Source organism: Paenibacillus sp. EB106-04-04-XG159 (assembly GCF_058791835.1).
The window spans coordinates 115343-173013 of the sequence record NZ_JBYTDY010000007.1 but is presented as its reverse complement, the minus strand read 5'-3'; the positions used below and the strand labels follow the sequence as shown (position 1 = coordinate 173013).

Annotated in this window: 43 protein-coding genes and 1 pseudogene (2 of these 44 running past the window's edge); 7 read left to right on the top strand and 37 right to left on the bottom strand. The window is 46.0% G+C overall.

Going from position 1 to position 57671, the window contains the following annotated elements:
* From AC3WTP_RS10935 to AC3WTP_RS10780, 32 genes and pseudogenes are all read right to left on the bottom strand, one after another.
* Window positions 1-176: the start of an ABC transporter permease gene (locus tag AC3WTP_RS10935; RefSeq protein ID WP_492394638.1), read on the bottom strand. It extends 502 nt beyond the left edge of the window; the window shows 176 of its 678 coding nt (coding positions 1-176); its start codon is at window positions 174-176; the stop codon falls past the left edge of the window.
* Complete coding sequence (locus tag AC3WTP_RS10930) at window positions 169-1092, bottom strand: ATP-binding cassette domain-containing protein (RefSeq protein WP_492394637.1); 924 nt, start codon at window positions 1090-1092, stop codon at window positions 169-171. Before AC3WTP_RS10930 ends, AC3WTP_RS10935 begins: the two co-directional genes overlap by 8 nt.
* A gap of 139 nt (window positions 1093-1231) precedes the next feature.
* Window positions 1232-2167 (bottom strand): sensor histidine kinase, encoded by a 936-nt coding sequence (locus AC3WTP_RS10925; protein ID WP_492394636.1) that lies wholly within the window; start codon window positions 2165-2167, stop codon window positions 1232-1234.
* A 3-nt stretch (window positions 2168-2170) separates the two neighbouring features.
* Window positions 2171-2866, bottom strand: coding sequence for a response regulator transcription factor (locus tag AC3WTP_RS10920; protein ID WP_492394635.1), 696 nt, complete (start codon window positions 2864-2866; stop codon window positions 2171-2173).
* Window positions 2867-3146: 280 nt separating this feature from the next.
* A complete protein-coding gene (locus AC3WTP_RS10915; RefSeq protein WP_492394634.1) occupies window positions 3147-6413 on the bottom strand; it encodes a glycoside hydrolase family 10-like protein in 3267 nt (1088 codons plus the stop codon).
* Between the two features lie 240 nt (window positions 6414-6653).
* Entirely contained in the window at window positions 6654-7331 is a 678-nt protein-coding gene (locus AC3WTP_RS10910) for a hypothetical protein (RefSeq protein WP_492394633.1), read from the bottom strand.
* Window positions 7332-7609: 278 nt separating this feature from the next.
* On the bottom strand, window positions 7610-8623 hold the full coding sequence (locus tag AC3WTP_RS10905; protein ID WP_492394632.1) for a phosphotransferase enzyme family protein: 1014 nt from the start codon (window positions 8621-8623) through the stop codon (window positions 7610-7612).
* 24 nt (window positions 8624-8647) lie between these two features.
* Window positions 8648-9418, bottom strand: a complete 771-nt coding sequence (locus AC3WTP_RS10900) for a GNAT family N-acetyltransferase (RefSeq protein ID WP_492394631.1) — start codon at window positions 9416-9418, stop codon at window positions 8648-8650.
* Window positions 9419-9503: 85 nt separating this feature from the next.
* Window positions 9504-12332, bottom strand: coding sequence for an ABC transporter permease (locus AC3WTP_RS10895; protein WP_492394630.1), 2829 nt, complete (start codon window positions 12330-12332; stop codon window positions 9504-9506).
* Entirely contained in the window at window positions 12329-13048 is a 720-nt protein-coding gene (locus AC3WTP_RS10890) for an ABC transporter ATP-binding protein (protein WP_492394629.1), read from the bottom strand. The genes AC3WTP_RS10895 and AC3WTP_RS10890 overlap by 4 nt, the downstream gene beginning before the upstream one ends.
* Window positions 13049-13091: 43 nt before the next feature.
* Window positions 13092-14462 (bottom strand): sensor histidine kinase, encoded by a 1371-nt coding sequence (locus tag AC3WTP_RS10885; protein ID WP_492394628.1) that lies wholly within the window; start codon window positions 14460-14462, stop codon window positions 13092-13094.
* 2 nt (window positions 14463-14464) lie between these two features.
* Window positions 14465-14845 (bottom strand): winged helix-turn-helix domain-containing protein, encoded by a 381-nt coding sequence (locus AC3WTP_RS10880; protein WP_492394716.1) that lies wholly within the window; start codon window positions 14843-14845, stop codon window positions 14465-14467.
* Window positions 14831-15127, bottom strand: a pseudogene (locus AC3WTP_RS10875) (response regulator transcription factor); the annotation flags it as partial. The gene AC3WTP_RS10880 and the pseudogene AC3WTP_RS10875, both read right to left, overlap by 15 nt.
* A 145-nt stretch (window positions 15128-15272) precedes the next feature.
* Complete coding sequence (locus AC3WTP_RS10870) at window positions 15273-16133, bottom strand: methyl-accepting chemotaxis protein (protein ID WP_492394627.1); 861 nt, start codon at window positions 16131-16133, stop codon at window positions 15273-15275.
* Between the two features lie 106 nt (window positions 16134-16239).
* Window positions 16240-16620, bottom strand: a complete 381-nt coding sequence (locus AC3WTP_RS10865; RefSeq protein ID WP_492394626.1) for a PadR family transcriptional regulator — start codon at window positions 16618-16620, stop codon at window positions 16240-16242.
* A 518-nt stretch (window positions 16621-17138) separates the two neighbouring features.
* Window positions 17139-18275, bottom strand: coding sequence for a hypothetical protein (locus AC3WTP_RS10860; RefSeq protein WP_492394625.1), 1137 nt, complete (start codon window positions 18273-18275; stop codon window positions 17139-17141).
* On the bottom strand, window positions 18272-19054 hold the full coding sequence (locus tag AC3WTP_RS10855) for a creatininase family protein (RefSeq protein WP_492394624.1): 783 nt from the start codon (window positions 19052-19054) through the stop codon (window positions 18272-18274). The genes AC3WTP_RS10860 and AC3WTP_RS10855 overlap by 4 nt, the downstream gene beginning before the upstream one ends.
* The gene (locus tag AC3WTP_RS10850; protein WP_492394623.1) at window positions 19051-19797 is read right to left on the bottom strand and encodes an SDR family NAD(P)-dependent oxidoreductase; all 747 of its coding nucleotides are present in this window, start codon (window positions 19795-19797) and stop codon (window positions 19051-19053) included. The genes AC3WTP_RS10855 and AC3WTP_RS10850 overlap by 4 nt, the downstream gene beginning before the upstream one ends.
* Before the next feature lie 90 nt (window positions 19798-19887).
* Window positions 19888-22188, bottom strand: coding sequence for an FAD-dependent oxidoreductase (locus AC3WTP_RS10845; protein ID WP_492394622.1), 2301 nt, complete (start codon window positions 22186-22188; stop codon window positions 19888-19890).
* An 18-nt stretch (window positions 22189-22206) separates the two neighbouring features.
* Window positions 22207-24537: an SMP-30/gluconolactonase/LRE family protein gene (locus AC3WTP_RS10840; RefSeq protein ID WP_492394621.1), complete on the bottom strand. Its 2331-nt coding sequence runs from the start codon at window positions 24535-24537 to the stop codon at window positions 22207-22209.
* A gap of 187 nt (window positions 24538-24724) precedes the next feature.
* Complete coding sequence (locus AC3WTP_RS10835) at window positions 24725-25495, bottom strand: IclR family transcriptional regulator (RefSeq protein ID WP_492394620.1); 771 nt, start codon at window positions 25493-25495, stop codon at window positions 24725-24727.
* Between the two features lie 172 nt (window positions 25496-25667).
* The gene (locus tag AC3WTP_RS10830; protein WP_492394619.1) at window positions 25668-26291 is read right to left on the bottom strand and encodes a carbohydrate-binding family 9-like protein; all 624 of its coding nucleotides are present in this window, start codon (window positions 26289-26291) and stop codon (window positions 25668-25670) included.
* Between the two features lie 19 nt (window positions 26292-26310).
* Window positions 26311-27624, bottom strand: a complete 1314-nt coding sequence (locus AC3WTP_RS10825; RefSeq protein WP_492394618.1) for an aspartate aminotransferase family protein — start codon at window positions 27622-27624, stop codon at window positions 26311-26313.
* A 60-nt stretch (window positions 27625-27684) separates the two neighbouring features.
* Window positions 27685-29139 (bottom strand): M81 family metallopeptidase, encoded by a 1455-nt coding sequence (locus AC3WTP_RS10820; RefSeq protein ID WP_492394617.1) that lies wholly within the window; start codon window positions 29137-29139, stop codon window positions 27685-27687.
* Window positions 29140-29166: 27 nt separating this feature from the next.
* Window positions 29167-30150 (bottom strand): carbohydrate ABC transporter permease, encoded by a 984-nt coding sequence (locus AC3WTP_RS10815; protein WP_492394616.1) that lies wholly within the window; start codon window positions 30148-30150, stop codon window positions 29167-29169.
* Window positions 30147-31043 (bottom strand): carbohydrate ABC transporter permease, encoded by an 897-nt coding sequence (locus AC3WTP_RS10810; RefSeq protein WP_492394615.1) that lies wholly within the window; start codon window positions 31041-31043, stop codon window positions 30147-30149. Before AC3WTP_RS10810 ends, AC3WTP_RS10815 begins: the two co-directional genes overlap by 4 nt.
* Window position 31044: 1 nt before the next feature.
* Window positions 31045-33327, bottom strand: a complete 2283-nt coding sequence (locus tag AC3WTP_RS10805) for a DUF5696 domain-containing protein (protein WP_492394614.1) — start codon at window positions 33325-33327, stop codon at window positions 31045-31047.
* Window positions 33320-35347, bottom strand: coding sequence for a YIP1 family protein (locus AC3WTP_RS10800; protein ID WP_492394613.1), 2028 nt, complete (start codon window positions 35345-35347; stop codon window positions 33320-33322). Before AC3WTP_RS10800 ends, AC3WTP_RS10805 begins: the two co-directional genes overlap by 8 nt.
* Window positions 35348-35365: 18 nt before the next feature.
* On the bottom strand, window positions 35366-36220 hold the full coding sequence (locus AC3WTP_RS10795; RefSeq protein WP_492394715.1) for a carbohydrate ABC transporter permease: 855 nt from the start codon (window positions 36218-36220) through the stop codon (window positions 35366-35368).
* A gap of 3 nt (window positions 36221-36223) precedes the next feature.
* On the bottom strand, window positions 36224-37213 hold the full coding sequence (locus AC3WTP_RS10790) for a carbohydrate ABC transporter permease (protein ID WP_492394612.1): 990 nt from the start codon (window positions 37211-37213) through the stop codon (window positions 36224-36226).
* A 3-nt stretch (window positions 37214-37216) separates the two neighbouring features.
* On the bottom strand, window positions 37217-40204 hold the full coding sequence (locus AC3WTP_RS10785; RefSeq protein ID WP_492394611.1) for an extracellular solute-binding protein: 2988 nt from the start codon (window positions 40202-40204) through the stop codon (window positions 37217-37219).
* Entirely contained in the window at window positions 40204-41331 is a 1128-nt protein-coding gene (locus AC3WTP_RS10780) for an ABC transporter ATP-binding protein (protein WP_492394610.1), read from the bottom strand. The genes AC3WTP_RS10785 and AC3WTP_RS10780 overlap by 1 nt, the downstream gene beginning before the upstream one ends.
* A 367-nt stretch (window positions 41332-41698) precedes the next feature.
* On the opposite strand from AC3WTP_RS10780, the gene AC3WTP_RS10775 reads away from it, so the two are divergent.
* The 7 genes from AC3WTP_RS10775 (at window position 41699) to AC3WTP_RS10745 (ending at window position 51309) form a co-directional block, all read left to right on the top strand.
* Entirely contained in the window at window positions 41699-43078 is a 1380-nt protein-coding gene (locus AC3WTP_RS10775) for an extracellular solute-binding protein (protein WP_492394609.1), read from the top strand.
* Window positions 43079-43205: 127 nt separating this feature from the next.
* Window positions 43206-43586: a RidA family protein gene (locus AC3WTP_RS10770; RefSeq protein ID WP_492394608.1), complete on the top strand. Its 381-nt coding sequence runs from the start codon at window positions 43206-43208 to the stop codon at window positions 43584-43586.
* A 33-nt stretch (window positions 43587-43619) separates the two neighbouring features.
* On the top strand, window positions 43620-45737 hold the full coding sequence (locus AC3WTP_RS10765) for a hypothetical protein (protein WP_492394607.1): 2118 nt from the start codon (window positions 43620-43622) through the stop codon (window positions 45735-45737).
* Window positions 45738-45753: 16 nt separating this feature from the next.
* The gene (locus AC3WTP_RS10760; RefSeq protein ID WP_492394606.1) at window positions 45754-47634 is read left to right on the top strand and encodes an Ig-like domain-containing protein; all 1881 of its coding nucleotides are present in this window, start codon (window positions 45754-45756) and stop codon (window positions 47632-47634) included.
* A 212-nt stretch (window positions 47635-47846) separates the two neighbouring features.
* Window positions 47847-49544: a DUF2339 domain-containing protein gene (locus tag AC3WTP_RS10755; RefSeq protein WP_492394605.1), complete on the top strand. Its 1698-nt coding sequence runs from the start codon at window positions 47847-47849 to the stop codon at window positions 49542-49544.
* A 299-nt stretch (window positions 49545-49843) separates the two neighbouring features.
* Window positions 49844-50545, top strand: a complete 702-nt coding sequence (locus tag AC3WTP_RS10750; RefSeq protein ID WP_492394604.1) for a peptidylprolyl isomerase — start codon at window positions 49844-49846, stop codon at window positions 50543-50545.
* 176 nt (window positions 50546-50721) lie between these two features.
* Window positions 50722-51309, top strand: a complete 588-nt coding sequence (locus AC3WTP_RS10745; protein ID WP_492394603.1) for an SLOG family protein — start codon at window positions 50722-50724, stop codon at window positions 51307-51309.
* Window positions 51310-51322: 13 nt separating this feature from the next.
* Here AC3WTP_RS10745 and AC3WTP_RS10740 read toward each other — a convergent pair whose 3' ends face one another.
* The 5 genes from AC3WTP_RS10740 to AC3WTP_RS10720 form a co-directional block, all read right to left on the bottom strand.
* Window positions 51323-52174 carry a DUF2785 domain-containing protein gene (locus AC3WTP_RS10740; RefSeq protein ID WP_492394602.1) on the bottom strand — a complete coding sequence of 284 codons (852 nt, stop codon included), beginning with the start codon at window positions 52172-52174 and terminating at the stop codon, window positions 51323-51325.
* Between the two features lie 153 nt (window positions 52175-52327).
* Window positions 52328-53182: an amidohydrolase family protein gene (locus AC3WTP_RS10735; RefSeq protein ID WP_492394601.1), complete on the bottom strand. Its 855-nt coding sequence runs from the start codon at window positions 53180-53182 to the stop codon at window positions 52328-52330.
* Between the two features lie 4 nt (window positions 53183-53186).
* A complete protein-coding gene (locus AC3WTP_RS10730) occupies window positions 53187-56327 on the bottom strand; it encodes a GNAT family N-acetyltransferase (RefSeq protein WP_492394600.1) in 3141 nt (1046 codons plus the stop codon).
* Between the two features lie 182 nt (window positions 56328-56509).
* Window positions 56510-57388, bottom strand: a complete 879-nt coding sequence (locus AC3WTP_RS10725) for an SMP-30/gluconolactonase/LRE family protein (RefSeq protein WP_492394599.1) — start codon at window positions 57386-57388, stop codon at window positions 56510-56512.
* A 24-nt stretch (window positions 57389-57412) separates the two neighbouring features.
* Window positions 57413-57671 carry the 3' portion of a GNAT family N-acetyltransferase gene (locus AC3WTP_RS10720; protein ID WP_492394598.1) on the bottom strand. 245 nt of this gene lie beyond the right edge of the window, so the window shows 259 of its 504 coding nt (coding positions 246-504); its start codon lies off the right edge, out of view; the stop codon is at window positions 57413-57415.

Genomic DNA, 57671 nt, shown 5'->3' with positions numbered 1-57671 from the left:
ATTTGAATAAATCCGTTTAATTCAATGGCTGCAGCATAACTTTGGCCAAAGGCAGGTATAACCTGCTTAATAAAAAATATAGGCAAAAACATAAGCACAAGCATGTAAATGAGTAATTCCATCCAAACGTTTAATTGGTTTAGTTTACTCCATTCCAATCGAATCAATTTAGTCATTCATCCCACCCCCATTGATTTGCCTATAAAAATAGTCCTCCAATGAACTGGAATGCTTCTGGATCTCTTCTAATCCGATATCATTCACAATTAACAATTTGGAAATGTCATGTTGAGTATGTGACAAATCGTAGATTCGAATTCTGTTCCCTTGGATCATTTTCATATTGGTTATACAAAGCTCTTTCTCAAGTAAATACACGGTTTTTTCCACATTCGTCGTCAGTAGCTCGATATAATCTGTATGCTGATTTCGTATTTCTTCCAAGGATACCTCATCTACAAGCGATCCATTCTTTATAACGCCAATTCTGTCCGCAACCTGCTCCATTTCACCTAATATATGGCTGGATAGAAGAAAGGTAATCCCATATTCCTTGTTAAGCATCAAGATTAGATCTCGAATATCCTTTATACCAATCGGATCTAGACCATTTGTCGGTTCATCCAGGATAATGAGTTCAGGCTTTACTACGATTGCTCGTGCCAGACCAAGCCGCTGCTTCATTCCAAGAGAAAATTCTTTTACCTTTTTATTCTCAATTCCTCTTAAATGAACCATATCTAGTGCATGCTTCATCCCTTTTTCATCGTAATATCCCAAATATTCGCAGTGAAGCTTTAAATTATCTAATGCTGTTAAATGTTCGAACAAAATCGGATATTCGATGATACTGCCTACTCTCTTTAGAACTGACTTGGAGCGCTCTGTCAGCGTTTGATCAAATAATTGGATTTCACCGCTTGTTGGCTTCGTAATTCCTGCGAGCATTTTCATAATGGTCGTTTTACCAGCACCATTTTGCCCAAGCAACCCGTAAATTTCACCTTTTCGAATATGAAGATTAATATCTGTTACGAGATCCTTACCCTTAACTCGTTTAGTGAGTCCGGCTGTCTTCACAACATAATTCATCCGGTCTCCTCCTCTCTGTACTTTAATCATACAGATCAGTATTTTCTTATTTCTTTCTCAATCCTTACAAATTTCTTAAGTTTGGAACATGTAACATGAAAAAAGAGGATGTTTCCCACGGTCACCCTCTTGTAATCGATTAATACGAGATTCGGTTAAACATGCAAGTAAAAACAGTTTTCTCATAAGGCCTGCTTTTTAAATAGATCGAACCTTTCATGGCTTCCGTTAAGTGTTTCGTTATACTCAGTCCCAGTCCGCTTCCTTGAAAATCCGGATTTCTGGCATCGTCTAATGTATATAATCTTTCAAACACCCGATCTTGATGGATCTCATCTATCCCTTTGCCTTTGTCCCAGATATCAATGGCGATAGAGTCACCATTTTCCCTGATCGTTAAACCAAACACTCCTCCATCACTTCCATAGCGAATCGCATTAGAGATTAGATTGCTTAAGACCCGATTTAACGCTTCTTCATTTCCAAGAATAAAATAATTCAACTCAGGGATGTTAATTTCTACATTCAGGTTATTAGATTGCAAAAGTGCATAATATTCGAGCACATTCTTTCTGCAAACTTCATTGATACAGATTTTACTCAAAGGGAGAATAAAATCATCAGATTCCAGTTTCACAAGATCGAAGAATTGATTCAGCAGCGTAATGACACTAACTGTCTTATGGTGAAGGCGGAAAGTTACATCGCTCCGTTCTTCCTCACTCATACCATGACCTAATTTTAATTGTTCCACATAGCCTAAAATGACTGTTAATGGTGTTTTCAGATCGTGCGACATGTTGGACATCATTTTCCTTAAGCTATCTTTCGATCTCGCATAGTCAGCAATGACCTTTTGATTGAGATCTAACAGGCGATTGATTTGAATGAGGAAGAGTCTAATCGTTTTCTGATCGGTTGGCATTAATATCTTTTCAGTTGAATGATGATCAACAATATCCGATAGCTTGTTCAGTATTTCGTTAAGTTGTTTATCCACTGTTCTCTTCGAATGATACTGGAATCCAATCACGATAAGCAGAATGACAATGAGAATAACTAAACTAATGACCATACGCTAATCACCTAATTTATAGCCGATTCCCCATATTGTTCGAATGTATTCCGGATTTGAGGGATCTGCTTCGATTTTTTCCCGAAGTCTCCTAATATGAACATTAATCACATTTTCATTGCCGTAATAGTCCTCTTCCCATATAAAATGAAATATTTGTTCCTTTGTAAATACTCTGCTTTGATTGGTAAGAAAGAGCTTCAAAATATGAAATTCCTTTGATGTAAGCTGTACGGTCTTATCCTGAACTTGCACGGTAAAGGATTCCAAGTCAAGGGTGAGATCTTTAAATTGAATTTTGTGTGAAGCAGGCTGTTCCACTGCAGGAACATATTGTGTGGCCCTGCGAATGACGGCATTGACTCTAGCTACAAGCTCAATCATTGAAAAGGGCTTGCTGACATAATCATCTGCACCAAAGCCAAGACCTAACGCCTTATCGAGATCGCTTCCTTTAGCGGAAAGAATCAGTACGGGAGTCAAGCTTGTTGCTCTTATCTTTTTAAGCAGCTCCATTCCGCTTAGCTTGGGAAGCATTAAATCCAGCAAGATTAAATCTATCTTATTATTTTCAAATAGAGCCAATGCCTCTTCCCCATCAAATGCCGCAAGTATCTTATAATTCTCCTGTTTTAGGTGACTCGTCACCAGTTGACTAATTTCTCGATCGTCCTCCACAAGAAGAATAACCTTTTGCATGTTACCACTTCCATTCATTTATACTTATCTCACGTGCCACTATGTGGGCTATAACTATTTCTATTTTGAAGTTTTGAATTCCTTTTAATATGTTATAGGCTTTAACCGTTTCCTGACAAACGTCATGATCCAATATCTAACCTCAATTTCAACCTTCTCTAACTCCCAAAAGAACATAACATATATTATGTAAACAATAGTAGTTCTTCTACCCCGATCTCATCAAAAAATGAAAGCTTCACCCTCATATGAGAGTGAAGCTTCCTCAATATTAAACATTCTACTTATCGCTTACCTTAACAATCAGTGGGTGTGATACCATCACTCCATATCTGGCCATGATGGCGGAAGTTCCTTTCTTCAGCGCGGTAACTACGCCATTTTTATCGATGTCGACCACTTTATTCTCACCTGTATGGAAGGATACAACATCGTCCATTGGAACTTCAGCGCCGCTGTTGGTTATGCCGACTACAGATAATTGCTGTGTTTCACCAAGCTTCATACTTCCCTTACCTTTCAGTACGAGCTTAACGATCTTTTCATTCATAATCGTAGCGCCTGGTGTTGGTTTACTCTCCTGATGCACGCGATTAGCAGCTGTTATTACATAAGTATAGACTTTACCTCGCTCAGCAGCCGTATCCTTATAGGTGATGATTGGATTCAACTGCTTAGCTTTCGGTCTCACTGTATCCAATATGAAGGCTGGATTCGTAATGTCAGGAGCTTCGTTCCCTTCTGCTCGATAAATGACGTAGTAGGTATTGTTGTCACGCAGGTCACCATTCCAAGTAAGCTGTACCCCTTGATGATCTACTAACGCAGTCAGCATCTTAGGTGCAACCGGCGGTGCCACATTCAACCACGGCATCTCTGGAACTAATGCTTTCGTCTGATAAAGCTCCTGCTTTAATCGATCCGTTGCGCCTAAAGGATTAGCTAACACATCTTTTGTACTAAAATATATACTGCCTTCCGCCATCTTGCCGCTGCGCAAATAGTTAACTTGATTCGGTATTTCATCCGGCTTCAGCCAAGCTGGATCACCAGTCGTCCCTACCTTGTAGATAGCATGACCGACATACAATTGGGTTCTTGTTCCGTGTGTTTCTTTTGTCCACCAGTCAAGCACCTTTTCATAAGCCGCAGGTGTAAAGCCAAAGCTCCAATAGATCTGCGGAGTTACATAATCAATCCAGCCCTTGCGAACCCAGAGTCGTGTATCCGCATATAGATCATCGTAAGTTTGAACGCCAGCGCTCGTATCCGACCCTTCAGGGTCAGTAGACTTATTGCGCCATACTCCGAAAGGACTAATACCAAACTTGACATAAGGCTTCGTCTGTTTAATCTTAACGGACAACTGCTCAATAAATGTATTTACGTTGTTGCGGCGCCATTCTTCTTTGCTGCTAAAGCCAGCACCGTATTGCTCATAAGCTTGCTGATCCGGGAAGTCTACACCCGCCACTTTGTACGGATAAAAATAATCATCAAAATGAACCGCGTCGATATCATACAGTTGAACAGTTTCCATAATGCTGTCTGTAACGTATTGCTTTACAGCTGGAATGCCTGGATTCAGATACAATTTTCCGCCATAGGATACGACCCAATCCGGATTCTGACGTACAGGATGATCTTTTACCAGCTTATTGATGTCTGGCTGCATACTGACACGATACGGATTGAACCATGCATGGAATTCCATATTCCGCTTGTGTACTTCTTCTACCATGAAGGCAAGCGGATCATAGCCCGGATCTTTACCTTGTTCCCCAGTCAGCCATTCAGACCAAGGCGCGTATTTAGATGGATAGAAGGCATCAGCGGTCGGTTTAATCTGAACGACGACGGCATTCATTCCGATCTCTTTCAATTGATCAAGCAGATCAATAAAGTCCTGCTTCTGTTCCTCCTTCGTCACCACACCAGCTTGCGGCCAGTCGATATTGACAACTGAGGCGATCCAAGCCGCTCTAAGCTCTCGTTTAGGTGCTGCTTCGGATTCATACACGACAAGCGTCATATAATCCTTTTTACCGTCCACTGCAGCTGTTATGAGGCTCACTCCTACTCTTAATGCAGTAACATTTCCTTGTGAATCAATCGCGGCCACACTTGGTGCGCTGCTGCTGAATGTGATGCCTTCTGTAATCTCCTTTTGATCGCCGTCGGTATAAGTGCCAACAACTTTAGCAGCGAGTGTTTCACCCACATGCATCGCTCTAAGACCTGACAGCTTAATCTCTGCAAGCGTCGGAATTGGGGCTGTAACCTGCAAAGTATAGGATGAAGCTGATGTGCCGTAAACCGCTTGAATGACCGTTTCACCAGACTTAAGTGCGGATACAACGCCATTAGGATCTATAGAAGCGATATGTGGTGCTGAGCTAGTATATTTAACGTCATTAATCATCTTCACTGGTTTCAGTATACCCTCGTAAAAGGCAAACGTCTCAGCTTGATTCATCATCCCAATCTCTAGAGTAGGTACCCCATAGAGTAGCAGGGATTGCAATTGCGGTGCAGCCTCTGTCACTTTCACTTGGTACGTATCTGAATATATGCCTTGATATACCGCTTGGATCGCCGCTGTTCCGGCAGCTATAGCAGTAAGTGATCCGTCTTGATTCACACGTACGACGTCCGGCTGATTGCTTATCAGTTGAGCTTGTTGACTGACATCTAACGGCGCTGCAGCACCGCTCTTCGCAGCAGAGATACGCACAGCTTGACTTTCCATAAGCTGCATCGGCTTGAGGCCCTGTATCGTGACTTCATAAACATCAGTACTGCCGCTCACAGTCCGTATATCATCAAATAAGATGGCTCCAGCATTCTTGTTCAGATCATTCGTTTCTACAACATAGATCTGATTGAGTCGTAGCGGAGCTGCGGCATTAGCCGGCAGATTAGCCGTGATGTAGCGCCATCCCTTCCAATTCAATCCCCGACTCGCCGTGAGGTCGATCGTAGCTTTAGCGCCCGTCGCATCTTGTAGCAGTGCTCGAAGCCAGTGAGATTGACCGTCTCCATAGACCCATAATCCCAATTGTGTCGGATTGCCAGTCATAGGTACTCCAATAGAACCATCTTGTGCCTTAAAGTTCAGATAGGCTGCGGATGTTCCCGTTGTTCCCGTAAAATCATAGTTTAATTGGACAGCTTGATTCCCGTGTATGACTGGATAAGGTCTGGTAGAGGGTTTCAATGTCACCGATCCCGGTACAGCTCTAACTGAAGATGCCGATAAGTGATTCGTCTGTTCGAAGTCTTCTAACAGTGAGGATGTAACATTGGAGGATAATGCATTGCTGCCTCTAGATGAAGATGATACTGGTAATTCGAGTGAATAATCCGCTTCAACCTGCGGCATCCACTCCGGTGGACCTTCGTAGTTAATCTGCATATCAGTAGTATCTGAGTCGCTAGAACGTGATTGTGATGCCGCCGCCGAAATGTTGACAACACTTGTGAAGAATAAACTAGTAATGATGATTGCTGTTAACCATTTCCGTCTTAATTGATGAGGAACATTCATGATTGAGCCTCCTTCAACATGGGATCTGGATTTCTATTTGCGAAATAAAATTTCATCTTGCCTTTGATAGTTAGTATAGAAATTTCAGGTAAGCTTGTACATAGCGTAATAAGCACATCTGTGTCGCCTTATGTAGAAAGGATTAAATTAATCCAAAGGACCTAAAAGGGTTCTTCAAAATAATAGCGGCAGTCTAGGACTTTATCTTCCCATCCTAGGCTACCGCTTTCAACCTTTCGTTCAAGGACTAGGCTGCAGTAAACTATTGCGATTCGCTGAATAGCGTACAGTCACGGAAGCATGGGTTTCGTCGAGCAAAGAGAGTCGCAGTTCCAGGTCAACAGAATGAGTTGTATCTCCGAATAAAGCTATTAAAATCTGTGGATCGACCGTGATGCTCCATTCCTCCAAAAAGTCTACAGGCAAAGTTCGTCCGTTCGGCAAATCTGTCAATGTATCCAGCCGGTTTGGATGACCATCAATCGTATTTGGTTGGCCATGCAGTTTACCCAGTTCATCTCTTAACGACTTACTGACATCAAATGCGTCCTGATGGTTGTTAAACCGATATTGCAGTGCCATCAGAACATCATTATAGAATCCGAATTGCACTTGACTCGAATGGCCGTATACTTGAACAGGTTGCTTTAACAGATAGTCCGTACTGTTGGGACTTAAAATTGTTTTGTCGGCATTTTCTCCCGTATTCAGCGATAAGGAAGCAAACACATCCTTTTCTGATGAACCGAATAAGTTATAAAGCTTGGCAAAACCACCCTTACCTTCTCTTTGAATGGACTGGCTTTGACAAGAGACTAAGGTACCTCCAGCAAGGATTAAGATTAATATGAGGCAGGAAATCCAAGCGGCTGATTTTTTGGTCTGATTGTGAAAAATCAACCTAATACGCTCTTTCATGATGTGGTCCCCTCCTAGGTAAGAAGTAGATAACGCCAAATCTTTAGTAGCCTTCTTTTTCATATAATGAATGATGGTATTGGCATAAACTTATCGAGTGCGAACATCATAATCTTACTCGGTATATGGACATCAGGTCGCGAACAGGCTGCTAAGAGGAGAAAGATCGAATTGGCGAAGATTGAAGTTCACAATATATAGCTTACTTAGAATTCGAGAGCATGGACTGATCCGCTATGGTTCAAACCATGCTCTTCTTATATAACTTTCAACAAAGATTAAGTCCAGATGTCAACGATCGGGATTCCGTTCTCCAGCCTGTATCGAGACTCAGCTATCCAATCCTTAAACCATTGATTGTCTGAACTGCTGAAGGTTTCATCGCCGTTATAGTTGCGGAAGGCTCCGATATAAACGATTAACTCCCTTAACTGCAGGAATAGAGGAATCTGTTGTAACCAATAGTCGTCTAAAGAATACTCCATGCGATAGCCCTCCATGAAATGCTTCATGAAACGCAAAGCTTGTTCTTTCCTACTCGCTCTTCCCTCATCGCCGCCATATACGTAAACAAGATAATATAGTTGTATGGCGATATCTTCTACAAACCAGCTATACTGCGCCTCATCAAAATCAAACAATGTGATCTTCCCCTGCCCATCGACACAGAAATTCCCGACATTGATATCTCCATGGATAAGGCCATATGACGCAGTATCCTGTGGCAATTGCTGAAGCTCGTTCACTAGCTCATAGCAGCGCTCTATGATTCTTGTTTGCGAAACCGGAAGAATGCTTATATTTTGCAAATAATAGTTTTGACTCCAATCATGCCTTCTTATTGCATTATCATTAGGTTGATAGTGACTGGATAGAGCATGTATTCTCCCTGTTATTTGCCCTAGTCTGGAATAGAGCATATCGTCCTGAAGGCATTCGGGATAACCAATCTTGCTTCCTTGTGCTTTTACGAAAGAAACGGCTGTAAAGTACATACCTTGTGCTTCGATCACTTCAGCAAGCCTGCCATCGAATGAACAGATCGGTTCAGATACTGCTATTCCGTTTCTTGCTAAGTAGAGAATCCAATCTAATTCGGCTTGAACTAGATTAGAGGATCGATGAGCACTAGGCGTGAATCTTAAGATGTAAGACTTGTTGTTAAGCTGATATTCGTATATAAAATTTTGAAAGCCTCCAACGAATTGTAGTTCTTCCATGCTCGTTCCATATCTAGCAGCGGCTGTTACAGCGACCTCATCATTGAAGATTGCCTTAATCGAATGTTCCATGTTGAAAGTCCTCCGATAAATCGATTACTCAAAATAGCGAGCATACAGTTGCATCCACGCAGGCCAATAGCCTAAGCTGACGGCTAACTGTCTTGATTGCAGATTATGTAATGAGGTTGAATAATAAGGGATAATGCCCTCTTCTAAAATGGCTTGAGTTAGACGACCAACGATTGCTTTTCCGATTCCTAAGCCTTGATAAGCTGGAAGTACATCCACCCCGATTTGCCACATGGTATCACAATCTGCGGATGCCCCTGCTATGCCTACGATCGCTCCCTTATATTCAGCAACAGCTGCTAACATATCAGGACGATCGCTGTTCGGGTTAAAGGTGAGAGCATGTTGAAATTGCTTATGTGCATATAGGCAGGATAACGTATGGTGATCATGCATTGTGATAGTAACATCTCGAGGAATATTAATATCACAAAGATCCTCAATCGTATATACATATTTTAGATCAGGACCAGCGAGATATTGGTTGTTCTGTCGCAAATAGTTGTCTATTCGACCCATCGTATGTACCGAAAATAGCTGATCTCGCGATATCTGACCTAGTTCATGTTGAGCCCAAGCCATTCTTTCTTTGTTGCATGAGATAACTACTCCTTTTCCTAGAGTCACGATCGATAGAGATTGCTCTCGATATGGGAAACGAAAGCCTCCATTATGTTGTTTTGCTCGATGCACAGTTCCATGATCAGACAGTAGATCATTTGTCGAACAGCTGAGATCTGCTGCTAATACCGATTGAACAGACCGAATAACGGATTTCTTGTTGGTTACGTCCATCCTCATATCCTCCCCAATAAGGAAGGCTGTTCCGCATGATGCTAGAAACAGCCTAATTGATTATTTCACAGAATACAATTGCCGACTACTCATCTGATAAACGGATCGCATCACTAGGCGATAGGCGAAGAATTCGTCTTGATGGACCAATATGAAGCAGAAGAGTCAAGAGCATCAGTATGCATACAATAGGTATAATATACTCCCAAGGATATACAAAGGATAGAGCAGGTTCTGTTGGCTTTTTGGTAGACTCGAGCAATTCAACAATTGCATATCCACCGATAGTGCCGAACAAGCAGCCATTAAGTAAACCAATCCAACCTATCATGGTTCCTTCCAGAAGAAGCATTTGACGAACGATCCGTCTACTGAGGCCAATGCAGCGCATCATGGCGATCGTTTTCAACCGTTCTTGCAAAGCACGCAGCTGAAGGATGGCCAAGCCTGCTAGTCCGATACCCATAGCCACTATCATGAATCCATTAAACACCCATAGCATCTGAATAAGGCTGATATCCTCTGAAGCTTCTGAGATTCCAGGAGCCGAGAACCCATTGATACCTAGACTGACAACATGTTCTTCCACGCTGCGTAGATAGCTCGTGTCATTGGACATCAGTGGCAGCATCAGATAACCTTTTTCAGGAGTCGATTCCCAGCGATATCCTTGCTCTCTCAGCTCGTTATATAGATGTGGATTAACAAACATCACATTATAGAATTCCAAGCCAGTAGTTGTATCCGCAAAGCCGATAATCTGGATATCTATCGTACTTACAACTTGTGGTTCCTTACCAAAAGCAGGTGTATTCGGTTCAGCTGGCTTTTCATAGATATCCAATTTCAGCTGATCTCCCACTTTTAATGGACGTAGTAGCATCTTGTCCATTCGGTATGTAGAAGGCCACTCTTCCGGAGCATAGCTGAATTTCTTATCCAGAATGACATATTGAGGATTGCTCTTGACCGCTTTCCAAGCTTCCAGATCCGATGCATAATCGTCATGGCGCTCAGAGAGCTTGATCATGTCGCTGCTCATTTGTTCATCTCCTGGAATCGTTACATTCAATTGATTCATTGGAGCAAGCGCTCCATCTGAAGCAGTCCGGATCATATAAGGTTCCATAATGGTGGAGTTACGTACAATCTCCCCTAGTTCGGAATTTTGATTAAGAATGGGCAGTATCTGTTGCTTCTCGCTTTCCGATTCGTATTTGATATAAGCGGGATATCCGAGAACCGAATAAGGCTTCTGCTCGATATTCCGATAATAATGCTGAGTAATGATGATGACAAATGTTAATAGCATGAAGCAACAGCTAAACAATAGGGTTACGACAAATGTACGGCGATAGTTTCCAGCAGGATAGCGAAAAGCAACCATTTGAGCAGCTTCTCCTATCCCTAGTTGATTCAATAATGGTTTTAACAGCTTCTGAAGAAACGGCAGCATCTGCACTACCAGATATAGAGACGCGATGGACGACATAAACCACAAGGCTAGTACTGCTGTAGATGATATCCAAGATGAATTACCTTCATCTATCAAGATCTCAATCCCCTGTCCCGTTACGAGTTGAATGAAGTGTATCGCTAGAATGACCACTGAACAGATGATTAAGCATATTCGAATCACTTTAGACCTGATAGCGCTTCGCGGTTCAATCGGATTGCTGTCCCCTCGTAATGCAGATACAATATGCATATTTCCCAGCTTGTAACAAGATATGAAAGAAGTAAACATTAATAGACAAATTATGATTATCCCTGTAAATAAGATGCCTCCTAGTGAAATGTAGGGCACGATCGGAACCGTATTGGCACTATACGCAAATATGAGGTCTCGATTCAACAATCCAAACAATTTGATAATCCCGTAGCCAAGAGGTATCCCCAGCCCTATACCTACACCTGTACTCAGCAGATTGATTAACAAGGCCTCAATAAAAAATATAGCTTGAGTTTGCCTGCGTCGATATCCTAAAGCTCTCAGTATTCCCATTGTTTCTCTACGAGAATCCGCCAGCATAAAGAGAATTTGCGCCAACAGCAAGAGCCCGGCCATAATTGCAGTCACGCTGCAAAGAACAAAAGTAAATCCATGCCTCTTTTTCATTTGTTGGACTTGATTGTAATCGGATTGTTTCAGCTCCCTTACTTCAAACAATGGCGAAGGGCTAGGAAAATGTGGAGGCTTAGTCCCTCTATAGGAATGATCGGACATTCCAGTAAATATTGAAGTGAATAAATGTTCCGGTAATCCCGCAACAAGCCTGGCGTTATCAATCCCCATGATTAATGTTCCTTCTAATGAAGTACTCCCTCGATAACCTGAGATTCCTTCTTCCTCTACTATTTGTTTCACCTGAAACAAGCGCTCTTCACCTTGAGTACCTGTTAACGCTACGGTATCGCCTTCGTTAATATCAAGCGGTTTAGCTATTGCTTCAGACAGAATAATCTGATCAGGTGAGAGCGATTGATCCCATAATTGATTATCCGGATCAAATAGCGACGCTTGAGTAAAGTCGACACCAATGCCCAGATATCGCATTCCTGTTCGAACAGCTTGAAGTTCACCGTCTACTTTACTGACACGCGTCTCGAATGTAACAGCTGATAAATGCTTTAGGTTTTGGATCTGTAGAGATTGTTCAATCGAAGGTAGTTGTTCAGCACTGAAGTAGGATTGGTTGTCAGGAGGACGCAGCTCCCATTCAATTGGACCGTAATGCTTCTCAAACCAGCGGTTTCCACTCTCATCAAACGATTGAAAAAATATAGTAGATGCTATGATGAGAGCGGCTCCGATACAGCCGCCTACAATCGTTAGCACGGTCTGTCCGCGTTGAGACTTTAGGTTTCGCCAAGCTAATCTCCAATAGATGCTTGAGGACCATATACTTCTCATTCACTCACCAGCTTTGCTGAAGGAAATCGATCTAAGCCGTTATCTGCATCCATCTTGACGATTCGTCCGTTCTCCATGTAGATAATGCGGTCGGTTTGCTTGGAAAGGCTAATATCGTGTGTAACCAGAACAATCGTCGTTCCCATTGTCTCATTGATGTGACGAAGTAGGCCGACAATTTGCTGAGAAGTATGACTGTCTAATGAACCGGTGGGCTCATCCGCCCAGATCACAGCTGGATTTGAAACTATCGCACGGGCAATAGCTATACGCTGATTTTGACCTCCCGATAATTGAGCAGGTCGAGAATGAACCTTTTGTTCTAGACCGACTTGCGATAATGCTGTACGTGCTTTTTCATTTGCAATCTTGGTAGATAGGCCTTGTCCAATGAGAGGAAGTGCCACATTTTCAAGAGCTGTTAATACAGGAACTAGATGAAATGATTGAAACACAAAGCCCATTTGAGTTAACCGAAATGAGGAACGTTCACGCTCTTTTGCAGCGTATAGATCAAACTCATCGATGATCACTTTTCCTTCTGTAGGATCATCAATTCCGGATAGAACATGGAGAAGCGTCGTTTTTCCGCATCCAGACGGGCCAACAATGCTAACCATTTCTCCTTTCTCAATGACGATATCAATTTCCTTCAATGCTCGGACCATGGATTCGCCGGTGCCGAATATTTTGGTAAGCTGGTGTGCTCGAATCATCTTCCTACCTTTTTTCTCCGATTATTAGCATCAATGTAACAAATCAATATTTAGAGGTAATGGAGGAAATGTGCAGATGTTGTGCAGAATATGAGGCTTCGTTATAGATTGGAAATGCAATTCGAAAAGTGGTTCCTTGCTGCCATCTGCTGGTTACATCTATTGTTCCATTATGAGCTTCCATTAGCTGCTTCGCGATCGGAAGCCCTAAGCCCAAGCCAGATGAAGTACTGCTTGATCTTACTCGCCGATGAACTGTCCCCCTATAGAAACGTTCGAATAAATTAGGGATTTCTTCATGCTCGATCCCTACACCATCATCTGATACGGTAACAATACAATTAGCAGACTCAAAAGCAACGGTGATATATACCGTGGAGCGGGCGTATCTCAGCGCGTTTCCAATAATATTGACCAGCACTTGCTTAAGTCGGTCTTCGTCCGCGTACACATGAAAAGTATCATCAGCATGCAAATTCAAGGTAATCCCGGATTCCTCTGAATCCATCGCTAATAATGCAGTCAATTCTTCAAGCGTACTTTGTAATGAAAACCAAGACTTATATAAGATTAGGCGCCCTGATTCAGCTAATGATAGCTGTTGAAGATCACCAAGGAGCTTGCTCATGCGATATATTTCATCCTGAAGCAGTGAAACTTGAGAAAGTTCCAGCGCGGTTTGATTGTGCAGTGAATTATCAAGTTTAGCTCGCATGACAGCCAATGGAGTTCGCAATTCATGTGCTATATCCGCTACCATTGATTTTCGAATGGTTTCTAGTCGATACAGCTGCTGAGCAATCTGATTAATTTTCATTTCCACTTGTAAGATATCCGGATCTGAATACGGACTTTCTTCCTGAAAGGACGGTTCAAGATGATCAAGCAAGCTGGCTATTCGCTTAACTAATTTCGCTTGATTGTTCTCTTGCTTGGATAATATGGTGTAGATGATGATGAACACGATCAGACCAATTGTGAAAGGGAGAAGTATGGAATAAGATAATGTATAGCCTTCTTCATCGAAAGAACCATCGTAAGATCCAATTACTTGTCCATTAAGTAAGATAAGATGACGATTACTACTATCTTTGTTATGCAACTGAGTATTACCTGACCTAATATCATCCTGATTGGAAGACCAAAGGAGTTGATTGGATGGTGACCATATGCGCAGATCATGATCTTGTAACAGCTTGGATGATTGAAGCTTGTTAATAGCCAAATCCCAATCCCCGTATAGCTCGTAGTAGGAGCTTAGTAAGGCGTCTATTTGGATATGATTCTTCAGTTTATACTCCTGATTAGCCTGCTGTTGAATCCATGCAGTAAGACCATAAACGATTAATAAACACGCAATAGCTGATAGCAGTGCCGTTAAGAAAGAGCGCTTCTTACGTACGATTGACCACATGTTTATGGACTTCCTCCTCCAAATTTATAGCCGACTCCGTACACAGTAACGATATATTGCGGATTAACGTGATCATCCTCTACCTTACGTCTCAAATTGCGAATATGCGAATCAATGGTGCGTTCAAATCCATAGTAAGCGTCTCCTAGCGCTTGATCTAACAGCTGTAACCTTGTAAATACCCGCCCAGGTTGAAGAGATAAGGCAGCTAGAATCTCAAACTCTGTTGGAGTCAGGGAGAGTGATATGCCGTTCTTTTGTACTTCATGGCGTAAAATATCGATTGTTAATGCTCCGAATTGTAGAACTTGTCGATCTTCAGCGATGATGTTGGCTCTTGATCTTCGCAGAACTGCTTTAATCCTTGCAAGTAATTCTCTCATTCCAAATGGCTTAATCATATAATCATCTGCACCGATCTCAAGCGCAACCACCTTATGCCATTCATCGGATTTAGCGGTTAGCATTATGACAGGTGTACTCCACTTACGCTGTACTGCTTTACATAAGTCAGTACCTGACATGCCAGGAAGCATCCAATCGATAAGCAATAAATCAAACCTTTCATGTTCAAGCACGGATAATGCTTCATCAGAATTGACTACATGTGTAACCTGACACCCTTCCTGCTCCAGGAAAGGCTTTACTTCTTCAACGATTGGATATTCATCTTCTACCTATAATAGCTTCATATTTTTGGCTCCTTGTTGTAACTATAATAGGGTCGAACATACTAAAACAGCAGCCTTCAACTCCTTAAGTAAAAAGAGTAAATAAGCTGCTGCATGTAATGGTACGCCCGTTAAATAACTATTCGATTATCAGATTCTTCTCCGCCATCTCCGACAGCTGCTGCGTGTTCCGATTAATATGTTGTACGGTTGCAGACAGTTCTCGAATTGAAGCGACTTGATTGTTGGTGTAATCATGAATTCCTTGGAACGCTTGCTGCAGATTGCGGATCGCAATCTGCATATTCTTCGTAATGTCATCAATCTGAATTGCATTATTCTTCGAATAGGTTGCTAACTTACGGATCTCATCGGCCACAACTCCGAAGCCGCGGCCCGCATCACCTGCACGCGCAGCTTCTATCGCTGCGTTCAATCCTAGCAGATTGCTCTGTTCGGAGACTTCCTTAACAACGCTCGATATCTTCCCGATCTCCTGCGCGCCAGAGCTCACATCATTCATATAGTTAGATACTTCTTCTAATCGACTAGCCAGCACCATGACAGAGTTCGTGATCGAGGAGAAAGAAGCAGCGGTTTCTTCCACGATAGCGGATAAATCTTCTGCGACATGGTAGAGCTCATTCGCCTTCTCTAAGCTCGACCCTACACCGACACCGCCAATAACTTCACCGTGCTGATTATGAACAGGTATGACCCGCGAAGCAAATGGTACACCGAATAATTCCTTCGGGACTATACCCGATATTTCTTTATTATTGCGAATGGCATCTGTCAGAATATCTCCTTCCAACAGCGGTTCTTCAGGCTTAAGATTCAGAGAGAATGTCTTAGCTGGAACTGAGATCATCAGTCTCTCCGTGTTGTATACACTGACAGATATATCGTCATGCATTAATTTGTTCAAGTATGGCGCTACTTTCGCGAATGCTTCTATTAACTCGGTGTCATGCTTCTTAAGATCTGCAACGTTTTCCACTTTACCACAGTCCTATCCTTGGTAGTTTTGAGATTTAACCTATTTATGTATGATCATTTACCACTTTATCAATTACAGTAATGCGAGATATTAATATAAAGTTAATCTACATGTCATATTTTTTCAATGCCTTATCAAACAATCTGTACACATTCAGAGCAATTTCTACTTTCTCCGGTAAATCTCGCAGCAGCTGATTGAAATACTCTCTACCAGAGTCCGTAATTTCATAGTATCGATTATATCGGTTATCATCTTCCCATTGACTAGTGGCATGCCCCTTCTCTGCAAGCACCTTTAAGCGCTTCGCTAGATAAGAATCGTTCACACCGACTCCACTTAGCGTTTGAATGATGACTTGATCGATTTGCTTTCCATAGCGTCTGCCTTTCTGCAGCTCAGCGAGGACGATGAAGTCGATGACTTGCTGAACCTTCACAATATGGCCAAGCGATTGTTCCTTCTCAACAGGCTTTTGATTTCTCATCTTCTCACTCCTAATGCAATAGTAGGCTAGGTGACCATCTCCAATATATCACATAAACAAGCAAGCAAATAACACGTGCTAGGAATATACGTGTTTGCACGTGTTATCTTAAGGCCAATATAACGTATCTATCATCCATATTATTTCTGCATCATGATCCGAATCTAGGTCAACATTTACGTCATCAAGGATGGAAACTCCACTTGAATTCGTGTTATGAAAAAAGTCCTCTCCCAACGATCAAGGTCGTGTGGGATAGGACTTTTTGGATTCGCGAGCGACGCGAAGCGGACCGTACAGCCCTTATTTCTGCGAAAACGCTGTGTTTCGCGTATCTCGCGGACACAGGAGACGTTATTCGCTATGAAACGTACCATTTCCAGCGAAAAAGGTGTAAATAGCGGAACCACGGTCCGCTAAGCAATCGAAATAGCCCACTATGGCTAAAATAGCGGCCTGTGTGTCCACCACACTATCTTTAATGCCATTAAATAAATGTTTAATTCCTCATTCCCTGCTCACGAATTCGGCCTATATACAATATCTATCTTCTCCGACTGATAACTCGGTCCGTAATAAGCGGCATCAACCACCGCGCAGGTTAGAGCTGTCGTCATCAGTGTACGTTCTATTGGGATCGGCGGCACACCTGACATCATTAAATCCTCAATCTTCTTGGTAAAATGCTCAAAATGAACAAATGGACGATCTAACTCGCTGTTATAGAGAACAGCACTTGACTCACCTTGCTTCGTGCGGAAACATGCCGCCCACTGTTCAACTAGCTTTTCAAACTGTATCACATAGCCCTTTAAGCCATCTTCATAATGGATGACCATAAGAATTGGGTTGGAATCAAGCAAACGCGGGTGAATAGCAGGAAGATTCGGGAATAGTTGCAACGTTTGAAGCATTAAGTCCTCCGGCCATTCCTGGCGATCCATGCTATCCCATACTTCAGGGCCCTGCATGAATTGTACTGATTGTACCCCGGACTCTCCGCCTTCTCTTTGCTCTGCCAGCGATTGCAATACTTCCAAGGCGTGAAATCCATAGGCTTCCAGTAACGTCGAATGACTGACGACCAGTATTTCGGTTACGGAGTGCAGCTTATTCGAATCAAGTGGAGGTACTATTTCGGTATTCGGTATCGATGAACCCCCCATAAACGGAATACCTCGACTTTTCAATTGCGTATACATCCATACAGCATCTTGATAATCGTATGAAAGATGCTTATCTGAGAATATCGGCACTGTTAGTTGCAGCTCATCCAACGCGATAAGCGTTTCTTCGAGCATACGCCGTCTCGGATACATCATCTGTCCCTTTTCATTAAATGGGTAGTCTCCATGCTCACCGATAATGATAACTCCGTCGATTGGGCCGGTTCCCTGCTCATTGCGAATCGCTTCCCGAATAGTTGAATAGATCGGTATTCCCAACCTGGAGGCCGCTTCTCGGCTCATGTCGCTAGAAGGTACTTGATCGGTGTAGATCGAGACGACTTCAATCTGTGGCTCATAATCGAAGTCGCCCAGCAACCGTCCTAAGATAACGTCGGCATGCGAATTATAGCGGTATTCCGTTACAATAGCCGCAACTCGCTTATGGTTCGGATCGTTCGAACTGCCCTTCAAGTTAAGCTCGGTCATCTGCTCTGCTCCCCTTTGTTCATGGCATGAACCGTATGAATCAGCCAGTCTGATAAGCTTGCAATAATGGTGTCCAGATAGATTCTTCCTCGCTCTGCGCTGGCAGGACGTGCGGAGTCCGTGAATCCGTCATAGCCCGTCAGCTCACCATGCCTGCCGATAAATGAACCTGACGGTCCTGCGTTGATCCACTCCCGGCTAATATGCTCATCTTCGATCCGATCCGCTCTAACGAGTTCTGGCCGAATGGCCAGGATCACTGACGTTTCAAACCCGCCCGCATGCCCAGGCACCATCCCTACTTCACGCGCGTTGATCGAACGCAATGCTTCACCTGCAACGCTCCAATAAGAAGCAGATGCCGTCCAGATGGGATGTGCGACAGCGAGATCATTGGCGGTTTGAGTCATGATCGGATCATTGCCGCCATGCGCGTTAACGAAGATGATCTTGCGGAAGCCGTCCTGCACTAAGCTTTCTCCGATATCCTTCAGTACTCGCATATAGGTGGAGGATGTGAACGAGATGGTACCGCCATAAGATAAGTGATGCTGGGAGCAGCCGATTGGAAGCACCGGTGCGATCAGGATAGGAACTTCACGTGCGGCCTGTTCACCAGCGCGATGAATGATATGCTCGCAGATCAGACTGTCCGTGTACACAGGAAGATGTGGACCATGTTGCTCAGTCGCCGCAAGCGGAATCACAGCAGCGCAACCTTGGGCCGCACGTTCTGCAATTTCTTCACGGGTACAAAGGTGCATGAGATAATTCTTCATAGATGGAACCCTCCGTCCACTGTGAATAATGCACCTGTCGCATAGGAGGAGGCATCCGAGAACAAGAAGCAGGCCATTTCATTGATTTCATCTGCGCTCGCACTTCGTCCGAGCATGGAATTGTTCTTCATGGCTGCCTTTTCTTGCTCCGACTGAACGGCTAAGCTCTCTACTGATCTAAAATCACCGGGCACGAGCACGTTAGCTCTTATTCCGAATTGGGCATAGTCTAGAGCAAGTACTTTGGTAAATTGGTTAATGCCAGCCTTGCCGGCTCCGTACGCTAGGCAGCCCTTTGAAGGGATCTGTCCGAGGATAGAAGACGTGTTGACGATAGATCCGCCGCCAGTCTTGATCATTAACGGCAACGCATATTTGTTCACGACGAATGTGCTTGTCAGCGTTCCGCGAATCGTAGCGTCCCACTCCTCCATCGTTAGCTCCAATACGGGCTTCCATACATTCGTATGAACGGTATGATAAGTCCCGTCCAGTCTTCCATAAGCGCTTTCAATCTCTTCAACTATGGAGATCATATCCCTCTCTTCGCACACATCCGCCTGCTTGAAGCGAAATCTCGTCTCTCCGTACTGATCTAGCAGCTGCTGGAGCTCTGGAAACGTATCGATCGGGATGCGATCGCAAGCGTACACGATAGCGCCTCTATCCAAAAACATCTTGATCGCGGATCGTCCCAGATTGCCTAATCCGCCAGTGACCAATATAACCTTGTTATTCAGCACTTGCATCCAATCACCTTTTATCATTAGATTACGAATCAATAAGATTCATTTACGGCTGAAAGTTCAAGTCTTAGATGCAAAGTTACGCGTCTATGTGGAGTAGATTCGGACCTCGTACAGTGATGCTGAGGCATCGCCGTTCGTGGCGAGCACCGTCAGTCGCACTCGATCTGTCTGAATAGGCTGCTCCAGTCGAATCGCGGCCTTTCGCTGATAATTGTCACCTATACTGCCGATCTCAAGCCATTGACCTTGTATAAGCGCTTCTACTCTTATATCTCGCGGACACTCCGGATCGCGGTAGAAGGCTGGATAGCTGCGATAATCGCGAAGGATATATCCAGGGAAGGTCAGCTCAATGGTGCTGATTTGAACGGGTTCCGTCCAGATAAACTCGATCCACTGAGGCATTGACTCAACGGGGTCCGAGCGCCATTGATTGGTGCTGCGATATGGCCGCGTGACACCGCTTAGCACCTGATTAGCACCATAGCAGGCTTGTTCCGGGGAGATGCGAAAGCTCATGGTTAGTCCGTTTCCGTATTTACGCATCTGTCCGTTCTGAAGATCATATGCGCTGACATGTCCAGGAACCACCTTGTCAGCGGCGTGCCAGCATACATGCGGATTAGCCAGCAGATCTAAGCGGATGTAACGACCTTTTAGCTCAGATACATCCAGATCCGTCGTCCAATCGATCCATTGCTGATGACCGGGACCGACCGCAAGTTCTGCTGTTGCCAGAGCTTCCCCCGGCTCTATGCGGTAATCCCATATATGCTCAACGGCATAGAGGCGAGCTTCAACCGTCTGAACATCGTCGGACAAGTTGCTCAGGCAGAACGAGAGCTTATCGATGCGATCGGCGCCGACAGCGATCCATTGTCCTCGCCTTTTGGCCAACGCTTCATCGATTCCCGACACAGCTTGAAGCAATGGCTCTGCGCCCGACAGCTTAGCCTCGCTGCTCGCATATACAGCAGCCAATCTAGCTAGATCTCCTGGATCCTCGTTACGCGCATTAAGTAGAAAGCACCCGTCACGAAGCAGGGCTTGTTGAACTTCATGGACAGCTAACTCTGGCACTTGTCTTACCGACAGTAGTCCATCCCGAATCGTGATAGCAGCCGCTGTTCCCGCCGCCTGCCCCATCAGAGCCGTAGTGCCTTGAATCCGCACAGTGCCGAGGGCAGCGTGCGTCACACTGACATTCCGCCCAGCCATCATCACGTTGTTCATTCCCTTCGCGATCAATATGCGAAGCGGGATGCCATACGGGCCGACGTAGGTTCTAGCGCCGTAGCTGCTGTCATGCCCTTCCTTAGTCGTTCTCTCACTGAATGGAGCCAGCAAACCGCCCGGCTCGTGCAGATCGACAAACCATCCGCCATAGGCGATCTCATCTGGAAACACCGTTTTCTCCAGCGGATCATGCTCGGTCATCCAGTATTCGCCTACGATGCGGCGGCTTTCGCGCTTACCGGGCACCTGCCCGATCCAGTCCAGCGCATAGTTCGCCGATATATCCCTGAACTCGCTGTCACCATTTTTAATCCAATCCCAGATCCCCATCACATGTCTGGTCAGCTCATGACGGAGCTCCTCATTATCGTATATCGTGTGCCAAGGGACAGATAGCTCGATCCACCAATAGCCGCTCTTTGTATCGCCCGGCCAGCGGCCCTGCTTGTAGAAGAAATCTGGATTCTCATACTTTACCGCCCAATCAGGCGCTGTAAAGGGGACAGGGCGTCCCATATCCTTCGCCTTGAAATGGATGGAGTTGCCCATAACCGCATCACTAGCTTGTAACGGCGCATGCGGCTCGTTGTATTCATCTCGTCCTTCTGAACCCATACGCCACTCACATCCGGCAAACGCCGCGACAATGCCATCGCCTGTACAGTCGATGAACGTATGAGCTCGCAGGATGAGCTCCGTTTCTGCATGATGAACTTGGGCGACAACGGCATCGACCGTCTGTTCATCCTTCATTAGCACACCTTTAACTGGGGTATTCAGCCGAAAAGTCAAATTCGCAGTAGCCATTGCCATCTCATACTGCACCATGTCCCAGACACTGTTGATCCAACCATTATCACCTGTCGGATCCTCATGGTTTCGCGCACGCTCCTCAATAAGCAGCTCAGATATAATACCGGTTTCCCGCGCATAGGCATGAGAGCTTGCCGCTCCTTGCGGAGGCACACGAATCTCCGAAGAACTGTTGCCGCCGAATACTGGACGATCCTGTACAAGGCACACCTTGGCACCATGCCGCGCGGCGGCAACAGCCGCGCATAAACCAGCAAGCCCGCCGCCGCAAACGACGATATCATAGGTCTCTTCGATCCTGCGATATGCGGATCGCATCATCTCGTGTGAATTCAATCTGCTCAGCTCCTAAGTTTATTTAGGATCTTGTGCTCTTGTCACGCTCTCGACAACTTCGTCACCCGTGCCAGCTGTGGAACCTGCTCCCTGAACTCGCACACCCGTAAAACGGACCACGCTGCCGTACTCCTCACCTGAAGCAATATGCAGGGAATCATCGTCTGGAGAGTATGCGATGCTGGATATATAATGAATGTTCGCCCACTCCGCATCGATAGCAGACAGCTCGCCATTATCTTTCAATACGCGAGGTCTTCCTAGATCAACAAAGCCGCTGTCGCTCTCATAGTGGAAGACGTGCCCTGCATCTCGAATCCCCCCATATACGCCTGCGACTTCTCGATCATTCAGCTTGATGAAGTTTCGCAGTTGTCCGCTGGAGTACAGTCTGCCGTATGATCGCCGTCTACTTAGATCCGGAGATAGCGTAAACAGCATGCCGTCGGATGTGCCTGCTACAACCGTTCCATCCGCCAATACGGCACCGCCTGTAATCGTGGCCTTAAACGATCTTCCCCGAATCGATGAAGATTTCGCTTCAAGTTGATCACTACACTCTGTGTCCATATCGTAGTGCAGTATGTCATCATTGCATCCGGATAACAGCAGGCTGCGATTGCTCAGCGGAATCACGAATGAATCTGCTGTATGCAGCGCTATGTTATGCAACGTTCGAACATGACAGCCTCCATTGCCTATCATGTAATCTATTTGATGTAGAGCTTTATCTGTACTGCTAGCCAGAATTTCTCCTGAATCTAGTTGCAACTGCAGCTTTGCCAGCTCGATTTCCGCAGGCAACGGAATGCATTTCGAACAGCTGCCTGACAATAGATCGACGATTAAGATGTGACGATCACTTGTTAGAACAGCGATTGATTGATTATTTACGTCGATACAGGATATGGGCGATCCACCTTGATACACCGTTGTCATGTCTAAGAGCTTACCATCGGAACAAGCTTTATAATCGGATTCAGTCAGCAGCACACGGTCTTTTCCACTTATACAATAAACCTTGCCATTGATAGCCCGTACATGGCTGACTGCTGTATCCCGCCAATCCATATGCTGATGCAGCGGCAGTGTGCGTGTCTTGTTCGCAACGATATGCATATATGCAGGAACGCCAACACCGTTGTAGCTTGGTTCATAATAAGGTCTAAGCGGTGCCGATGGAGCATCAGGTCCTGGTGGTTCCAGCCTATTCACATCAACAGCGAGAATATAAGGCGAGAATTCACCGCATACATCCACCATATGAAGCCAGCCTTCACGGTCAAAGATCATTTCGCAAATGTATTGTGAATCCTTCCCGTTCGGCGCTACCAGGCCTAGGTTCTCCGGCTTCCCTCCATTCAGAAAGTCCCATCTGACCAATCGGATCGGGCTATAGCCGTCATTCGTCTTGAGACCGTAATACAGCACAAACTGGTCATCAGCCGCCAACCCTCCGATACCATAAGGTTCCACCGGAATCTGCTCCGGCAGGTGGATATGGCCATGTCGAGTTACTTCTAACGTCTCGGTATGAATCTCTATCATTTCACAATCTACGTTATCAACCATAAGCAAGCTGCCGCGAGGAGTATGAAGTCCAAATATAAACTGTCTTCGATGTCTATGACCATGCGGCGAATAGAAGTTGACCTTTAGATCGGTTACCGTCTCTGTCTCAGGGTCGAATCTCCAGATCCCGCCCGTATAAGAGCTTCCGTAGAAACGTCCACGATCATCCTTGATCAAGCGGCAGGAGGAGAATTCAGACAGCTTACCGTAATCCTTCACTTCATTGGTATGCAGATCCAATCGATATAGATGGCCTCTCATATAGCCTAGAAAATAGTAGTATCGTGGATCATTGCCCAACATGCCGCCATATATGCTCTCCCTAGGAACTGGAATGCCTCTAGTCTCTACTACATTCGTATCCGGATTAACGATCATAAGAATGGAACCGGGATAGCCTTCCCACGGATGCTCATAATACTGCTCGAACATCCACTGTTTATGCCCTGGAGCAGGGGCTGTATTATGCGTCGCCATGATCAATCTTCCATCTGGAAGGAAGTCGATGCTTGTATGGATCTTGCTAGGGGGCATCTGCTCTGTATCAACGATCCAAGCCTTTTCAACATCAACTATCAGTCTAAGTTCGCCGGTTGTTGGGTAATATTCGTACAGCAATGCAGTTAACGGTTTCTCATTCTCTCCGCATACACTAATGTAGAAGCGATCATCAGGCGAACGTACAAAGTCCCATACCGCGTTATGCCCTTTTTCATTAGGCAGCTGTACAAAACGCGTGATATGCTCAGGAATCGCGGCAAGCAGATTAGAAGTCATCTATACCCCTCCAACTTAGCTATCGTTAAGCAAATTCTATCTTTAATGCCATATATAGTCAATTGAATTTTCATATATGATTATCTTTTTCTTATCTGTGAAATGAAGTGCGTGCACGGGTGGTGATTTACATAAAAAAACGACCGCTCTCAGCCTGCACTGATCACGATCGTTTCCACATCATAGCTTAGTTTTGCAAATACAAACGGTTGCTTATCTCGCTGCATGCGTTCACAATGCTTTGGAGAGCATTCTCCCATAACATCTCGGTTATACGGGCTTGTGGAATCGACACACTCACGGAAGCAACCACATTGCCTTCCATGTCGATAATCGGTCCAGCTATGCAATGTACACCCTCAATTGACTCACCATAATTGTAAGCGATATTCTCAGCGCGCACTTTAATAAGCTCATCCTTCAGAGCTGAGACAGTCGAGATCGTCTTACTTGTATAAGTCAGCAGCTGTTCGTTAGGGTACAAAGTGTCAAACTCAACGTCTGACAGCCGAGACAGCAAGATCTTTCCCGAGGCAGACGCATGCAGGGGCAGTACAGATCCTAGATTGTTGTTGAAACGCAATGGCTGCGCAATCTGCTTCTCCGCGATGTATACATTGTTGTCTCCACTGCGAATGCTCAGAAACACAGTCTCATTCAAGATCTCAGCAATCTTGCTAGCTGACCGGTAGAATTCCTTCGTCAAGTCCGTATTGAGGCGATGCTTCACTCTAATCTCAAATATTTTATTGCCCAGCTGAAAGTTTTTGCCGGAGCTATCCGTCTCCAGATAACCTCGACTAAGCATATTTTGCAAGATTTGATAGGTGCTGCTGGATGGCATATTTAACGACTTCGCAATCTCTGTAAGTGTAAAGGTATCCTTCTCTTCCGTAAACAATTCAAAGATGTCCAACACTCGGTCGGCAGATTTAACTTTAGGTGATGGTTGTTCCATATGGAATCCTTCCTCTTCTTCCATAGTTACATGAATATAGTACTTTTGGATAATAATTGACTATACAATAATCATTCTATCAGCAATTACATACTTCCGCTATATGAGCATGTGTATAACTAACTAATATTGTAATTTTCAATAAAATGCACTTAAGCCGCATCTAACGTTTCTATTCTTCAAAAGTCATATATCCAAAGTAATCTGACTTATGAAAGTCGATCGCTTTCGTGGGCGACCATGCCAAAAACTCTCGAGTACCATCTTCCTGCTCATCGATTCGATACAGATTAACTCTCCACTGCTTCCCGGCCGAGATTGTGCTCGAGAAGGCATGATGCGGAATCATAATTTCATATTCAAATGAATACATGGAATCTTTCAACCGATACACATTCGTGAGCAAGCCATCAATATTCCAAGCTATATCAAGCTTGATAAGTCCAGACAGATTATTTTCAATGACCGCGTCAAATACAACAAGCTTCGGGCTTACCTCAAGCTCGATGTAACGTCTTCCATCACCTGCTTCATCGATGAAGATCTCTACGACATCCTCATCATATAACGGATCGTCCCGGTTGAGATAATTCGAGACGATATAATCGTCCTCGCAGCGGAATAAGAAACATACATGCTCCGAAGTCCAGCATGCCCTAGCTGCTGTTGACATTCGGGCAGGTGCGCCGGAAGCGGTCTCAACAAGCATCATTTCCTCCATCTCATCCCAAGGTATACCGTTTCTATGATCAGGAAGAAGCTCAACTCTTTTACAGGTATATTGATACTTTGCCACTTGCATCCTCCACCTCCGCTTATCCGTTCAATCGACCCAACACACGGTCAATCGCTTGAAGAGTCTGATTGATGTCGGCATGAGTGTGCGCAGTTGAGATATACCATAATCCGTTCATACGCAGCAGCACTCCTTCTCCAAGCATGAGCTCGGCAAATCGAGCATACAGCCCTGCATCTCTATTGTTGAATGTTTCAAAATCGTTGACTTGATCTGCTTCTGTGAACATCATGTGCATTACAGGTCCTGCTTGGTTGACGACGCCCATAATTCCGTGCTTCTCTAGGCTATCGCGTATCCCATTCGCCAATGTAACGAATAACTCCTCCATAACCTTGAATGCGGCGCCGTTATCCTTAGCCAATTCCGATATCGTCGCAAGGGCCGCAGAAGTCGCAACGCAGTTGCCGTTCAACGTGCCGAGATGACTCACTCGTCCATCATCGATCAGCTTCATCAGTTCAGCGCGTCCCGCAACAGCACTGATCGCGATTCCTCCACCCATCGCTTTACCGATCGTAATGAGATCCGGCTTGATGCCGAATCTTCCATGCGCTCCTCCTAACCCGAGACGGAAGCCCGTAATCACCTCATCAAGTATAAGCACGATGCCAAGCTCTTCCGTCAATCGGCGCATCTGCTCCAGATAGCCGGGCTTAGGCATTAAGCAGCCCGAATTGCACATGACAGGCTCTGATATCACCGCGGCAATCTCATCAGCGTTCGATCTCAGTGCAGCTTCTAGCGCATCGGGGTCATTCCACGGAAGCAAGATTATATCTTCTAAGCTGCTGCTGCTTTGCCCCATCGTTCCTGGAAGTACAGCACCTGACCCCTTCACATCTCCGGTCTGTATGATGCCTGCTCCGGGAAATGATGTATAGATGGAATCAGACCAGCCGTGATAGTGGCCGTGAAAACGCACGATTCTGCGTTTGCCTGTGTACGCGCGCGCCAATCGAAGCGCCAGCATGACTGCTTCTGTACCAGAGCCGCTGAAGGCTACTTTATCCGCACATGGTAGAACTCCAATTAATTGCTTAGCAAGCTCGATCTCTCCCCCATGCTGCAATCCGTAGGTATAGCCGTTCCTCATAGCTGCAGTGATAGAGGCAGTCAAGCCTTCATGCGCATGCCCTAATATTAGCGGTCCGTAAGCCAGCATATAGTCGACGTATTCGTTGCCGTCTATATCGCGGAGCTTAGCTCCCTTAGCAGATTCCACGTAGATCGGAACCGGCTTCATGGATGCGCGCAGCGAGCTGGCCACTCCACCGGCTACATAAGCTTGCGCTTCAGCATATTTATCTATAGAAGCTTGATAAGTTGACACTATTCTTTGCCTCCTTATGCTATGTTCGAAACTCGGTATGAAGCTTCGAATGAAGAACTGTTAGAGATCGAATGGAAATATAGGTCGGCGTAATTGATCGTATGACAGTGCCAATAGATCAGAACCGCAGCAGCCTGGCGAATCTACTGGAATGATCGCCTTGCATATGGAGCCAAAGGCGGTCTTCCATGCAATCGCTGCTTTCACCACAATCGTATGATAGTCCTGCGCGCGTATTCCGATAGAGCTTAGGTGACCCGGATCCCACGGCGGCGTTCTAAGCTCGGTTAAAACCACTGTCAGATTTCCAGCTTCAATAACAGCAGTCTTACCCATATATGCACGCTGACCTGTCATATATGCACCGATATGGGTGTACTCACCATCGCTTAAGAGCTTAACTCTGCCTGATACCTCGACTGGAGGCCCATGAAGTGCATCGCACTTACCGCCTATACGCTCCTGAAACTGTCCGCCTACACCTAAGAGATGCGCAGCTCGAACAGCAGCTTCATCGCAAATGACGATCAGACTCTTCTTAGGCGGATTGATCAATCGAGACAGGACATGAGTAGCGTCTGCGGGTGCGCCACCGCCTACATTGTCTGAGCCTTCTACGAGAATGACGGGCACTTCCGACTCAGCGAAGGCCATTGCAACCGCAGTTTGCGGATCGTGAGCACTATACCTGAAGCGCTCCCTCCGCTCCCAGAACATCTGGCTCAGCTGCTCCGCATATCGATCCGCCAGTTCCCGATCTCCGTCTGTTGTCACCACGACTGAGACTCCCGCTTCCGGCACGTCACTATATGGGAAGCCTCCGGCAATCGTCACATTAAGGACGGAGCGTTCCCGTTCGATGGCATGAGCCCGCTCCATCATTTCTTGCATGGGGCCAGGCTCTTCCGTCAACATCATCTGCGGAACAACAAGCATATTCGGACGTGAGTACGCTCGTACCGGTGCGATCTCACCACGTATTACTCGAACGAGCAGTTGGACAGCTTCTACTGCTCGTTCATACACATCGACATGCGGGTACGTATCGTAACCGACTAGAATGTCAGACAGTTCAACCATATCCAAGCTAATATTAGCGTGCAGATCCAATGTGCAGGCTATGGGTCTTCGTTTGCCTACCTTCGCTCGAATGCGACGGAGCAATTCTCCTTCCATATCCGTGATTCCATCAGCAGCCATGGCGCCGTGAAGGATCACGAGGAACCCGTCTACAGCTTCATCTACTGATTCCACGACACGTTGAATTAATGCTTCAGCCGTTTCAGACGCTATCATTCCGCTTGGAGTCGTCGTGGTGTAGAAGCCGACTGACAATTCCAATCCATTAGTAGAAGCTGTGTCGATGACGCCCCCCATTGAAGTTCGGGTACCCGCATAACGTGACAGGAAGGCGTCAGTGCCTTCTACCCATTCGGATTGAAATGCTTGCAGTTCCGTCCTACCGGGAGCGAACGTGTTGGTTTCATGGACTAATCCAACCACCGCAATGTTCATTGCAGGCCTCCTTCATTCTGTATACACTTAATCAACCATTCCTGTACGCTCGATTCCTTCCGTAAACCAACGCTGCGCGATGAGATACACAACTAATGGAGGCAATATAATCAGGAATGCCGCCGCCATCTTCGGACCTTCTGATACTGGGTCTTTTCCTACAGCCGTGTCGAAATTGACAGCCCAATTCCCCATTAACTCAGCTTCAAATGAGCTTAATCGCAACGACAACGGTATAAAGTCTTTGCTTAGAAACATCGACGGCTCGTAGTACATGTTCCAATACCAGATAAATGAGAACAGGAATACGACGAGACAAGCCGAACTTGCAAGCGGAAGCATAATTCGGAAGAACAAGCGAAACACAGAAGCGCCATCCATCTTGGCCGCTTCTTCCAAAGCCTTAGGCTGCGATAAGAAGAATTGGCGGAAGATGATAATGAATAACGCGCCGCGCATTCCCTGAGCGAACAGCGCGGGGATGAGAAAGACAAACGGCGTATTCAATAAGCCTAACTTGCTGTATACCATATACAGCGGAACTAGCGTTATTTGAGGAGGAACCAGGAAGGTCACCAGTATGAGGAAGAAAAACAGATTCTTCCCTGGGAACTTCAATCTCGCAAGCGCATAGCCGGTAATTGCGCAGGAAAACACCTGCAAGATCGATCCAACTAAGGAGATGATCAGTGTATTCATGAAGGCTTCGGGATAGCGAAGCCCGAACCAGCCTTCTATATAATTCTTAAAGTGTACCACTCGCGGTATAACACCGACGGTTGGATCGATTAAGTCAGACACACTCTTCAAGCTGGTCGAGACCATATATATAACGGGCTTCAAATACAAGAAGGCGATGACGCCCAATAATACGATAATGATGAGCTTGGCGAGCATGCCATCGTTCATATGTTGACCCAGCACAAGCTTCTTCACCTTCTGTGTATGGCGGCTGGAGAAGAATTGTGATACTTCCAACCTCATCTGCCGGTAGCTCTCAGCCAGCTTCATCGCAATCCCCCGTTTCTCTTGGTTGCCCTGTAGGTAATCGCCAGAGCAACTCCAAGCAGCAGCATGATGATAGCGAAATACAGCCATGCCATTGCGCTTGCATAACCATAGCCCGTGCCCGGACTAAACATATTTCGCCCGACGATTTCCATCACGGGATTGAACGGAAATGTAAACAAGTCAACAATAGTGAAGATCGAGTTCAGTCCGATGAAAGGCACCATACTCGGAAATGTAATCTTCCAGAAGCTTTCCCACGGAGAAGCGCCGTCTACACGAATCGCTTCATATAGTGACTTGGGAATCGTCTGAAAGCCGGCTATAAAGATAAGGATCTGTACACCGGAATACCATAGTATGATAACTGCTCTGCTTAGAATATTGATGATCGTAGTCGCGAGTCCGCCGGAGAACATCTGTTCTACAAACTCATTAATCTTATATTCCTTAATAAAAGGCAGCTCTCCGGCGCCTTGCGTGAACAGCTCCATTAGTACCTGACCAGTTGCAAATATGACCGGAAGAAAGAATACAGCCCGCATAAACCCGCGACCGGGAAACTTCTGATTCAGCATTAACGCTACGAAAAATGAAAATATGAGTATGAGCGGAATGATCACAATCATTTCTTGAAAATAACTGATTAAGATGATCGGATAGGCGTTGTCTACGATCAGCATTTGTTTATAATTGTCCAGACCGACCCACTTGTATTGAAAGCCGCCGCTCGTGATTAATATTTTGTTGAAGCTGTTATACAACGACCAACCGACGGGGAAAGCGACAAACAAGGAGAAACCGATGATCCAAGGCAGCATAAACAAATATCCGACGCCGTATTCTTTCCAACGGAACATCAGGTAGCTTTTACGCCGCTCCTTTACCGTGTTCATCCTATTTCCCCCCTTCAGTCACGTTGAATTGTTTCGTATTGTAGTCCACAGTCACCTGTGTTCCATCCGTGTAAGTCGTCACATAGACCTTGTCGGACAATTTCTTATGATTGATCATTTGCTGATTGTATACTGCTGCCAGCCTATTGAATTGTTGATATTCCTCAACAAGGCGATCCTTCCAGACAGCAAATTCACTGCTGTACACATATCCATAGTCCGTACCTTTCAACACTCGACTAGGCAAATAGGTCAATTTGAAGTATGGAACTGCCCCATATTCAATAGCTCTCAGGAAGTCATCTTCGTAGGATTCTCGCAAATTTGCCGGAGCGGTCGTATACGGAATCGAGCCATGAATGACCATTGGGTAGAACGGCACCGTCTCATCAACCATAAAGTCATAGCTTGGAGAGGAAGTGATGTCCTCAACATAATCGGTATGATTTAACGAATAATCATGGCCTCGAGCAACACCAACCGTCCCAAGCTGTTTCTTCGTGTAATCCAGCAGCGCATTATAATAATATGCCGTATCGGCTCTAGTCAGAGGCTCATTCGTCTGATAGTCGGTATAGACCAGATTCCCCGGCCCATCCGTATACAATATTCCGTTAACGCCAATATCCTTTAGCTCATCAATGACATCCTTTTGTTTGCGAATAGCCAGAATCGGATTTACGATGAAACGTGTTTTCATACTGCCAAATATGCTTTCATTTCCCATCATGCCGTACTTTTCTTGAAGCACCGTCGTATCAATACTGCGGACACCGTCCGACTTGATCGAGAATTGGGTATAGTCCTCGTTCTTCCAACCGATGAAGTCTTCGAACAATACGTTAATTCTGTTCTTATTCATCTTCTCGATAAATTTCTTGGCAGCTTCGGTTCCGCCTAACTTCGATTGTATGGGCAGCCGTTGATCCGAATACATACGTCCACTATCCTGCCAGCCTTGGTATGTTACGGTTATGTTGGAGATACCCTGCTTCATGATGTCATCGATCATCTGGCCAGCCTGCTCAAATGTCGTTGCTGGTTCGTAGCTGTACCCGCCGAATCTAGCTTTGGTTCCTCCGCCGACAATCGCCAGCTGCAGCGGGATCTCATTCGCTGCCTGCATCGTGTCCGCAAGCAAGCCGTTCTTCAGCATATAGCTGCGGTAAGCCTTCGCCATCCCTACATAATTCGCATTCTCACCGGTTAGAAATCGGAATTGTACACGGTGATCCGACTTCATCCGTTCCTTCTGGATCGTGTTCACGACTTCGTTCGTTAAGCCGCTGACCCTGCGGCCGAACTCGTTACGGTACTTGAAGCTGGCGCTCAACGAATGATAGGATCCTGCGATTCCGGATGGAAGGGCTTTGACCGTTGTTGTATATTTACCTTCCTCCACAATAGCTGTGAAAGCTTGATCGCCGCGAACTAAGCCAAATACAGGGTAGCTGATCGCTTCCCGCTGCACCGACCACATATTGTGCTCCTTTAAGTTCGATGGATCATCTCCGTATATGGCGAATTCATATCCCTTAACGACCGCTGGACGCTCATAGTCATAATGAATAAGACCTCCCGGACCGTCCGGCACGAACAGATATCCGTCCTCCTCCGTTCCCGATACGGCTCCAAAGAATGGTAGAATATCTAGCGAATACAGCTTGAATGTGCCAGCTTCCTTGATCCCTTCATCAGGAACGATCACTTCCAGGCCGTCCTCCGTTAGTAGATACTGAATGACAAACGACAGCTCCTCCTGCTCATACGAGTAGGTAACCTGAATGCCGCCTTCCATCGAGATATAGCTAGCCTTCATCTTCGTGTCCAGCGCATTGGATTGGATCTTTCTCGTTTCTCCCTCCGATACATATTCCAGCACATATGGAGATTGAAGATTTTCGAGAAATGCGCCCTTGACCGTTTCTTGTGCTATGCTTTCCGGAGTTGGATTGCTCCTCCATACATAGCCATTCTCCTTGCTGCGCACTGCGATCTGACTCGTCTTCGGATCAATCAGCAGTGTATAACGTTCATTATCCGCCGCCTTCGTAAAGCCATCAGCTTGAACATCGGTTGGTGTCCATGCTTCTGCTTGCTGAACCTTGAATGACATAGATGTCGGAGCTGCTATATTCATTTCCTCCAGCTCAGGTAACCGATCCCATCTCACGATCACGATGATGATTGCAATCATGAAGATGGCTGTCGCCAGCCCTATTAAGAACCTCAGCGTTACGCTGTTTGGCCATAATCGTTTAGCCACATTCGCTGCATTAGCCACTGAAGGTCACCTCCTGGTAAAGCTGCTTCATAAAGTCCAGCAAGTTGATCGTCAGCCCTGTCATGATCGTGAAGAAGATCCAGATAACAGCAACTGTAAACAATGTAATCAGAACAATCTTCACCGTCTCCATAAAGTCAAAGTTATGAGTAACCTGCGTCATAACAAAGAACAGCACGATAATCCAGATCCACATCACCTGCCTCATCAGATCAACCACAATCATCTCTTCAAACACGATGATATTGGTCAGTAGAATGATCGGAATCGTCATGACGATATAAGGTACGAGCGCATACGTGCTCGCTTGGAATACTTCTCGGAACCTGCCTTCTCCGCCCTTGACCGCGCTTACTAGATAGTTGGCGACGACCCATGTAGCCCACGGAACAATCATGATGCCGATCGAGAACTTAATATTAATACTAGCAAGGTCGAATTGATTCACGACAAATCCGGATGCGAACAAGGACAACACATGAACACCTGCTGCCATCATTAAGATGAGGAAAACGATGAACGAAGATATCTGGCGCTCCTTCAGGCGATAGAAGCCCTCATACGGATGCGCGATCAAGTAGACAGCATCTCTCAGCTCGGTGCTGTATCGCTGTACTCTTCTCGGCCATGTTCTTGATCGTGCGTATCGATACCCTTTACGAGTTGAATAGACAAGAATCCATCCTAGAATGACGGCAACAACCAGCGCAAGTATAAAATGTTTCTGCATCCAATCATAGCGGACATTCCAGAATGCATCGGAATAGCCAAGGGCATCCTGAGATGCTTTGAAGTTGGCGATCGCTTTAGGATAATCGCCTCTTTGAAGAGCTGCTTTGCCTAAGCTGTTATAAGCGATATCCAGCATTCCGTTTTCGCGAATCACTTCTTCCCAGTAGGGCTTGCTTGCTTCATAATCACCGTCGTAATACAGCTTAGCTGCAGTTAGAAAGGAATCGCCGAAGCTTGTTCGGCTGAACACTTGAATCATATTCAATGCGCTATCGGCTACCCATAATTGCTTGCTGCTGTTGACGGCAATGCTGGTTGGAAAGCTCGTGATGCCAAGCTGACGCGCATTTTTATTGCCCTGGCTGAAGTTGATCAGTGTCGTCCCGTTCGGTTCATGAATGCTGATCATGCCGAACTCTCGGTCCATGCCATACAAGAACCCATTTTCATCAATAGCTACGTCAACTAGTTGCTCTTCCCAGAAGTCCTTGTTCTTGAACGCATCCGCCCCGCCGGCATTCAGCTTTTTGATCTGTCCATCGTCTTTGCCAGCGGTCGCTGTCAGAACGAAGTGTTCTGGTGTAGCCGTAGCATTGACGATCGAACTCGGACGCTTCGCTGCTTCTTTGGCCAATTGCTCCTTCGAAAGGATGAAACGCTTGAATCGATCCATCCCTGTAAGAGTAGTCTTATTAGCTCCGAAGAATCCGGTAAACTCTCCCTTGGCGTTCATCCGAAACAGCCCTTGGTAAGTATCCTTCACGACGATATACATCACGCCGCGCTGATCAACGACCAGCTTAGTCGGTAGAAAGTGATAATCCTCGAACAGCAGTTGCGAATCCGGCTTCGTGAATACTTGCGCGGCTTCCCCGTTCGCGTTGTACTTCACGATCGTTTGGTCGCCAGTATTAGCAGCATATATGGTGCCGTCATCAGCCACATACACCCCTTCGGGCTGATTCAATTTGCCTAATCCGTCCTGATCGCCGATGCTGCGAATATAGTTGCCGGATGGGTCCAGCTCCACAATTCGATTATTGCCGGTATCCGCGATATACACATAATCATTGCTAGCTATATAGATATCGGATGGACTGGAAAGCTGGGTTCCCATGCTGTTCCCGTCAATGATCTTATCCGGCGCATATAGAGGCTGGGTCATGATCGCTTGACCTGTTTGGACATCGATGAAGAACGTATCGTACGGTATTTGCGCAGCTGCAATCGACGGGGAGAACAAGCATAGTAAGCACAATGACAACAAGATTTTCATTTTACGTTTCATCTTGCCAACCTCCCCATCTTATTTCACGCCTGAATGCAGCATCGTTTGAATCATTTTCCGTTGAAACAACAGGAATAGGATCAGGTTGGGCACGAACATGAGAAGGCCCACTGCTGCGGATATGCTAGCTGCTGCAACGCCTGGAACGTTAGAAGTAAACGCTGTTACATAATAAGCCATCGTCTTCATCGTCTCACTCGTCGTGTATAGCGATGACGTCTCGGTATCCAAATAGACGGCCTGAAACGTAATAATACATATCGTTGCCACTGCAGGAGCAGTTAAAGGAATAATGATGCGAGTAAACACCGTCATATCTGTTGCCCCGTCCAGCTTAGCGGATTCCACTAAGTCGTTTGGAATCTGATCAATGAATTGCTTCATAAGAAATACGGCTACAGGAGAAGCGATAAAAGGCAGAATGTGCGCGAAGTAAGTATCGGTAAGATGCATGCCGCTCATCACCAGATAGCGCGGAATCATGACCGTCTCGGGTACAAACATGAGCGATATCATAATGAGCGCCATGATCAGTCCTTTAAAATGAAACCGATGCTTCGACAGTACATACCCCGCCATCGTACTGACCAGCACAACCACCGCGAGTGTTATACCGGAAATCAGAATGCTGTTGAACAAATAGCGGGTAAACGGAACGACTCCTGCTGCAGTATGCAGCAGCAATTGCTCGAAGTTGCGCAGTGTCGGCTGTTGCACGAATATCGTTGGCGGAAACAAAAACAGTTCATTTAACGGCTTAAACGCATTGTTGAACAAAAATATGATCGGCAGCAGCATGAATACACCGATGCAGCTTAAGAAGACGATGAGAACAATTCGGGATAAGGTCACATGCTTGCGAAACTTGCGCATCACCTATTCGTCCTCCTTCGTTCTGAATAAGGCATAGCTTAGCTTCATCAAGCCATAACTCAGTATCAGCAATACGACCGATAAAGCCGAGGCATAGCCCCATTCGTATCTTAGAAAAGCATAATCATCGATGTGATTCGTAATGAGATGTCCTCCATATTGCGGCGTAATCGTCTGACCCGTCAGCTGTGTGGATATAGCGCCAGCTTTCAACGTACCGACAATCGCCATAACCGCGCTGAACAGCATCTGAGGCTTCATAGATGGGATCGTGATATAGTAAACCTCCTGCAGACTGCTCTTGATTCCATCAATTCTGCCCGCTTCGTACAGCTCGGTATTGACGGTTTGCAAGCCGCCTAGCATGGCCAAGAAGCCTACGCCCATACTGGTCCACAATGATACGATGATCATGACCCACATTAAATACTTCGGATCCTGCAGCCATAGTTGAGGCGTATCTAGTAATCCCATTCTCATCAGAACATTGTTCAGATACCCGACCCGATCACCGCTGAAGGTTGCAACCCAGATAACCGATAGAGCAACCCCTCCAACCATGGAGGGAGCGTACAGCGCTAAAGTAAACACATCGCGTATACGGCTCGGAAGCTGATGGATCAACCATGCAAATATAAATGAAAGGATATAGCCTCCAGGTCCGACGATAACCGCAAATTTCAACGTGTTGGGCAGTGTGTATTTCATAAATGTCAGATCCTGTGTCAGCAGGTTGATGAAGTTGCTCAAGCCGATAAATCGCGGAAATTCAATGCCGTTAAAGCTCGTGAAGCTGAGGAATGCCGCTATAAATACCGGAATCAGGATGAAGCATAGGAAACAAAGCATGAAGGGCGCCAGAAACAGATAAGACATGCGGCTCTTCCAGCATTCATTCGCAAACCGTTTGATGCGTCGAACAGCTCGCGGTGACGTTGGCCTCGACTTCACGATTTCGGCTGCGCCATCTTGAGGGAATGGTGCTGTATTCATGGCCTACTCCCTTCTATACGGTTTATCGTATGGGGTAATGGACAGATCATCTTCTGAAGTGATGCCGAATTCTAGCTGTTTGCGAGTCATCTCTCGTGTTAAGGATTGATACGCTCTCTCTAGTGCTTCTTTAGGTGGCTTGCCGTTCAGCACAACTTCGTTCCAGGCAAAGTCCATTTCACGCGGTAATAAATAATATCCCGGCACGAACGGCATGTTCTTCGCCCATGCCAGCTGCTCATTCAACACCGATAGATCTTCTTCCGGCCAAGTGACTGATTGCATCGCTGCAATATTAGCTGTATGCCATCGATATTCGATTCCGGCAAACGATTCGATGTCATTGGCATATCGACTTTGCGTTTCATCCGATGTCCACCACTCCAGGAACTTCCACGCATCATCCTGCTTATCGCTCTGCTTCAGCATGAAGGCCGAGGTGGTTCCGAGCGAGGTCCAGCGCGAGATCGTGCCATCCTGCTGCTTGACTCCTGGCATCGGCAGCATCTTCCAATGCCCTGCTAGCTCAGGCGCCGCCACAGTCAGCTGAATGTAGGTACTGATATCGTCGATTCCGATTGGTATGTCTCCTGACCGAAAATGATTGAAGAACACCGGCACATCTTTCGGCAAGTCGTACTTCGTATACCAATCCGTCCATTGCTTGAAAGCATCTAAGCTTGCGGTTGACGCAAGGTCGGGCTTCAAGCCGTCTGGGGTATATAATTCCGCTCCTTGCTGGCTGAAAGCTGTGATAAAATCATGCTTTTGCGGCATAAAAGGCCTATTGGTGAGCGGCAGCCTCGGATACAAAAATGTCATACCGTGCTCCTGCAGAGTCGGTAATAGGGTCAGTACATCATCCCAAGTTTCCGGCGGCTGTAGCCCAAGCTCCTCGAATAGATCCGTCCGAACAAACATCATGTTCATATTCTGCGTTTCAGGCAAGCCGTATGTTCCACCTTCGAAGGTATAAGAACGCATGACGCCGGGGTTAAACCTGCTGTTTACCTTTTCAAATCCGGGAAGTATGGACAGGTCCTGCGCTGCTCCGCGCATAGCAAAATCAATTGGCGTCTCCATCCCTACTCCCAGCGCAATATCGGGTTGAGTTCCCGCTGCGCTGCTCATCAGCAGCACCTTCTGGTCAGGCATCAGGTTAACGTTCACTTTTATTCCTGTCTGGGGTGTAAAGTCCTGTTCGATCATGAACTGAAGCAGATCGTAGTAGTCGCGCCCGCGCTGTACCCATATCGTAAGTGCGTCGTCATCTAGTGGTTCGTTGGAGTCGTAGCGTTGTACGAAGGTGCGGAAGAAGTTCGAAACCGAATAAGCTGTCTTATCCCATGCATTCGGCGATGGTAATTCCGGTCTCGTATCGGGAGCGCGGACGACAAGATAATCCAGTTGTATCTTCTGTCTCTCGATCGGCTTGATCCACGTATTAATACTGGATCTCATATCCGAGAATGCGATGATGTTATTCGGTATGTTATTAACATCATCAATCAAAGTTTCAAGCTTGTTCATGGAAGAGCTGAGCGCTGTTGTCGAATCGGTCACAGCTTGATTCAAGAAATTCATATAATCGCGAACGGTCCGCAGGTCGTTGTATAAGGACTGCAGCTTGGACTCTAGCTCCGGGTCATAACGGCTCATCTCCCAGACACGGCTAGAGTCCAAGTTCTGCCCAGAACCAAAGCCGTAATTGCCAGACACCGTACGTATATCCCACTCCATATCCGTCATTCGTTCATTCAATGCATTCAAGGCTAGAATGGCGGGACGAACGAGCGAGGTATCCGCAATCATGCTGAGACGATGTGTTCCTTCGGTCAAATAAAATTGATAGGCATTCCCGTCTGCGTCTGACAATGGCTTGATACTCAACTCAGAATTCGGCTCAAACCTATAATGCAGCATCTCTTGAAACGGTACTTTACCATCTATTTTGATCGTTCGATAAACGCTGGAATGCCCATTGTAGCCTTGAAAATATTTCGCATCGATTGCAAATCGTCCGGCTTGCGGCACAGTAATCTCCCACTCAAGTGTTTCGCCCGCGTCCTTCCATGAGTCCCCGCCAATCGCGTTATAGACGATATGTCCCTTCGGGTCAGGTTGCACAAACGGCTCGGAAACGCTTAGCGTGCGAATACTGGCCGATGATTTCAGCTTTACCTGCTCCGCTTCTATTAGTTGAAACCAATCATCCATCTTGCCGCTCGTATCGTTCCGTGCGGCATATTCGCTATAGGTCGGAATACGATCTGGCGCTGACAATGTTAGTGAAAATAGGGACACAGGTTCCTTTACGCCAATCATACGGATCGTGTGAGTCCCTTTCTTAAGCGCCCAGCGCAGAGGCTCCGCTGATACCGAATAATCTGAGACTCGGGACGAGCTCCAAGCCAACACCTCCGCTTGAATAGGACGGATTTCATTGCCGATCGCATTGCGTTCGTATGGATACTGACTGTCCTGCCACTTGCGATCCAGCTTGATTCGTTCCGCCTCGGCGAACGGATACTTTCCATCGATCTGAATTCCGCGTATGATGGGCGAGTAGCTGCTCTTAATCGGCAAGTAATCGATAGTCAATTCGTACAAGCCGTCCTCGGGTGCATCGAATTTCCATTCTAGCCACCCCTTTTGATCATTCCAATCTACAACAAGCGCATCTTTATCCGAATCATGGCGAACTACGAAATTAGACTGCTCTGCTGAAGCCGAATAATCCTTAGCAAGAAGGACGGTCTCAGCTTGGTGTTCAGGTATCGGCTTTAACTGGTTGTAATCATCGCTCATTTGCCATTGATAATAGGACATCTGCTTGTTCTCTGAAGCGTTTATGATGTTATAAAGCGCTTCCTTATTGATCTCTGGGAATACTTCTGCTTTAGCAGACAGTGAACGCCATATCAACATTAGGATGATAAAGATTAGCAGTAGACCTACAGTGGCAAGCCACCTACTTCTTACTCTCGTCATCACCGATCCCCCCGAGCTGCCAAGGATACACCGCTTTCACGATCAAACAAATGAGCTTTATCCATCCGGATCACAAGCTTTATAGTCTCGCCCGATTGAATCGGCGTATAAGGCTCCGCTCGAGATATTACTGTATCATCACCTATTGTTGCATATAAGAACGTATTGGAGCCCATAGGCTCAATCATGTCGATGGTTGCTGAAGTTTGCCATTGTGGATATGCATCAAGAGCCCCGCCTTCGCAAGCGACGTATTCTGGACGAATCCCCAGAATCACCTCTCTCCTACTGCTCTTGGCAGACTTGATGTGATGTATGTGGGAGTCATGGATCTGCAGCTTCAATCGCTTATTCTCGAAGAAATAGTCGCCGTCGTGAGTTTCTATAGTCCCCTGAAGAAAGTTCATCTGAGGAGTGCCGATAAATCCTGCTACAAATAGGTTGTCTGGGGAGTCATACAATCGCTGAGGAGCTGCTACCTGTTGAATGTTTCCGTCTTTCATAACAACGATTCTCGTGCCCATGGTCATCGCTTCTGTCTGATCATGCGTCACGTACACCATCGTGGTATTCAACTGCTTATGCAGCTTGCTGATTTCCATACGAGTCTGCGTTCTAAGCTTGGCATCAAGGTTCGAGAGCGGCTCATCCATCAAAAAAACTTTCGGTTCACGCACAAGCGCGCGTCCTAACGCTACCCTCTGCTTCTGGCCTCCGGACAATTGATTCGGCTTCTTAGTTAGATACGGTGTGATTTCGAGCATTCTGGCCGCTCGATTTACCCGCAGCTCAATATCATGCTTCGCGACCTTGTGCAGCTGCAAGCCCAAAGCCATATTCTCATATACGGTCAGGTTCGGGTATAACGCATAATTTTGAAACACCATCGCAATGTCACGATCTTTAGGAGATACATAGTTTATAAATTTATCATCTATATAAATGTCTCCTTTGGTTACTTCCTCCAAGCCCGCTAACATGCGCAGCGTAGTTGACTTACCGCATCCGGAAGGTCCAACCATGACGAGAAATTCACCATCTTCAATGGTTAAATGAAAATCATGGACTGAAGGATTACTTTCTCCTTTGTAGTATTTGTACACGTGGTTGAACTCTACGTTTGCCATAGATCGATACCCCCATGAACTGAGAAATTTTCCGCATTCCCATATATTAGGATAATAATAACAAATAAAATAATCATCGTAAATATAAAATCATTTCATGTACATGAATAAAACGAAAAATATTTTTAGCATATGTGAAGAATGTTTGTTGACATGAAAATCAAACGTGTTAAAATCGTCTCAAGAACAACATCCACATTATACCACCTCATACATTTTATAGCCGCGATACTCAGAGTTCCAACTATTCCATAAGGAGGATGATGACAGGACTCGCTGAAGTCCAATCTGCTCAGACATTCCAGAAGGAAACAGAATCCAGTGCTTGATGTACTTGAATCTATTTTATTTCTTAGGGGGAATTCGAATGAAATCACGCAAGTTCAAGCTGCGGAGTTCATTGCTCGTCGTACTCACCTTCTTACTCGTCTTAACGGCCTGTTCCGGAGGCGGTGGCAATACCGCAACGAATAATTCTAATGAACCGCCTGCTAAAACCGAAGAGAAGAAAACAGATCCTGCACCTGCTCCTACTCCTACACCCGAACCCGAGAAGAAAGATCCGGTAACCTTGAAGCTGCACACTTGGTTTGTCGGACCTAACCAAGCCTTGTTTGATAAGTTCCATGAGATGTATCCATGGATCACCATTGAGCCTGTTACGAAGATTAATGGCGGAATCATCAAAAATATAGTCGCCGGTGAAGAATCAGACCTCTTATTCCTGGACAACGGCTTAGTCGAATGGATGAGCGGCGACCTATTGGAAGAACTGACCCCTTATGTTCAGAAGGACGAGAGAATTAAAAATGCAAAAACAGTTCCAGGATTCTTGGAAGCGTTTCAAGTTGGAGGCAAGCAATATACAATCCCATATTCCGATATCCCGATGTGGGTCGTTGTCAACAAAGACCTGCTGAAGAAATCCGGTCAAGAGATGCCTTCAAACGATTGGACTTATGATCAATTTCTCGAAATGGCTAAAAAAGCGACAAACTCTAGCGCAAACGAATGGGGCGGAATCGGCGTGGCTGGCGATTTGGCTATGATCATGCCTATCGCGAACGGCAATGCTGCAAACTATCGTTTGATGAGTGAAGATATGACAACAAATTTAGTGAACACGCCTGGTGTAATTGCCGATTTGAAGTGGGTACAAGAATTAATAACCAAATGGCATATCCAGCCTACTCCAGAAGAAGCCAAATCGTTAGGCTTTGATCAGGATGGCGCATTCTATAAGGGCAATTTCTTATTTATGATCGGAGCAGACTGGTACTTGCCAGGCTTGAAAGAGAACGCGAAATTCGAGTGGGATGTCCTCCCAATGCCGAAGGGAAAGGTTACTCAAGCTACTGTTCATCAAGCTGGTGCTATTGCAATCCCGAAAGCATCCAAGCATAAAGAAGAAGCCTTTATGTATATTAGCTTCTTGTTCAGTGATGAAGCACAGAAGGTCATGATTGAAAATGGATCCGGCGCATTCGTGAGAACTCCGGAATTAGACAGCTATTATGATCAAGTCGAGGTATGGAAAGGCAAAAATGTGGAAGCCATCAAGATGAACGGCAATATGCCTGTCTTCTCAAGAGACTCTGCAATTACGGAGTTTCAGTATTTAATGGATGGTGTTCTTGGTAGAGTTAATACCGCGCTTGTTAAAGGAGGAGACTTTAACGAGATTGCACCGTTCGTTGAAAAATATAATAAAAATGCAGCTGAAGCCCGCAAACAATTAGGGTGGTAAGTTTCAGTTTCGACAACGATTAGGACCACGGAGAGAGAATGAGGCTGTTGTGTTTATCTCAGGCAGCCTCTCCTTCTCTTATATTGCTCGTCCATTATTGAATCAGGATTGGAGAGGAAAATAAGTGTTGAGCGATAATATACCGAAGTATGGAACAGATGCCCCCCCTTTCTCTAACACTTCACAATCAGAAACGTTGCTGTTTGTATCAGGTCAAGCCGGCTTGGATCCAGTTACTGGAGAGATTGTGTCAGGTGACCTTGAGGAGCAGTCCGTTGCGACTATTCGCAATATTGAACATATTCTGTCTCAATCCGGCTTGGGCTTAAAGGATATCGTTAAAGTCAATGTCTTCTTAACAGACCGGAACCATTATGAGCCATTTAATCAAATCTACTCCAAACTTCTCCCCCAGCCATATCCTGCTCGTACTCTCATTTATTGCGAATTGAATTTTGACCTGCTCGTTGAGATTGATGTGATCGCCGTGCTGAGAAAGGACCGATAACCGCGACGAACGATTAGGTTTTTGGGAGGTTAAATGATGCGAAAGCGCCTATTATTGGCTGCTATCACGATCTGTACGATGCTGATGATGCTAACTTCGATCGGATTGCCTGCGGCGGTTCATGCCGCAGGTGAAACCTGGTCGAGAAGCGATCTATCCGCTCAAGTAAACAAACTCAATTCCTCTATCGCAGCGACAAACCGTCCGCTATTGAAACAGTTTCTAGAAAGTGTTCGCGATCAAGCCAATTCCGTGTTGAGTGCTGCGGAGATTTCCAATGTACAAGGTCAGGCAACCGACAAGGCATTAAAGTACGCTCTGAAGCTGGCGAAAGATACGAATGACAGCGGCTCCACTCAGCCTTGGGCTAACACCCCTTTCATCGTATATTCAGCGGCGGCGCTAAGTCCAGAAATGCGACTGCCTGATACCCTCCCTGATGACGGTAAAGTAAGCGATCAGCTGAAGATCGTATCCGCGCAAGGTGAATTCGAGGCTGCATCGTTTGTTCTTGCTCCGCTAAGCAATGTTGACTCTGTCACCTTTACGATCCATGACCTTCAAGGAAATGGCGGCACGATCCCGGCAAGCTCTGTTGACATGCACGTGGTGAAGACTTGGTACCAAGGCGGAACCGCTTGGCAAAGCTATTTCTTTGACGATACCAAGGACGTGCTTACACCCGAACTTCTTCTGCACGATGAGAATCTGGTCTTAGCGGACGACGTTCAGCATAAAAATTTCCTGAGAGTCGATTATCCGGCAGGATCGCAATATGTAGACATATCTGGAAGCCCCCCTAAGCCTTTCAATCGTTGGACTCAACCTGTTGAAGACAGCCCGGTGCTGCTGCCGATCGCGCTGAAGCAAGGACAATCGAAGCAGATGTGGATCACGACGAAGGTGCCAAGCGGTACTCCCGAAGGTGTATACAAAGGAACGATTGATATAACAGCTAACGGAGCCCTTGCTGGACAGTTGAAGCTCAACATTCACGTCCTGCCGTTCGAGCTGCCTGATCCGAAGACCTATTATGACCTCAACAAGGATTTCTACGTCATGATGATGCATGGCTCCACGCTGAAGAATGCACTGAACGCGAACGGTGGAAATACAGCACTGGCTGAAAAGACGCTAATGAACCACTATCGCAATCTAGCGGAGCATAACGTATTGAACCTGCCGCCTAACATGCCATTTGAAGTCAACCGTCCTCAGATCTTTCTCCGCCAGCTTGAACTGATGGAGCAAGCTGGTTTGGATCTTAATCCGCTCTTTGGCGTTGGGCCTGCGTTTACATCGAATGAATACTACAGCATATGGAGCAGTTATTTAATTGCGAAGCGAGCTTATGAAGCGAATCCGACAGATGCGAATCGAGCTACGATGGAGAGCAAGTACAACGCCTATCTGACAACGCTAGAGCCTGCGAAGGAATACATTCGACAGACGTTTAATACCGTCTCGGCAGCAGTCGGCCATACCAACATATACTTTGATGGCTGGGATGAAGCGGAATGGAATCGATTGCTGTGGCAGCAGCCTCTTTGGAAGTATATTAAGGAAGACATAGGTGCCAAAGTGTTCGCGACAGGCAATGCGTCACACTTAGAGCTTCCGATCACGGAGGAATATTTAGACTGGGCTGGAGAGCCAACTCGTGAGAAAGCGGCCTCATGGCATGCGCTAGGCAGCGATAAGCTAATCACGAACTACGCTTACCCGCATTCAGGACCGGAGAACCCGGATTTTATGCGCCAGCGTCACGGCATGTGGCTGTATAAAGCGAATTATGATGCGACATTCAACTACATCTGGTTCTTCGAGAGTCAAGACGTCAGCGTATGGGGCGAGTACATAGATGCCACGTTCCGTGCCTTCAACTTCGTTTATCCGACGCGTACGGATATAATCGACACGATTGCTTGGGAAGGATTCCGCGAAGGCATCGACGATATCCGTTATGCGACTAAGCTCAAGCAGGTCGCGCAAGACGCGCTCGGTTCTGGTGATGCGGCTCGCATCGCTGCTGCCACCAAAGCTTTAGCTTGGCTGGAGGAAACGGATGAGCGCTCAACCAGTTCAGATATGATCCGATACGAAATGATCCAGCATATTATGAAAATGCTCAACCTAGCCCAAGCGGAATAAGGAGGAGATATTGTTGGTGAAGAAAACGTTACGATGCCTGCTGATGCTAATGCTAACGTTCCCGCTCATCTTTTCAGATATGCCGAGCGCGATTGCTGCGCAGAACGTGAATAAGCTGGTTTACCATGTGAATTATACGACTGAACATTTGGCAACACCATCGGACTGGTATAACAGCAGCTATTTCAATAATCCGAGCTATAAGGAAAACCGATTCGTCCAATATTGGGTAGAAACCCCGATCGTGCCTGGCGGTAATCGCGATACCGGATTCTATATCGTCTACAACGAGGATGGGATCTACATCTTCTTCCAGTCCAACGAGCCGGAAAGGGAAACAAATGGCGTATTGAAGAACAGTTCCATAGAGTTCTTCTTGCAAACGGGGCTTGATGATCTTCCCTACCACCAGATGATTGTGCCTACCAATGACAGCCCGATCGAATATTACGAATGGCAAACGGAGTATCGCAGCAACCGTCCACTCAAAGGCAATGTGACCGTAGTTAACGAAGAGATCCCTACTGGATGGGGCACTGTGATCACGATTCCTTGGGAGACCTACTATGACTATGTACCGCTTAATGGCGAGGACTGGATGTTCAGTATGATCCGTTGGGCGCCTGCTGGCTTCTCTCCTACTTGGGGAGGACGTGTGCATCAAGTAGGAAAATTCAACACACTTGATTTTCAGGCGCCGACCGCAGAACAGCGTATGGCCATTCAGAAAAATATTATTCGCAAAGGTTGGGATAAATTTAACACGACAGCCGCTCAACTAAGCTCAACCTGGCTTAATGGCAGTATGGATGATGAGAATTTCTATAATCGTTATCTCCAGCCATTAATAACTGAAGGTCAAGCAAAAGGCAGCAATATTTCGAATCTAGATCGTATGAACGCTGCGGAGATTGACGCGTTGTACCAGCATGTCAACGGTTGGTTTGAACTGCGTTATGATGCGGAAGATCTGCGAATAGCGTACATCCAAAGCTCGCTGTTCCAAGAAAATGAACCGCCGACCGTAACCGATTCAACATACACCACCTTGATGAATACAACAGTCAGCGGTATCGTTCTAGGAACGGATGCGGATGGAGATCCTCTAACCTATTCTTTGGGATCCTCACCTTCTCATGGCTCGGTAGATGTGAATGTTGACGGCAAATGGACTTACACACCAAATCAAGATTATACCGGCAAGGATCAATTCCAGGTTATTGTCACCGATCCATCCGGCGGCACCGCGACCTCAACGATTGATCTGCTGATTACGTCAGGTCCTAAGACGAACGTTGCACTGAACCCCGCATCGCCGAATGGAAATAATGGATGGTATACATCTGACGTCACCGTAACTATGGCCACCTACAGTGATATGATAAGTGCGAACAGGACAGAATACCGCATCAACAATGGAGATTGGATGGTGTACAATACTCCGTTTACCGTAGCTGAGGAAGGTGTTCATACTGTAGAGTATCGCGGTATTGATAGTGCGAGTAATATGGAGGTTCCCCAATTCATTCAGCTTAAGATTGATAAAACAGCTCCAACGATTGGAATAAGCTTGGACAAAACCGTTTTGTCGCAGCCGAATCATAAGATGGTGCCTATTACAGCCGCGATAACGCATAGTGACCTTATATCAGGTATCTCCTCTTTCGAGCTGACCTCGATCACCAGCAATGAAGATGATAACGGCGTTGACGATGGAAATACGACTAACGATATTCAAGACGCCGATTACGGAACGCCTGACATTTCGTTTATGCTGAGGGCTGAACGGTCAGGAAGCGGAACTGGCCGTATATATACGGTAACGTATACGGTAACTGATAATGCGGGACTGACCTCAACGGTTACTGCTACAGTGACGGTTCCAGTAGGAAACTAAATGTTAGCAGATTAGTAGCGAATAACGGTAAGAACAACTGCAATATGATTCAAGGAATGTCGCAGAATTGGCTGGTGACAAGTCAATTCTGCGACATTCTGCTATTTTCATGAACATATCGGATTAATTAAGCTTTAAATATAGCTTAATGGTTTCACTTCCATATGTTATAGTAATGACTATAATCTGACATTTGATTTGGAGGTGCACGATTGTCGAACGAACAACAGAACCGCATCGAAATACTTGAGTTAAAGGTGCGAAAGTTGGAGCTGGAGCTTGCACTGATGCAGGATCAATTGCGCTCACTTACGGCTTCATCATCCGTTATACTCGTTAATGAACAAAAAGCACAACATGAACCAATAGCAAGCACGCAGCCGCTCAAATCGCACCAGCAAGCTCAACCTGATCATCCAACTGCCGCTTTACCGAAGATGGAAAAGAAATCGATAGACTGGGAAGTGCTGCTCACACGAGTATGGCTTCCAAGAATCTTTATGTTCGTTCTACTCCTTGGTGTACTGTGGGGCTTTACGGCAGCCGTCAGTGCCGGCCTCATAACCGAATCGGCTCGCTGCCTTATGGGAGTTGCCGCTTCTGCGGTCATGTACTGGTTCGGCTGGCGTCAGATGCAAGCAAATAGGCTGGCATTAGGACAAGTATTGCTTGGCGGATCTATAAGTGTATTCATCTTGTCTGTATCGGCTGCTCATATGCTGTACGGGCTTATCCCGTATTGGTTCGCCTTTCTCGCATATGGATGCTCAATCGCCATAAATGTATACACATCCATACGCTACCGTTCCGAATCCTTGATGTTCTTAAGCATGGCTGCAGGATACTTAATCCCATTTATTATCGAATCGTCCGATATCAATATATGGGTACCTGTTATGTTTGAAGTCATATTCTCCATCACCATGATCATACTCTCCCACTATTACTCATTCCCTGGATCCTATTACACTGCTTTCTTTTTACTTCACTTCCCATTATTCTTTATGATGGTGTCTTATTCTGGTCAGGATGCTCGCATCGCCATTACATCAGCTGTTATCTTACAGCATCTCATTATCTATCTGATCTCGCTGAAGTCCTCCTTGAACAGCGCGATCGTTAAACACCCTGGTACTCTATTGACTAGCTTCTTCGTCACGATGGGCTGGATCTACGTGTTGAATGTTGGCTTTATATCTGGTGTGTATACGATTGTTATCAGTTGTGCAGCCATCTTATACACCTTAACCTCTTACTGGCGCTTCACCCAAAAGAAGCAGATAGACATCTTTATGAGTGTGGCTGCATTCAGCTGGTTTCTCTGGCTGCTTGATATCGTCCATACTGATTTCCGAGCTGCTTCTTACCTTCTCTTGGGTGCACTTGTACTCTATATAAACAGGAAATATGAAGGAAGATTCCAGAAGATCAGTGGAACGATTATCTACGTGATAGGCGCATTTATCGTAATTAGCACACCTATTGAGCAAGTATGGTCTGCAGAATCTCTTGGCTGGATCGTGCTGATGGCAACCTTGTCCTGGATCTATGTGATCGCTAATCATTCACTTGCTCGACTAATTGCTTGGGGGAATGCATTCCTGCTCTTGCTCTTCCTGACACAGATCACGAATGTGTTGACGGAATCGCTGTCCTATGATCTCCAACACCTGCTCTTGTCCACTGTCTGGGTTGCCTTTGCGATATCAGTAACAGCCTATGGCGTGGTAGCAGACCGGAAGAAAGTACGCCTAGCAGGCTTATTATTCTTATTCCTGACATTGGCGAAAGTCATATTGATTGATCTTCCCGACGTCTCAACGGCCATACGCGCTGTTCTGTTTATCGGTCTCGGGACGATAGGTATAGCTGTATCACGTTTTCTGTATAAGCCAAACAGCAAAGATTAGCTTTCGTTAGTCAATGCCCATAACCTAGCTCCTCTACTATGCATGATTTCAGATATGTACGAGAGGAGTTTTTTATTGGTGTTTACTGTAAAATGTCACATTGCTTGCTGTATGGTTGTTTACATAATATTTATTCGGTATACTACATTACTTATCTGCTACATGCTCACGAGCCAACATTAAGAATTTTTTATCCTTAAATTGAATGGTTTCTTTCCCCATTCACTTCTCGACGGTGTTCGACATGTGGTAAGATACAACTCATGGAACTCTAGAATTACATTTAGGAGGAACGTAACATGAAACATCGCAAGGGAACTCTTTCCATACTTGTTGTCGTCCTAACATTAATGTTGGTGGTAACTGGCTGTGGAGATAAGAACAAAGAAAGCAATGGAGCTGCTTCTGATTCCACAACGGGCAGCGCAAGCAATCAGAATACAACCGATACGGATTCTAAATTGAATGTACCTGATCCGAATGCAAGCCATCCGATTGTAACGATTGAGATGGACAACGGCAAGCAGATCAAGGCCGAACTGTACCCGGAAGTCGCACCTAACACCGTCAACAACTTTATCTCGCTCGCGAATAAAGGCTTCTACGATGGAACTATATTCCATCGTGTAATCCCCGGCTTTATGATTCAAGGTGGAGACCCTGAAGGTACCGGTATGGGCGGTCCAAATTATTCTATTGCAGGTGAATTCACAAGTAACGGATTTCAAAATGATCTGAAGCACACACGCGGCGTATTATCTATGGCGAGAAGCAATTTCCCGGATTCAGCAGGTTCTCAATTCTTCATCATGACTGAAGATTCTCCGCATCTGGACGGCCAGTATGCTTCCTTCGGCAAAGTAACGGAAGGCATGGAAGTCGTTGATGAGATCGTAGCGCTGGATCGAGACAAGAGTGATCGCCCTACTACACCGCCAGTTATAAAAAAAGTTACAGTTGATACCCTTGGCAAACAATACGCGGATCCTGTAACTCAATAACGGCTTAAAAATCTATACTGCAGTAAACCGATATCTGAACGGCGGATGAGGAACTCCCTCGGTCTGCCGTTTTGTTATTTCTTGGTGCTGTCAAGAGTCGACGTGACCCTAGCATCAAAACAAGGTATGATGTAAACACAGCAGGACGTTATTTCAATGCAAGGAGGCGGTTAAGCTTGAAGAATTTGTTCATCACTGGCTATCGCGCGCATGAGCTCGGCATATACGGCAGCAAGCATCAAGGAATTGAATATATCAAGAAGGCCATTACCGCAAGGTTGATCCCGCTTCTGGATGAAGGATTGGAATGGATTATAACCCCGGGCCAATACGGTGTTGATCTCTGGGCATGTGAGGCAGCAATCTCGCTGAAGTCTCAGTATCCGCAGTTGAGATGCTCTATTCTATCCGCATTTAGCAATCCTGAGGAGCAGTGGAATGAGGATAAGAAAGCGTATTTTCAGCAGATTGTAGGCAGCTTAGATTACTATGCAGCAGTCAGCAATCAACCCTATCAAGGCAAATGGCAGTTTATCGCTCGTGACGAGCTGTTATTTCGCAAAACGGATGGCATCCTGCTCGTCTATGATGAAGATGCAGGAGAAGCAAGTCCGAAGTATGTGAAGGAACGGGCGCTTAAGAAGCACGAAGAAGAAGGTTATGCCTACTATTGTATCGGAGCAGATGAGATTCAAGCAGCATCGATCGAAGAAGACTGGATGCAGTATGATGACGCCAAGAATGATGATTGGAGCACCCAGTAAATATCGAGTGAAATCAATACTTACTTATCGCAAACTTGTTTAATTTGGCCTCGGTGGCGAGGATGGCAATAGCATGACAATTCTCTCGACTAACCTGTCCCCTTCTGAAATAAAGACAGCGCAGAAAATTCTTGCTGTTCACTCGGGCGATCACCTGTTCACGGTTATTCGTCTGGTAATCGCATATTGCCAAGCCGCTGATCCAGTCCGCAATCTCCTGCTGTGGAAGTGCGCCCGTGATAATCATCGTATCAACGATGGTGGCGATCCGCTCATCTTCTTCATCGTTAAATATATGAGTCCCGTTATGCAGAATCCCCTTGATCGCAGCAAGAACCTCATGCTGCACCGCTGCATCGCTCTCTGAGCACTGTACCAGTTCATCCAATGCATCCGCTCCGTGGGCTGCACTATGAGCCCAGCCTCCTTCGGGCAGATAGCCGCGAAGATCCCTCTCCTCTTTATAATAGCGAAGCAGCGAATCTTTCACATGCTGGAAATCAGAGAAATCCAGAAACGGCTTCATCCTGTGCCGCTGCACAATTAAAGCTATGGGCAGCATAGAGAAAGTCCGTGTAAATACAGTCTGGTCGCCCTCGCTGCCAATATGATAGAACAAATGCTGTCCATCGGTTAGAACAGCAAGAAGGCTCCGTAGTTCCACTTCAGTAAGCATATCCTTTTCATGAATCCATACATAAAATGTCGGATAGATAAGATCATCCCGAACTTCCGGCTGAGGATCACCGATATATTGCAGCATAAGAGTTAAGAAATCCTGTACTTGTTCCCCCTCACGAAGAGCGTAATTCTCTTCCTTAATTCTTTGCAAGTCCTGCACGAATTTTGTCCTTGTATCGATCACTTTACAATCCCCTTCACAGCATTATCATTGTAAGCCTTTGCGGCTCTACTTTATCTTTCGCTTTATAGTTTACATAACACATTATATGTTAACATCTTTTTAACTTACAAGCTCATCCAATATTAAATCAGATGAGCTTGGTCAACTCTTGTCTTATTTAACTATCGGTGCAATTTTAGGAAATACTCGCACAGCGGTATTAAAGAACACATCTTGATGATACTCCGCAGGAATAAGCTCCATTACAAACTCCTTATAGGAGCGTACTGGCGCGAGCGGCCAGTCCGTCCCGAAGAGCAGCTTATCATAATGATCGCAATAGACAAGCGCGTGACGCAGATGCGAGAAAAAGAGTGGTGAATCCTTCAGCCGCTTGCAGTTCACCGCATCCCCCACCATTAATCCAGACAGATCGGCATATACATTCCGATTCTTATACACAACTTCTGCACCATCCAGCACCCAAGGATCTCCTAAGTGAGCCATCATAAAGTTAACCTCACGGTGCTGAACAGCCACTTCATCGATCGTCAAGGGATGGGCGTATTTCAATAAGCCGCGCTCCGAATACGTATCGCCTGTATGATATACGACAGGTACCTTATACTGCTTCGCAAGCTCATACACCGGCTGATACACATCATCGTATGCATAGTACGGATAATACCCGAGGTAAATCTTAATCCCTACAGCATCAGGCTTCTTCAGGCTGAGTTCAAGCGCATCAAGTGCGGCTTGATCCAGCGTAAATGGATTGATACCCGGACAGTACACAAGTTGTGGAGGCAGATTCTCTTCCAGATCGAGACCCATTGGAGTCCTGGAGCCGCGATCAGGAAACCCTTCATGCAGCGTCTCCGTAACCCCCATTCCGATTCCGAGCACGACATCATTATCAGCATATTCTTTCAGAATTCCTTCAAGCGAATAATCGATCCCTGAACGAACAGCAGTCTTGTAAAATGAATGAATGTTCGATAAGTGCATGTGCGCGTCAATAATCTTCATTCGATCATACTCCTTTGACTAGTGCATGCTTATCTTGCAACTTAAATGTAAGTCCACGCATTGAGCTCAATGAACTCTCTGGCAGCAGCTCATCAGCAAATACAAGAATGATCGGAGCCAATCGCACAATTTTCCCATGAGGTATACCTAGCTTGCGTGAAAAGGATAGTACACTAACATCCTTATTGCTCTGCATCGTTGGACTAACTCGATATTCATCGGTCACAATGTGTATGATATCCGGCTCGCCGTTATGACCGATTGCATAATGTATGGATTCCTCAGCATACAATTCGCCTTGACCCAGAAGATAGCGTATAGGACTGCCGTTAACCGAATACGTACGAAGCCAGCCGTGATCCTGATCTTCTCTTGGCTGAAGGAACATCTGAGTATACCAGTTTCGATCCTCTTCCAAATACGTGCCCGTATGCTGATGCACATCAGTAACGATAGCCAGCACCGGAACCCCAGGCAGCATCATGTAGTAGGTATCCCACTTCAGACCCTTAAACACTTTGTGTTCATTTATGCTCTGACTCATACGAATACCAGACCATTCATTGCCATGCTGATCGGTCATATGAGCGATCCCGCCGGAGCGTTCTTCATGAATCAGATTATGAGCGCGCATATTGGATACCTGATCATAGATCCCGCCAATCCATGGATTCCACCACGACTTCGCGCTGTAATTAGGGAAATCAGAATCGAGCCATTCACGGCCGTTCACTTGTAGAGAACGAAGGCCGCAATAGTATCCCGCGGCGGCGGATATGCGAATCTTTCCATTATCCGCTTCTTGGATAATGTGACCAGCATCCTCCGTATGTGAGTAATCGATGCCGCCGGACATCTTGAATAAGGCTGCTCGAACAGCTTCATCCCTTACTCCTAGCTTAGCTTCAACCTGTAACGTTTCGAAGTCCTGATTCAGCGAGTCAAGCTGGAAGGAGGCTTCCGTTTGATCGTCATCTGCTGAGAAGGAACAGCTATGTACCGCGCCCGCTAGCTCAGCCTTGACTTCGCCTTCCCATGAATTCTTCTTAAGGTCGCGCAGCACGACCGATATTCCGTCACGAGATGAAGCAGTGAATGGATTGCCCTGATTCACCTCTAGTTCAATATCCTGAACGACTGGTGCTGGTAGCTCCCGATCGTTTGATTTGAGCGCAAAGCTGCGGAATGACTGCCAGTCTTCGAATCCGCCGATCGTCAATGTGATCGTATCTGTGCTTCTCGTTTCATGTGATTTCAGTTCTGGAATAGCGGATTCCAAGTCTATAAACCAATTGCCAAACGACATCTGATGTGAGTCAGACCAGCATATGCCTAGTCCTGAATTCTCTCCGCGTGAAAAGATCCAAGGTTCGGATAACTTGTCAGAATCCCAATGATCGAATTCATTGCCATGTGTCGTCTCCATCTCTACATATCTGCCCTCATATGGCAGCACAGCACGGTACAAGCTCATATTGATTCGCTGAGATACTCGGGTGTCGGTTAATATAGGAGACTCACCGATATTCTCCAGCTCCTGCCACATCTTTACGGTACCGTCAGCATGCAGCAGCGTATAGGTGTGCAGCATTAGGCTTGAAAATGCATCCGAATGATACGTATGCTTATAGCCTGCTGCTCCTTTCATTTCAATCCGCTCTACTCGTTCCGGCTTCTTCTTGCCGAACTCTCCTGAATAAGGCAGGCCGATTCGCGGAAATAGCGCGACAATGCGATTCTGCTCACGCCCAACGTTGTACAAGCTAATCTGATTGTAGTCCTTCAACATAACGAGTCGACTGCGACCGTTTAACACGTAACGTTTAGAGTCGCTTTCCCCGAGCAATACGGCGCCAGGGCCTCCGAAACCGCCGCCGATTGATCGTGAGAAGGACACGCTTTCTCCTGAATCTGTTACAGATCCAACTGCAATTCGCGGCTCATAGAATCCGTAATCCAAGAGTCGGAATGGAACAGTTAAGGATGCTTTCTCATTCGCAGCCAGTCGGATTGAGAACTGATCCACTTCAAGCTCCATCCACGGGACCTCAGGCAACATAAAGGAAAACTCTGCGGCATTCGGAAATTGGTTCTCTACATCCACATAGAATTCATAGCATCCATTCTGCGCATACATGATATCAGGCACTTGCAGCTTCAGCTTAGCCGGGAAGCGGGAAATGACCCCCAGCTTCATATCGACTTGCAGACCGTTTATGAGCACATTGGCTTTAACGGCAGGGCAAGTACGATATTCATGCGGCTCTTCCTCAATCTCGCCCACGTAGAAGCGGGAATTCAATACCATCTCATCGACGACATTTACAGTTTGCTGCCAATCAAACTTGATGTTTCCGTCGTCCACGCCTTGAAAGGCAATTTGCAGCGGAGCGCCGGATTTGTTCACAATTCGATATTCGATCGCATAGGTCTTACCAAACACAGGTTCAGCTGACTCGGCATGGGCGGATATGCGGTAGTCCTCTGTCTCGATCAGACAGATCCCTCTTCCGCGGCGCTCAAAGTCCACTCGCAGTTGATGCCCATCCTTCTCCCAGGTGTAGCTGTAAGTATGGAAGCCATTATCAACCTCACCATCGGGTTTGACCTCAATCATACGAGTCGAATCCTTATACCAATCTATCTCTTTCATATAAGGAGCAATCGCTTCACAAGCCACCACATTCGGAATGAAGTTCATCAAGTGCACCTGATCATCTCGTTCTTCCCAGAAGAAGCCCGTTCGCTTATAGAGCGGCACTGCCTTCATGTTCGATCCCCACGTATGAAGATCTAGACGTCTCCAACCGCGCTGTATCGTCTCCTCAACACAGCGCAGCACAAGCTGCTTGCCTACACCCTTACCGTGAAAGTCCGGGCGAACATTCAACAGCTGTATATATAAAGCTCCAACATCATCACGGAATTCGCATAAACTGCAGTAACCAACTACTTCATCAGCGCATATGGCAAGAAATAAGGCTAAGTTATCTGAACTTGCTTCCTGCTGGATAACTTGCTCAGCGGTTCGCACCGATGTGCCCCCACCCCATGAATCTTGACTGCGATTCCACATGTCTGCAATTAATTGCGCATAGTCGGGATGGTAGTTCACGATCGAAACTTGGATATTGTTTTCTAACATACGTCTAACCCCCTTTTTTGCCAATATATATGAAATATTGAGTTCATTATACGAGGATGACAACCATTTGTCTTTATATAAAATGGATATAATCAAACTAGGATAATGGTAGACAGAAAAAAAAGCATATTCCGCGAAGGAATATGCTTAATTAATGTCGTTAATTATTATTTATTTTACCCCTAACCCTTGAACAAATGTCCGCCAATCCCCGCTACACCTGTCTTCACACGAAACAGTCCTCCCGCATGAGGCTGCTCTGCCAATTGTTCTTCCGTCAATCCGCCTCTTGCAGTCGTGATGTACAGCTCGTCTGACCCCTCTCCAGCAAATGCACAGGACGTGACATACTCGCATGGCACCTGAATCTTGGCCAACCGCTCGCCAGTCGCGGGATTCCAGCGCGTTACATTCCAGCCGCCCCATTCCGCGATCCAGAGCATGCCTTCCTGATCCCATGTCATCCCATCCGGTACGATACCAGGTACGGAGTATGTAATGATAGCTTGCTTGTTGCTTAGCGCACATTTCTCAGCATCATAGTCATAAGCGTGTACCGCGTACGCAAGGGAATCGATATAATACATCTTCGTTTCATCTTGCGACCATGCAATGCCGTTGGAGCATGCGATCTGATCCAGCAGCTTTTTGATTTCTCCAGATGGGTGCATCACATACAGTGCTCCATTTGGACTGCTGTCTGAGGTGATCGAACCCGCGAGGAATCTGCCGAGACTATCGCACTTTCCATCATTGAATCTATTGCTTGGCAGATGTGCTTCGGGATCATGAATCGCCTGCAAGGCGCCCGTGTTCAAGTTCATATATTGGAACCCATGGCTTCCCGCAGCGACAGCGGTTCCGTCATCCCTAAGAGCGAAACACCCAATCTGCTGCTCCAGATCTATTGAACGGGTGTCACCGTTATCTGCATCATACTGCATAAGCTTCTTACCCGTAATATCGACCCAATAGATCGATCTCGTACGAGCATCCCAGACAGGTCCCTCACCCAGTTGACACTGTGAGTCGACTACCAGTTCCGCTTCGTATTGCCGCATCTCACCCGCTCCTCCGTCACTGAATTAAGCTTCAATCCATTTTTCCATAATATAATCGTCCATCACGTAACCGTTGCCGATATCGGCCACAACCTCATCAGCCTTCTTAAAGCCAAGCCGCTCATATGCGGCGATGGATTGATGATTATACTTGTTCACTGTCAGATAGATGCACTGAAGCTTATGTTTCTTGCACTCTTCTAATATAAATGCAATTGCTTTAGATGCGATTCCTTTGCCGCGATATGTTCTATCAACGTAAAGTTTGCTTAAAAACAGCTTA

Bases quoted from the DNA above. Each gene is read 5' to 3' on its own strand.
- AC3WTP_RS10930 (WP_492394637.1), bottom strand. From the start codon at position 1,092: ATGAATTATGTTGTGAAGACAGCCGGACTCACTAAACGAGTTAAGGGT.
- AC3WTP_RS10925 (WP_492394636.1), bottom strand. From the start codon at position 2,167: ATGGTCATTAGTTTAGTTATTCTCATTGTCATTCTGCTTATCGTGATT.
- AC3WTP_RS10920 (WP_492394635.1), bottom strand. From the start codon at position 2,866: ATGCAAAAGGTTATTCTTCTTGTGGAGGACGATCGAGAAATTAGTCAA.
- AC3WTP_RS10915 (WP_492394634.1), bottom strand. From the start codon at position 6,413: ATGAATGTTCCTCATCAATTAAGACGGAAATGGTTAACAGCAATCATC.
- AC3WTP_RS10910 (WP_492394633.1), bottom strand. From the start codon at position 7,331: ATGAAAGAGCGTATTAGGTTGATTTTTCACAATCAGACCAAAAAATCA.
- AC3WTP_RS10905 (WP_492394632.1), bottom strand. From the start codon at position 8,623: ATGGAACATTCGATTAAGGCAATCTTCAATGATGAGGTCGCTGTAACA.
- AC3WTP_RS10900 (WP_492394631.1), bottom strand. From the start codon at position 9,418: ATGGACGTAACCAACAAGAAATCCGTTATTCGGTCTGTTCAATCGGTA.
- AC3WTP_RS10895 (WP_492394630.1), bottom strand. From the start codon at position 12,332: ATGAGAAGTATATGGTCCTCAAGCATCTATTGGAGATTAGCTTGGCGA.
- AC3WTP_RS10890 (WP_492394629.1), bottom strand. From the start codon at position 13,048: ATGATTCGAGCACACCAGCTTACCAAAATATTCGGCACCGGCGAATCC.
- AC3WTP_RS10885 (WP_492394628.1), bottom strand. From the start codon at position 14,462: ATGTGGTCAATCGTACGTAAGAAGCGCTCTTTCTTAACGGCACTGCTA.
- AC3WTP_RS10880 (WP_492394716.1), bottom strand. From the start codon at position 14,845: ATGAGAGAATTACTTGCAAGGATTAAAGCAGTTCTGCGAAGATCAAGA.
- AC3WTP_RS10865 (WP_492394626.1), bottom strand. From the start codon at position 16,620: ATGAGAAATCAAAAGCCTGTTGAGAAGGAACAATCGCTTGGCCATATT.
- AC3WTP_RS10860 (WP_492394625.1), bottom strand. From the start codon at position 18,275: ATGACCGAGCTTAACTTGAAGGGCAGTTCGAACGATCCGAACCATAAG.
- AC3WTP_RS10855 (WP_492394624.1), bottom strand. From the start codon at position 19,054: ATGAAGAATTATCTCATGCACCTTTGTACCCGTGAAGAAATTGCAGAA.
- AC3WTP_RS10840 (WP_492394621.1), bottom strand. From the start codon at position 24,537: ATGACTTCTAATCTGCTTGCCGCGATTCCTGAGCATATCACGCGTTTT.
- AC3WTP_RS10835 (WP_492394620.1), bottom strand. From the start codon at position 25,495: ATGGAACAACCATCACCTAAAGTTAAATCTGCCGACCGAGTGTTGGAC.
- AC3WTP_RS10820 (WP_492394617.1), bottom strand. From the start codon at position 29,139: ATGAACATTGCGGTGGTTGGATTAGTCCATGAAACCAACACGTTCGCT.
- AC3WTP_RS10815 (WP_492394616.1), bottom strand. From the start codon at position 30,150: ATGAAGCTGGCTGAGAGCTACCGGCAGATGAGGTTGGAAGTATCACAA.
- AC3WTP_RS10810 (WP_492394615.1), bottom strand. From the start codon at position 31,043: ATGAACACGGTAAAGGAGCGGCGTAAAAGCTACCTGATGTTCCGTTGG.
- AC3WTP_RS10800 (WP_492394613.1), bottom strand. From the start codon at position 35,347: ATGAAACGTAAAATGAAAATCTTGTTGTCATTGTGCTTACTATGCTTG.
- AC3WTP_RS10795 (WP_492394715.1), bottom strand. From the start codon at position 36,220: ATGCGCAAGTTTCGCAAGCATGTGACCTTATCCCGAATTGTTCTCATC.
- AC3WTP_RS10790 (WP_492394612.1), bottom strand. From the start codon at position 37,213: ATGAATACAGCACCATTCCCTCAAGATGGCGCAGCCGAAATCGTGAAG.
- AC3WTP_RS10785 (WP_492394611.1), bottom strand. From the start codon at position 40,204: ATGACGAGAGTAAGAAGTAGGTGGCTTGCCACTGTAGGTCTACTGCTA.
- AC3WTP_RS10780 (WP_492394610.1), bottom strand. From the start codon at position 41,331: ATGGCAAACGTAGAGTTCAACCACGTGTACAAATACTACAAAGGAGAA.
- AC3WTP_RS10775 (WP_492394609.1), top strand. From the start codon at position 41,699: ATGAAATCACGCAAGTTCAAGCTGCGGAGTTCATTGCTCGTCGTACTC.
- AC3WTP_RS10765 (WP_492394607.1), top strand. From the start codon at position 43,620: ATGATGCGAAAGCGCCTATTATTGGCTGCTATCACGATCTGTACGATG.
- AC3WTP_RS10750 (WP_492394604.1), top strand. From the start codon at position 49,844: ATGAAACATCGCAAGGGAACTCTTTCCATACTTGTTGTCGTCCTAACA.
- AC3WTP_RS10735 (WP_492394601.1), bottom strand. From the start codon at position 53,182: ATGAAGATTATTGACGCGCACATGCACTTATCGAACATTCATTCATTT.
- AC3WTP_RS10730 (WP_492394600.1), bottom strand. From the start codon at position 56,327: ATGTTAGAAAACAATATCCAAGTTTCGATCGTGAACTACCATCCCGAC.
- AC3WTP_RS10725 (WP_492394599.1), bottom strand. From the start codon at position 57,388: ATGCGGCAATACGAAGCGGAACTGGTAGTCGACTCACAGTGTCAACTG.